Below are 45,495 nucleotides of genomic sequence, written 5' to 3' on the forward strand. Positions count from 1 at the left end.
GCATTGCCGGACACCCAAGCATTGCCGGACTGAGAAAGGTTATCTTCTTTTTCCACATACCCACCTAAATCACCCTCATTGGCATATTTGAAGGATTTGGTACACTTGATTTGGAACAGTTTGATTCCAAAGGCATTTATCACGAATTTGTCTGTAAGTTCAAATTTCTTTTCCATCACTATTTTTTTCCGGAAAAATAAATTGTCATACTACTTTTTTCCTGCGGTTCGTCCACACGGCCGAATACGACATCCCCATCTCGCAAGCTTGTTCCTTGACCGTCATGTTGCGGTATTTGAGGGCATGGTATTCTTTGGCTTCCGGATATTTCTGTGTCAGGCCGTAAGCAGATGCCTTCTGGTAGATGGAACTGAGTGAATGCCGGGACAACCAAACGGCAATGTCATGCGTGGGCATGAAGCCGTAGTTCTTTTCTAGGAAGTGGAGTTCGGCAGGCGTCCAATGGTTTATGTGTTTTGTTTTCATCGTTTTTTGAATCTAATCTGAATGAATCCCCTTCGCTCTTCCTCTCGGAGCAATTCCATATCCTCATCCCTTATGTCGGCTTTCGTCTCCTTGTTGACGGTCATGCCACAAGGGATGCAGAAACGCTTCCTGATACGGGCGCGTATGGATTCGTCTTTCGTGGACCAGTAAATAGTCAGTCTCATGGCGGGGTGAATTGCTTTATGGCTTCCTTGTCGCCCATGGAGGCACGGTGTTTGATTGCAAGGTATTCTGGATAAGTTACTCCTTCCGTTTCTTCCGCCGGATAGCGTTCCTTGAACTTATCAGCATATTTCATGCTTTCTGACTGTGCCACTGTCGCACGATGTGCATCGTATTTTTTCAGCCAATTAATAATAACCTCCCCATCCATGCGCCCGTATATCTCACCGAACTTCCCCATTTTTGCCATTTTGAAAAAAAGCTTGAAATCGTATTGCGTGTAATACGGGTATATCTCAAGTACAAGATTTATTGTATCAGCAACTTGTATTGCATCCATAGACCCGTTTACCGAATAAAAGCGCAGGAAGCTGTTCATCCACTTGACCATGAGTGCTTGCAACTTCATCGTACCAATCTCACGGGATATTCCCGATACGGTCAGTTGTGGGGCATTAAAGACATCAAGCACATTCTTTGGGTTAATGCTGTCCCAATATAGCATCGGCGAGGTCTTCAAGAGACTGACGGCTTGCTGCGTTGTCTTTGGAAGTCCTTCCGGGGATATAAGTTCCTGGGGACTGTACTGAATAACTCTGTTTTCCATTGATTTTCTCCCGTTTTGACCACGTAGCAAGCCGTTTGGCGACTTCCCATGTGGTTTGTTGTTCAAATCTCATCTTGGTTTCTGATTTGTTCATCTCCGACCAATAGTCGAAGAAGTCACGTACCATTTCACGACCGTATCTCTCCACATAGGGGATAAGTGAATCATAGAATGAATCCTTGCGTGAGAGCGTAGCGGCTTTAGCCGCGGCAAGTTTTTTTGCCTGTTCGGCTTTCTTTTGCTCTACGTTAGTAGAGTTTTCTTTATTTTTCTTTCTATTTACTTTTACTTTACTTTGTCCATTATCCACATGATTAATTGAATTTTTTGTGCAATTAATAGAATTATTTGCATGATTAATTCCATTTATCATATATTCAGGAATGATTTCGGTCTCTTTCCTTTGATATGTGGCAAGCAAAAACCGCTTCTGTATTCCGGCAGATGTCAGCACTCCATGCACAGAAAATATTTCCGCGTCAAAGAACCCAACTTGTATTGCTTTGGTTAATACTTCCTTTACTGCGCCCTCGGAAACCCCAACAATGTCAGCGATAACAAAAGGCAAATCTTCGTCCCACAAAATGTAATACCCGTTATCTTTGTATATATTACACAGCAGGCAAATAAGTATGGAAGTGGATTGTGGCCCGCAAGCCCTTGCGATTTTTCTCACTTTCACATCTGAGAAGAAACCTACATCTAAAGGAAAGTAATCTATCCCTTGTTTTGTCGGTCTTCCTGCCATTTCATTAATATTTTGATTTAAAATCTCACATTGGTTAATTGCCTGTAACCGGAATACACTGCCCACTTTCCGTTACCACCGTCCACGAGGCGCAAATCCTTGACTTCTCCGAAACGCTTGATGTTCCCGCAAAGGTCAACAATCCAACCGCATTCCTTTGAGGGATGGGGACGGATGGCACGGCCTACTATCTGATACCACAGGGCTAAAGACATGGTTGGACGAGCCATGACGATTGTGTCAAGTTCCGGATAATCAAATCCGGTAGTGAGTACACCCACATTGGCCACTACCTTTATTTCCCCTGCCTTGAACGCTTCCAATATCCTTTCGCGCTCTTTCTTGGGCGTGTCACCTGAAACGATTGCAGTACCGGGAATGCTCCACGTAAGCCGTTCGGCTTCTTTCAAGAACCGTGTGAACACTAATATGCCTTTACGCTTGCTGCCTGTAACGGTGTTGTTCACCAACCTTTGCACGATGTGCACGAGGTAGCCGTAAAAGTCGATGCGTTCGTATTCCATGGTGACAGACCTGTCCGTGAAGTCGGCACCGGTGGTATTCACCTTCAGGTTTAGTTCGTTCCAACCGACAGGATTCATCGCGTAATAGTTCAGCTTGGCCAAATACCCCATATCCAAAAGAGTAGAAATCTGTACCTGATATATTACCTCAGAGAACACGCACGGTCGGGTGCGCGTGATAAACTTTAGCATACTTCCGAAATCACGGCTTGAACTCAATCTATATGGAGTTGCACTAAGACCTATAATCTTACAGTTTAATGTCTGAAAGAACTCCTTATACATACCCTCTTTGGGATTACATAAATGAGCTTCATCTACAAGCACATACTTGAAGTGGCTGAATTGTTCCTTGTGGTTAATTGCAGAGCATATTGTTGCAAATGTTATCTTTGCTATCTGTTTTTGTCCGACAGATGCGGAATATACAGCGCAATCAAATGGACAGATTTTAATCATCTTTTCATAGTTTTGTACAAGTATTTCCTTGCTTGGGCAAAATATAAGGACGTTATTATTAAGCCTGTTCGCTATATCTGCAATAACCCATGATTTCCCACCGCCCGTTGGAATGACTATCAGTCCGTTATGTTTTATTTTATGGTTGAGGAAAAAGGCTACCGCCTTGTCGGAGGCAGCCTTTTGATAATCTCTAAGTTGGATTTCCATCATGATGCCCTTTCTATCAGCGGAAGTATGTCCTTCCGTTTCAGCGTCTCATAAATGAACAGCCGACCTCTTTGCGTCCATTCCGTGTTCATTATCACGTCAGGGCGACCGTCACGGTGTGTGATGTTGACCGATTTGCTGTGGACATAACCTTTCGACATGTAGGGCGCATAAAGAATCCATTGCCCGTTCACCTTCCGCTGTATCCCGTTTTCGGCCAAAATCTTGTTGAATGCTTTGGCACTCATCCCGTAGTCTTGTGCTATCTGCGTTGTTACCACCGTGCCTTTGCTTGAAAGGATGATTTCGAGATAGTCGGTCTTTTTCTTCATCTCTACGATTTCCGTGCTCATGGCCGATATTTGCTTCTGCTGTTCCTCTATCTGCTTTTGTTGATTGGCGGCGAGAATGAGGGCTTCGCTGAACGAATGGGGCACAAGGTAACCGCCGGACTTTATCGTCTCTTCCATCTTGTTGAAGGCGGAGATGTAGTCAAGTTTGAACTGCAAGGCCTTGTCTCCCGTGAATCCCATGGCAAGGAGGGTGAAGCCGTCGCGGTTCATTGCGTATCTGCGTGCTGGTTTCACTCCTCCGTTAGGCTGTGGAACATCTTCTGAATATTCAAAGAACATTGTATGTGTGCGCAATTTTGCATCACATTGAATAACAGTGTCTTTCGCAATGATATTATCAATAGCTCTTACTACGTCGCTATGATTCTTCCCGAACTTTTCGGCCACCAACAAGCTGCTTGTCAGTGCCTGGTCGTTCGCACCTTTAAATACGAGTTCATTCATAAGTTATATTGCTTTAAATGTTGGACAATAGGGCTTTCAAGCAATCCTTATGAGGGTCGCTCGAATGATAGTTTTTGCAGAACTCTGAAAATGCTTCTAAAAGTCCGTTGGATAGGATGAAATAGTACGCCTCGTTTTTGGCGTTCTTCTCTATTTCAAACTTACGATAAGACACAGTTTTCGCACTGTTGGGCGCAAAGTTGCGGGTACTATTATTCGCCTTAACTCTGATTTCGTTGGTCTTTGGCATTGAACGAAATTTAAGTTATTGAACGAAGAAAGGCTATCGCCTCCCGTCTCGCCAAAGACCGATACACATAGTGAATATGAGCATCCAATGGGATTTGATAGCCTTATATCCTTGCAGATATGTACGCTTACAAACGAACATAAAAATATGCCCACTATTCAACTATTTATGTAGTCTTTGGCGAAGACATTGCAAAGATAGCTCAAATTTCTGAAATGCCAAGCAATAGCCTTATTTTTTTATCCGGTGGGCAATATCATGATGGCATTGTTCTTCTTCGCTTTGTTGTTGAAGAAAGAAACGGCGGCATCAGAGGCTTTTTGTTGGTAATCGCGTAGCTTGTATGTCATTTTGTATCTCTTTTTAGTAGTTCGGGATTGTCGTGGATGTTTCCGAGAACGTAAGAATCAAAATAAATCCTTCTTAATGGATAAGGTCTGTTTGGGATACCAATCTGACGGTATTCAAACACGCCATTCTTAAAAAAGACTTCAAACTTGGGTTCATATGCTTTGACTTGAAATATATCCCCTTCGTAGATTTCCTTCCCGTTGGCATCGTGAAGCCCTGTGAACTGGCCTATAGTATCTTCATCTACACTTTCATCAAACCAGTCCATACCAAATCCATACAATATAGCATAGACCCATTTACCACTATTAATACTTTTACCTCTGAATTTAATTGTTCTCATAATCCTTTCTCCTTGCTTAGTTTATCTCCCAAAGCTTTGTAATACTTCGTGAGTTCGATTAATTCAAAATCATCATACTTGCACGTTTTGCCCTTCATGGATTCCAACATAAGCACTTTTTGTTCACCGTATTTGGTGACAAGTCCCTGCCGATAGCCTTGCATGTTGCCTTCCATGAAGCGGTTGCACTTGCGGCACTGGGCATTGCAGTTCATTTCATGATACCGCGTAATCATGTGCTGCCGATTTATGTAATGCCCGCAATCAGCCTGCTCGTATGGCTTTATCTGACCGCAGCTTATGCAGCGGAAATACCCGTTCGGCATACAATCACGAAGCCGGATATAGCGGCTGAAAACTTTATCGAGCTTGGCTACTAAATCCGGCTTCTTCTTGATTTTGATACCTGCCTTGTCGAATAACGGCAATGGATTTTCTTTCTTCTTCTTAAGTTTCCTAATGTAGTATGGCATTTTTATTATTGGTTTACATTGTTTTATAACATTATATACTCATTGCCAATTTCACTTCCACTAATGGTTTACACAATTCAACAACCCGTTTGCAATCTTCCACATCGAACATTCCTATATGGCATAATTCACGTGGTATGCCTAACTGGTTGGATAGCCATAGGTAAGCCTTGTTTCTGTTCGATGTGTTGGGGATATGCTTCTTCCAAATCTTGTTTATAAGATTGGTCTTGGCTATTTGGTCGAAATAGAAATGGGCTTCTTTCTTGGCTTCCCTTAGTTCCGCATTAGCCAAACGCCCTAATGCTTGGTCTGTACCTTTATGTACACCTACATAAGCTCTACAATCTCGGCAGAGATAAATCATGCCGTATGAGCGTCCGTAGATAACGGAACTGTCTACATATTCGATGGGCTTGCCACAATAGGGGCAAATCTTACCAATCAGTATTTCATTCATTGATTATTTATTTAAGTCGCAGGACATACGAGAGTCGAACTCGCATAGATGCGTCCATCTGTTTTACCTACTTAAACTAATGTCCTCCAGTTGTCTTTCCAACTTGTCTTATCTGCGCAGATAGTGGTAATCGGCAGGACTCGAACCTGCAATCTACCCGTTAACCAACAGGCGCGTTAACCAATTCCGCCACGATACCATGTACCCCCGCATATCCTCACGGACAGCAAGGGCGTTGTCTTAATCTTAACCTATAATCTTAATCAGTATAAAAAATGGCAGGAGGCCGTCCCGGAATCGAACCGGGTTCTTTGCCGTACAGCAATGTCCTTCCGTGTGGACGAACGGCCTCGGGGGGATACCCGTACTATTGGGGTATCCACCAATCCGGGATGAAATCATTCTCCATGCACAGCCTCCTATACTTCAATGATTACGATGTCAGGCGCAACACCTTTGATTGCTTCTATCTGTCCGTCAATCACATTGTTCTTGTATTCTTCAATGGCCTCATTTGCACCGGCAGAAACAAGGGATAATGAAACATCACGGCCATCCACATCTGCATAAATCTCGACCTCTATTTCTTCACATGCAAAGCCTTTGAAAAGAGGAATGTTCAGCTTGAAGGACTTCGGAAGATTGGAATCTACCACTTGCGAATAGTTGTCAACCTTGCTTCCATTTTCCTCTTTGCTGCGCTCGATGTCCTGATTTACTTTAGCCTTGAAATTTTTCAAAGTAGAAACCAGTGTCATGTTCTCAGCCTTGTCCTTGAAGAAAGCCCGGTGCATCTTGAAGAACTGGGACAGCTTGATAGGCTCCCATTCTTTTCCTGTGTTTACTCCGAACTCCAACATTTCTTTTGAAAAACACAATACGCCATTGATTTGTGTACGGTAATAATTGGTCTCGTCTATCGTGAGAAGCAAACTCATGTTATTACGGCTTACAGTAATATTTGAGGACTTCTGATTGATAAATTCCACACGTTTTTCCAACCACCGGAGAGGTGCATCGATAGTACCTTCAAAGACAACTCTTTCTGGCTCTCTGGGGTCGAGTGCTGCGGGTGCTTTTCCTTCTCTCAATACTACTTCGATAGGTCTGCCGTTGTAATCTTTCGGCACAACCAAGTTGATTTTGTTCTCGCTCATGATTCTGTTCCTGTTTTACGGTTAATACTGAATACTGTCTTTTGCATCTCTTGTGGCATGATTGGACGACTGTAGACCAATTCGCCAAGTCGGTTATAGAATCCGGCCATCTTTTCCTCATGGTAGAGGATTTTGGCACATTCTTCATTGTCCACGAACTCCGAACCTTTCTTTATATGCTCCAAGAGTTCTTGTTTCTCCTCGTTCAAAGGTTTCAACCGCTCTTTGAACTCTTCCATTGCCTCTTTCTTCTCAATCTCAATGTCGTTGATGGTGATTGAAACCTCGGCCAATGATTCTTTCTTTTGTGCCAACTCGTCAGGATTAAACCTGTGGGTGTAACCAATTCTCTCTACTGCATCGGCATTGTCCTTTAAGAATTGCCAACGCTCTTTCTCAGGAATGTCCTGACCTAAAAATTTGTCCATAATCAAATAAATTCTTTATTACGTTCTACTTCCAATTCCATTAATTGTATCAGCCTTTCTTCATCTGGGCTTGGGATATATATTCCGGCATTTGACGCACACCAGTTTCTGAAACGGTCTACCGTAAGGGCAAATTCCGCGCTGTCCAGTTCGGAAGAGCTTCTAAGATACTTCACACGGCCAAGGTACTTGTCTTCCCTTTCCCGAATAAAAGTGTCAGGGTTGCAAAGAATCTTGTAATAGTTACGCTTCACATATTCCATGGTTTCGCCGATTTGGCATCCGAAGTATGAAAGGCAGACGTGAAGGTATTTGTTGGCCTGAATGCTCCTCTGTGGTTTCTTCTCGGTCAAATCAAATATCTTCTTGTCCTTGATGAGCTTTTCCAATTTTGCCCTTGCCTGCCCGGCGTGGAGTTCGTTGGAACCGTCGTACCTCATAAATTATCAGAAAGGCAAGTCGTCAAGAGGTGACACGCTTGGGGCTGCGGCCACTTGTTCGGGGGTTGGTGCGTTCGGTTGCGACTGGTAGGTCTGCAAGTCACCGATGAAGTAGTTTTCCCCCTCCTTCCGTTCTTCTTTCTTGGGGGAACAAGAAACGAAGTGGGTATATGTCCTGTCGCCAAAGGTTGCAGGTTCTTTCCTTTCCCCCACAAAGATGTTCAGGAATATACGTTCCTTTCCGTCCTTGCACATGATTTTCTTCATCTGTGAGCGTGGTATGTCGCTCAGGCAGATACTTCCATATAAACTGCTCATTTTCTAATGTTTTTTATGTTACTATTTCACTTTTAAAATCACGCTTCCGGAAACCTTGGTTTTGATGAGATAAGCCTTGTAAAGGTCGGGATGGTCGGAGGCGAAACGCTTCTTGTCGAAGTCTTCCCTTTCGCTGTCTTCCTTGCGTGTAAAAGACACTCTGTCCCCGACCCACTTGCTTACACCGGCATTCTGCATCTCGAATTTTACGCCATCGGACAGTTCCTTTTTCTTTTCTGACCAATATTTATATTGCCGGTCGATTTCGGCTATGGCATCTTCCATGGCGGCATATTTTTCCGGAAGGCTCGTATCCGTGAAGGAAAGGGCATAGGGGTTGGCGAATTGCTCACCGTTCACCTCGTGCTCCATCAATGACACCACCACACCATCCGGGATGCGTTCAACTTCCACGAGTTCATGGCGTTCTCCGCGTAGCCAGATGGCATAAAGGTGGAGGACTTTTGCGCCGGGGTTCTGACGTTCAAAAAGGTAGGCGTAGACGGAAAGCTGCCACCTGACATATTCCTTGTCAAGCTTATAAGTAGTCTTTATGTCAGCCAATGTAAATGTTGATTCGCCATCCCTGTAAACCTTGTCGATGCAGCTTGCAAAGTGTTCGTTGTCTGATACAAGGTATTCGCTTTCCTCATGCTTCAGGGCGTATGTCTCTTTCAGTTCCTTGTAGCCTATTGCTTCGGGGCTTTCATGCTCCACTCCAAGACTGTCCACCAACTCACAAACCGAATGGATGAATGAGCCGCGTTCTGCGGCGTTGCGCATCGTTTCTTCATCAATCCCGTCATACTTTCCGGGAAAGAGTTGCCGTGAAAGCATGCCGGTTATCCCGTCAAGCATCCTGCCGGCCGGCGTTATGTAGGTGTGAGTGGCCGGATAAAACACGACATCCGATTTTTTAAGCTTGTACATAAGGCACCTCCTTTTTCCTTTCACCCAAACGCTTCATGAAAGCCTTGTCATCATGAAGCATGGTATATTTGTTGAATATTTTGGATAGTTCGGCCGTGTCCTTGGCAGCATCTATCTCTTGGAAAGCCATGTCCCGGTTGTCGGAAAGCCCGTCGTCCTTACCGCCGGTGTTCGTGTCGTCGCTGTCTTTCGTGTCGTCGATACAAAACATTCCGTTCAGGGCGTACTTCCGGGCATAGGAAGAAGCCGCTCCCGTCACCTGTGAGCCATCCATGCCTTTCTTGCTTTCTTCTTCACGAGCATAAGCGGTAGTCGATACGGTTTCGCCGTTCTCATTCTTTAATGTAACGGTGGCCTTTACATATATGCGCGTACCAACAAGAACCATTTCGTCGGCAATCGTAAGTTCGCACTTATGTTCATACAATAAGGGCTTCAATGCCTCCAGTATGTCTTCGCAACTCCGGTACTTGTACTTCCCGAAGTTGTTCCATTGCCCTTTGGGAGCTTTCAGGCTGTGTTGGATTTCTATTAGTTCTTTCATTTTACTTCCAATTCTGATTTGAGGAATTGCTTCAGGTCACGACCGTAATAAAACGGACGGCCATCCGAACCTGTGATAATTATTTCATTGTCCCCCTCGCTACAATCCCGGCTATATTCGCCATGGATAAGGCTTGTTTGACTTCTGCCTTGGAGTAGTAAAGCGGAGAATTACGACCAACGCCTTTCCTTGTCGCCCGAATGACACCTTCCGAAACCAAACGGTTAAAACGCTTGATGTCTATCCGCATCATTTTTAACCAACGTTTTATTTCAGATGCCCGGACTAAATCTTGCGGTGGCTCGTATGCTTTGACGGCCTGCATATAGCCCACTTGAACAAAGTCGGCTATGACAGAATTTAGTTCTTGAATGTCCATGATAATTTACTTTATACATATAATAGAGATATAACCGGGATATTCTGTTGCAGAAACCCTAAACTTCACATCCATTGCTGTTTTCAGTTCACCCAAAAGCCGTCCCGTGCTATTTCTTCGGCTTGCTTCTGCCCTGATTCCATTATATCTTTTTTTCTCGAACGGGACTTTGTACACATCCCCTTTTTTCATGCTGTCAAATAAGCCAACATGAGTATAATTTTCATCTATCATTATTTCCTTTATCATATTTTACCTCCTTTCCGTTACCATAAATTTTTATCCGACAATGTGTCATAATACTCTTTGTTAGCCATGTATTCTTCGGCTATCTCACTGTCCGTGTCATGCCCCAATCCTTTGATAAGTTCATAAACATGCGGATTCAGGTTGTTCACAATCTCGTTTGTCCGGTCTGCGTGTCCGGCTAACCCTAATGCCACTATAAACAATGTGGCGATTCCAATGTTTCTTAATGTTTTCATATTGTTTGTTTTAGTTTGCTACCCCTCAACGGCTTAAACCGGTTGTTACCCCGAATCTTACGGGAGGGGATTGGTTTGAAAGGCGCACTTCCAATGGAGTAAAAGAAAAATCGTCACACTTAAAACTTACTTTGATATTGGAAGTACGCCGGGATTATCTTTCGGCGATCGCCCATTTAAAAAGGCTAATTGTTCTTTGCGATGTTCTTCGGACAGATAGCCTTCTTTCGTATAAAGATTATGTAATCCTCTGTCTTCATGCGAACCTTGGTTCTGCTCAAAAAAACTGTCGGGAATATCTAAGGTCAAATATGGCGACACTCGAACAACCCGTGTACCAACGGGAAATTTACTCAAATCTATCCGCGACAATTCTTCCGCTTTTTGAAGAGAACAATCATCTTTGGAAGATAATCCTCCATTTTGGGGACATGCGCAAGTGGGATTCCCTTGAAGAATTGTTTGACCATCTTCTTCATACTTCTGATGATAGCTATTCCGTTTCATTACGCAAACTTTATAATCTGTTATTATGAACTTAATTTGCTGTGTTCCACCGCGCCAATTCGATTGGCGGCATCACGCCTTTTGCGGTGGATTATATGTATCATGAGTTTCGGCGGTAGCGTGTTCGCGCCCCAATGCGATATACTTGATGGGATAAGGTGAAATCCCGCTGTCCGCTTACTCTTTCAGCCTTCCGCATGGTTGGTGTCGTGGCGTTTCCGCTCGCCAACATTCCGGCATGGCTGATGTTCACAATATGTCAAAGAACTATCCTCTTGTTGGTGGCCGGGGAATCGAACCCCGGCTTCATCCTATCACCAATATGCCCCGTAACCTTGGGCGCGGTCTAAGGCCATACGGTTGTCCATTGCGGCCTCATATTCTTCATCGTCCCGCATCTCTTCGAGATATACTTCGTTGTCTATCTTTTCGGTGCTTACCGAATCCTCTATCAGCTTTTGGATGTTGGGGTAAGTCCTGTTCGCATCATCACCGTATATCATGGCTTCTACTTTACCCGTTAAAGCATCGTATGACACTTCAAGGTCGCATGTCTTACCGCTCATGCAAATGAAGGATGAGCGTTTATTATGGTCGAAATTGCCAATTAAGGCATCTTCTATCATGGCCAAAAGGCTTCTTAATTCCACGTCTTTCATAACCGTATCTTTTTATTTGATTGCATCAATCTGGCTTTGCAAGTAATATGGTTTCTTCCCGATTCGTCCGGCAGGAGACAGGTAACTTACCTTGTTCCATCTCCACAGGGTAGACAACGTTACGCCTAATTGCTGTGCCGCATCCTTGGCCGTGAGCCTCTTGTCCGGCTTGTCCTCTTTGGCCAACAAGGCTTTTACCTCTTCGGCCACCGTCAGGGCGAACTCCTTCAGGTCGGCAGGAGTGACGGATATTGTCACGTTTTGGCCACTGGCTATCAATTCTTGTATGTTCATGATTATTTCCTTTAGAACCTTTTATTGAGGTTGTTCGCGAAAATGTAATCGCGCACCTCGTTTTCCTTTTCTGTGTCGGCGTTCCAATGCACAGCCCTCCATACAGTCATCTGTGAACACTGGCATGCACTGATTATCTGCGGTGTCACTCCTTTTTTCAATTTTATGGGTTTTCTTTTTGCCATATTGTTTTAAATTCTTATATTTGCCGCAAACGTTTAACAAGCGTACAACGTTGGGCATTGGTTTAACTTCACAATGCAAAGATATGGGTAATAAATGGTAATACCAATAATTACCATTTAAAAATAATGGTATTTAAAAGTATTTAACTTATGAAGGGCGATGTCATAGATAGATTGAATAGAGTTATTGAATATATGTGTATAACACCTGCAGAGCTTGCAAAGAAGTCTGATGTTGACCCATCAAACTTCAATAAGATGCTGAAAGGTCAACTGAATATAACTCCAAAAACAATAAAAAAAATAGTTAATGCAACTGGAGTATCGAATGACTGGTTATCGAACGGAGATGGTGAGATGTTGAGTCCCCAAAGTAATAATGTCACGATAAACGGAAACGAGAATCAAAACAACATTGGTGAGCAGAACATAAAAATATCATTGCCGGAAACCGGAACACAAAAAATTATTAAACCGGACGGGACTGTGGAAGTGCATTCTATGGGTAAAAATATAGATAATTCCAACAATACCGATAAATTTATCGAACTTCTTAAAAAAAAGGACGAGCAAATAGATCGATTAATAACTTTGTTGGAAAAGAAATAAATCAGAATGTTTAATCAATTAATATATTATGGAAAATAAACTTTATATAACAACCACAAATAAATTCGAGAATGGCGAAATACAAAAATATATGGGATTGGTATGTACAAACGTAGTTGTTGGTACAAATGTATTTTCTGATTTCGCAGCTTCTTTCACTGATTTCTTTGGAGGAAAATCGAATTCATATAGAAATAAATTGGAATACATATATAAAGAGGCTTTGAAAGATTTAGAGAACAGAACAAGAAAGCTTGGTGCAAACGCAATTGTTGGAGCAAGGATAGATTTTGATGAAATATCCGGAAAGGATAAGTCTATGTTTATGGTTTCCATATCAGGAACAGCTTGCCGTGTAAACATAAACGAATCAGAAATAAAGGAAGAAATCCAATCAGGAATTATAGAACAAGAAGTGTTAGAAAAAGAAATTAAAAAAAGAGAAATCATTAAATCAATAAAAGAGAACCAAAAAGTAGAAGAAGAATGGATTGAATTCATGCAAGAAAATCCTATAAAAGAAATCATTCCTGATTTAATTGGATTATACATAGCAGAGAAAAAAAATTATAGGGCTGTAGATGGAATCTTTAATGTAATTAAATCTTACAATAGAGGTGATTTAATACCAATATTATATGATAAGATTTTGGATTATAAAGATTTCCAATACAGTATTGATATAATTAAGAGACTTAAATTATTTGATGCGAATAGGGTGTTAAATATTTGCAAGAATGACCTAAAGAAAGGAATTTTACTTTTGAATATAGAACCCAATTACTACAAAAAAGAAGAATTAGAGTACATGAAGGGAATATGCCAATATTATGAAAATATGCCCAATACTGGTAAAATAGAAAAATTAAAAACTGGAGTATTTAATAAAAAAGAAGAAGATAAATTTATATGTGAAAATGGTCATACAAACAATATTGACTCTATTTTTTGCGCAAAATGTGGTGTAAATATAAATGGACTGAATGAAAAAGAATTTGAAGAAGTAAATGAATTTAAAAATAGAGTTCAAGTCTTGATTGATATTTTAAAGTAAAGTGCAACTAAACTAACACAAGATTCCTGTTAATCACCCAAACTTTAAATATTCGGACTTCAAATTGAAGATTTCCGATGTTTTTGGAGTTTATAAAGTAATTTTATATTTATCAATTAAATAGTCATATTATGAAGAAAGTATTATTAATACTGCCCATGTTGGTGGCTTTGTTTTTTATTGGGTGCAGCAGTGACGATTATAAAGACAATAAGGAAATCAATTTGTTAAATGGGACAAAATGGTCATATACAACCTCTACTTTTAATCATATTCAAAAAGAATTTGAAGATAAGGAGAATAAAAGTAATGTGGAATATCTTTTAAGAATATGTCCAAGTATAAATTATACAATAGAAGATTATAATATAGGAGAAGAAAAGTTTAAAATCAATCTTTGTGAACATTATGGTCATTCACGTCACGAAAAAGATTCTTTGAGCTTCTATGACCAAAAATGTTATTATGAGTATAGAAGTATTGAATACATTCAGGATGTGACAAAAACAACAGAAACTGCAACATATAAATTTAAAGAGGGGAATTATATTGGGTCTTTTGGAGGTAGCAGCTATTTTGGTGTAACTGTAAAAAGTTACGGCGTTTATAGGAGTACGATTGGAGGAGATGTTGTCGTTATACCACTCGACGGGAATTATTGTTACAACATGTCTTCAGTAAAATACTGTTCAGAAGTATTGGAACAAGAGATTGATTCTGACACCAAAATACTTTATTATGATTTTGATAAAGATAATATATCTATATTCGACGGAAGTTATGATATAAAAGGAAGCTATTCAGACTATTATATGAATCTAAACTTTAATCTACCATACGAAAGAAGCGTTATGTTGCCGAAAAAGCAATAAACTCCCTTAAAAGTTCATCGCATTCAAAACAGAGCACAGCCATGGAACTGAAAGACTTCGTAAAAGAAACATTGGTACAGATAACAAAAGGAGTGAAATAAGAACGGATGCAGAATCAACCATGGATGAGTTATTGGTGACAGGATAGGCAGGGCATTTAAAGAATAGTTTTGCAAATTGTTTACTCTTTGTTTTCCCTTGTTGGAATAAAATAGATGTAAATGAATTAAAAACAAGTAGTTAACAAACAACTCCTCTCAGATTGTGGTTCTGAATGTCGTGGGTTCGAATCCCACTAGTCACCCAAAGAAAAAGGATTTCCCTTCGGGAAATCCTTTTTTAATGGCCTTTATATCGTACTCCCCGATATAAAAGAACAGACAGATGCTCCCTTGCGAAAACATCCGTCTATTACGAATCCGAGAAATCAGATGAGGGCTGCCTCAAAAAATATATTGGACACGTAATTGCCCTAAGAATAGGTTTTTCTTGTAAAATTCATTGCAATGTTCTCCTACAAGGACATAACTTCCGTTCAGTTTTACGGCCAAATATTCATTCAAATAGAAATTGGCTCCCAACGAAACGTCGCTTTCCCGCCCGCCCATGATGCCGGCCCTGCCATCGTTCAAGTTCGTATAATTGAAACGTGCCGTGAGTTCTATTGCCTGTTTACTGCCCGGCCTGCCGGGAATACCGTACAGGTCGTCATACGCAAACCCTCTTCCCCGAACCAGAAAGCCTGCCTGCACATATCCTCCCTGCGGACGATAAGCCTCCCTTTCCGTACGATTGAGACGGTTCAGAAAGTATTCTCCCTGTACCATGAAACGCGGAGCGGTATAAAGTATCTCAAAAACGCCTTTGAGTTCTGTCCCTAAACGGTCCACGGTGGCTTCCATCAATGGAAACGGGAACATGGATGTCACGCCATCGTTCGATACAGTTTTTGTCGGCGGTTCCACTGTATTCACCGGTTTGGTACGGAAAGAAAAAGCACCACCCACATGCAAAAGATTCCCTTTCCACCGCTTGCGCCAAACACCCCGCGAAGTGGAAACCAAAGCGTTAACCTGCCCGTCACCGATTTTATTGATGTCGTTATGCGTATACAATCCCGTAGCCCAATATCCAAATGGCAGACTGGAATGATAGGTCACGCCGAGCTTGCGTCCGTCCGTAAAAGCCAATACGGACCCTGCCGACTGATGGAAGCGCATGTCTGCCGTACTGATAAGCATGTCCATGGAATAAGGTTCATAAGCATTTCCTAACGAAAGGACACCATGTTTAAAGTGATAGTTCAACAACAAATCCTTGATGGCTACTTTGTTTCCTCCCAAACCAATGTCGGCTTTCATTTCATATTGCCGGTAAGTGGCTTTAAAGCCCACACGGAAATCTTCCAAGCGATAATACCCCTGCACATTTTCCTTGCCATAACCGGACACAGCGGCATCCAGCAATGCCCTCGAACGAAACTTCACGGTCAGAGGTTCATCCGCCTGTGCCGTCATAAAGCAACTTCCCATGCCCAACCACACGCATGCCATCCATTTTCTCATACGCACCGGTTCAAAATGTTCATGAATTGCGGAAGTGCCTCTTCCACAGGTATTGCCCAACCATAATCCGCCACATTGAAGATAGGGGCCGTACGGTCCGGGTTGACGGCTATCACGCAACGCGCTCCGGTGATGGCCGCCGTATGCTGTATCTGTCCGCTGATACCGATGGCGATATACAAATCCGGAGCTATCGTATGCCCGGTCTGCCCCACTTGCACGGAAGCGTCCACCAACCCGGCTTCCACTGCCGCACGAGACCCGGCTACCGTCGCACCGATACGTTCGGCCCACTTCCGGATTTCATCGGCACATCTCCGCGTTTTCACTCCTCGTCCTATACCTATTATAATAGCACTGTCGTTCAGAGAAGTTCCGCCCACTTCTTCCGCCACGGTCTCCAACACGCGAACACGGCTGTCGGCTCTTCCGGCCTCATAAGCATGATAGACGATTTCCCTCTTCCTCGAAGTATCCTTCTGCCGGGCTTTCATCACCCCCGGACGTACGGAAGCCATTTGCGGCCTACAAACGGGGTTGACAATCGTAGCCATCAGGTTTCCTCCGAAAGCCGGACGTATTTGGCGCAACAGTCCGCTGTCCGCATCCATTTCCAACTCCGTACAATCTGCCGTCAATCCGGTGTGCAATACGGCTGCCAATCGTGCGGACAAACCACGACCGCATGGCGTAGCCCCGATAAGCAAGACCGAAGGATGCTGTTTGCGCACCAAGCCGGCTAACACTTCCGTATAGTTTTCCTCCACAAAATCCGACAGAAGCGGAGACTCCACCACGTGCACACGGTCTGCACCGGCGGCTATCAACTCATCCGCCCATACGGACACCTCACCGCCTATCAGCACAGCCTCGACCGGTTGGGGTCGGCAAGCCGCAAGTTCTGCAGCCTTTCCCAAAAGTTCCAAGCTTACCGGTGCCAAAGCTCCGTCCACGACTTCCGCCCACACCCAAATGCCATGGGAATCATCCACAGGCTGTTCCTGCCTTTCGTCTTGACGCTGCATCACCCAAGCTCCAACCGGACAAGCCTGCACACAACCGCCGCACAACCGGCAATTCTCTTCATCCACCTCCGGAAAGTCGCCCATACGGATAGCCCCATAGGCACAACTTTCGGCACATATTCCGCAGGATATACATTGCCCGGCCTGTAATTGAAGTATAAAATCCTTATCTTTATTCATTTTCATCTTGCTTTTTAAAAATTAGTTCCGCGCCTCATGCTTTCGCGGACGACTGCAAAAAACTGTTCCCCGTCGGGAAGCCATTCCACGTCTTTCTTCCGTCGAGGCACCATGGTAGACACTACTTGGGTTGGAGATGCCTGCAATCCGACCTGAGAAGGTTCCAGTCCCAAGTCGCATTCATCCCAATGAAGGATGGCCTGTCGCTGAGCCCACCGCCAACCGGCCAGTGTGGGACAATCCAGTTCCCCCGTCTCCCGACCAACCGTCACGACACAAGGCAAATCCACCTCCATACGTTGGAGTAAACGACCGGCCTTCTTCCTCACACATATACAAGTATCCGATATGTCCGAAACCTCCATCAAATGCGTCACTTGGGGAATATCCAACTGTCCGGCTACCTCAGGCCCCACTTGTGCCGTATCGCCATCCACCGCCATTTTCCCGAAAAGCAACAAGTCGTATTCACCCAACTTGCGCACGGCTGCCGCCAGTACCAGGCTCGTACACCACGTATCGCTTCCGGCAAATGCCTTGGAGGACAACAAAACCGCCTTATCCGCCCCTCTTTGCAAAGCCTCCCGGAGCACTTCTTCCGCCGAAGCGGGTCCCATGCTTACCGCCACTATCTCAGCCCCCGTCTGCCTTTTCAATTTTACTGCCGACTGCAAGGCATACAAGTCATCAGGATTTGTCCGGGTCATGGCCGACGAACGCTTCAGCGTCCGGGTTACAGGATCCATCTCTACCTTTGTAGACAAAGGCACTTGCTTTAAGAATACAATATACCGCTTCATATCTTTTGTTTTTTATCTTCCATATATCCGAACCCTATCCACCTTTCTTATTGGAACGGGCATCCGCACACCTTTTTTGAAACTCAGCCGAAAACGGGTCCACCGTCCCGAAACGGTCCGGTGCAAACCCGGACGGATCCACAAACGGCTCTTCCCGCAAAATCAATTCTGCGGCCAAGCGTCCCATACCTCCACCGGCGGCCACACCTCCTCCACAGCATCCGGCTACGGCATACAACCCTTCGTATGGACGCACCTGCCCGATAATGAACTTGGCATCCGGCACGTAACATGAAGGCCCGGCCACATAATGCGCGATACCCAATGTTTCTATGTCCGGAAGATAACGCTGTAGCAACGGGGCACACTCGTCGAGCACTTCCCATTCGGCGGCCTTATTGAAATCGAAATCCTCCAACTTATCCGTCAATGCGTCGGGATTGAAGGCTTGGCATTCACTTTCGCGCAAGCCGATAATCAACGCCCCCACATCCGAACGGGTGAAAGCACGGGCATCGGGAATCACCGTAAAAGGATGGTTTGCCGGAAAACGCCCGGGGTTTGTTCCCGTAATCCAAAAATGACTCCGCACCGGAGTAAAAGGAAGCCCTATCCCTAAAGGACGCATCAACAGGTTGGCCCACGAACCTGCGGCATTCACCACAACCGGTGCCAGTATTTTTTCCCCGTCCGCCAACTCCACTCCCGTCGCCTTGCCTCCAACAGCCACAATGGCTTTTACTTTCGTATTCGGACGCAATTCCGCCCCGAGAACTCGTGCAGCACGTGCATAACCGGAACACAACAACGCACAATCTATAAACGCATCCGTTAGCATGTAAAGTGCCTCTTCTACCGCCGAGACCTCCATCCAAGGAAGAAGTTCCTTCAAACGCCTCCGGTCGATACGTTCATTCGGTATTCCGAAACGTACGGCCGCTTCTTCCAATGCTTCGAGTTCTTTCAGCGATGCGTCGGACGAAGAAATGGTCACACTGCCGCACTGCTGCAGTTCGAGCGATTCCCCCAAAAGGTGCTCTATTTCATCGATGCAATCATACGTTTCCTGCACCATTTCCATCAAGGCCGGTTTAGTACGCGCCCGTGTCAACAGGCAGGCTGCACGGGACGAAGCCTGCGATGCTATCTCGTTGGCATCCAACAACAGCACCTTCCCCACCTTACGTTTGGCCAACTGATAAGCCGTGGCGCATCCCAACAAACCGCCACCGATAATTATCACATCATAATCCTGTTCCATCATCAAATAACATTATATTGAGGATTCATATACAAAGTCGTACGCTCCGTCTGTTCTTTTCTACGCCCTTGGGCGGAATACCGTTTATAAATCAATACGGCAGCCACCGTGAACAAGACCGCACAAACCGCGCCGACCGCGCATGCCATGTGGTTGTAAAGCGCAAACCACTCCATGTCGAAATTCAGAAACTCCTTGGTGGAAAGCAGGGTCACCGTACCCATGTAGCCGATGAAGTCGATAATGGCAATGAAGAACCCCACGTTTCCCCTGATACGGAAACAAGCGATGAAGCGATCGAAGAAAACCGTCTGGAAAGTCAGATAGGCAATGTAGAGGCACAAGCTCTGCACAAACAACCACACCACAGGCTGCCAATCCAATGCCTCATAATTCAGTGACACGTATGTCATGACCAAACAACCGGCAATGACCAGTCCCATCAGGCACATCAAAGCCCGGATGTTGCTGCGGAAGAAGATGAAAGCGGCAAATATCCCGAGGATGACCAACGTAACAATCGTATCCACCTGGGCGAAAAGCCAAGAAGACTGATTGCTCATATCCAGGATATTGACCAGAAAATCTTCCTTGATATCGCGCAGCACCAGCAACATGAAGTTGCCCACGAACAACAAGGTAAGAATCGGAGCGTAACTTCGGAACAAGAGCTTACGTCCGTTTCCGTCCAATGTCACACGTTCGTTACGCAACGCAATATCCTCTTCCGTAGGCTGTGGCAGACGCTTCAGCATATACCCCATAAAAACGAGAAGAGGCAAAGCAAAAGCTCCAATCACGGCAGGCATCCAAAACTGTCCCACGTGCATCTCGTTCATGGCAAACAAGCCGAAACTCTTAGCCACACCGGAACTGAACACCATGCTTACGCCCAACAGGCTGGCCAACATATCCGTCACCTTGCGTCCCTCGATAAAGCTGAATATCACGCCCCACATGCAACCGAGCGACAAGCCGTTCAAAAACATGGCCGCCACATTGAACGGAGGAGCCAACAGGCCGAAGCCGACCAAAGCCGCCTCGGCTGCTACCGCCGAACAGACGAAAAACTTGAAACGACGCTCCTTCTTCAACTCCGAAATCAACTTGATGCCAAAGAACTTGGCTATCACATAACCTAAAATCTGAATCGTCGTCACCACGACCTTGTAATCCGTGCCGAAAAAATCAAACCCCTCGAACGAAGCCGCCGTATAAGGTTTGCGCAAGGCATACACCAAAGAGTAGGAAAGCAAGGCCGCACCGCCCGCCCACAGGATGAGCAACGCATCCGAAAATCTTTTGTTCTTTACGATTTGTTCCATAACCATAGTTTTGTTTTCGGCTGCAAAACTATCCCAAACCGCCATCTGAAAAAATTAATTCATTATATATCATACGTCCGTCCAAACCCGTATTTATTATGTAACATTCATCTCACGGTAATGAAGCACGAAAGCAACAGGTTTGTAACATGGAAAACGTACCTTTGCCCCAAAGAACATACGTATGGACAAATTGGTATCACTCTACGAACGAATGAAGAAACTGCGCGAAGCCGGTGTACGGATGAAGGACATCTCCGAGGAGACGGGCATCGCGTCCAGCGTACTCTCCTCGCTCTATTCTTCCGTGCTCCCCACCTACATCAATCTGCTCTCCGGAGGATGCGGTACGGAAAGTGCGTTAGACCAAGGGCTGCAACAAGTCAACAACGTGTCGAAACGCAAACTGCAAGGTTGCCTCGACGAATTGTACGACAAAGTGAGCCACATCGAGCCACGTTTCGTTTCCAACAAAAACGGCAGACGACCTTTCCTGGACGACATCGAGAAAGAAGCCATCAAATACCTGCCCAATGCCGGCATCTATACCGGGCTTTACCAGTCTTACAGTTCTTCATCCTACTCCGACGGACTGAAAGTGGAGCCTTATATGATATCCTCTATCGTAGATGGCGACACCATGCCCAAAGTCTATTGCCAGAACCTGTCGGGTGACTACTATATCGGCGTGGGGCTGTTCTCACCGTTTCAAATCGGTTATCTGATGTTCAACGAACAAAAACGCCTGCAACTTGCCCTGAAGGTGGTCTACCTGCAACTGCCCATCATCGAGTATCCCCAAATCATGAAAGGAATCTATCTGACACACGACTATAACCGCAATCCGATCGCCCGGCGCATCCTCTTTGTCCGGCAAGGCGACGAAATCCCACTGGAAGAGTTTGCCGACTTACGCACAGAAGTAATCCCCAAAGCACAACTGACCGGAGAACTGTTGGAATACTATAATTACACTTGCTGCAACGAGGATATCATACGGAGCATGATGCTGATATCACCGGACAAGGATACCAAAGAACTCCAACGCGAAAAGCAACTCCTGAAAATCCTCAGTACACAAGAGGGTCCCTGAAGATACGGCACCCGCCATGCGAAAGGCCGCAGAAGGATATCTCCTTTTGCGGCCTTTCGCATAAAACCTTACTTTCATTCTTCCGTCAGACGAATCGCAAAGCCGCCTCCGCGAGCCATATCCAACGTCAGTTTCGTATTCCGGTCCACATTCATCGTCTCGCAGGCATACGTTGTCGGATGGTCGCCCGACTCCGGTTTATCCTTGAAAACCACGGCGCGGTAGGTCTTCCCGCGTTTCAGGAAACCGAAGTCCACCGTCACGCTGCGCGGTGTCCAGTTCGTCATGCCGCCCACGTACCAATCCTTACCGGTTTGTTTGGCCATCACGATGTACTCGCCCAGACGGGCATCGAGCGGAAGGGTCTTGTCCCACACCGAAGGAACTTTCGACAAGTAATCCAAGATGTCGGGATATTTGTTATATTCTGAAGGCGCGTCGCACAGGTAACCGATCCAATGGTCGAATATGACATACATGGACAAGACATGCGAACGCGTCCCCATATTCATCGGAGGGATGCTGTCCCGGTCACGCGGTTGGAACTCTTCGGGCGTCACGTTGCGCATGCCGCCCGGCGTGTAATCTTCCGGTCCGGCCAATGAACGGATGAAGGGGAAACGTGTATGGTATTCGGGCGTGATGGTCTTTTCCCAGAAATTGCATTCAGCCCCTCTCACGGCCTCATAATTCATCACGTTGGGGTAAGTACGGTTCAAGCCCACCGGTACGGGACAACCGTGGAAGATGGCCACCATCCGGTACTGCGCCAACCGTTCGGCAAATTCGCGCCCCCAGCGCATGGCAATCTGGTCGTTGCGTTCGAAGAAATCAATCTTGGCACCCGCCACCCCGCACTCGTGCATCTGCTTGATCCAATCGTCCGGATTCTCCAAGGGGCAACTGGCCCAAGTCCAAACCAATATCTTCACGTTCTTTCCCCGGGCATAGTCGCACAATTCCTTGATGTACTCCATTTTCCATCCGGCATCGAGCGTCATGTACTCTATACCGTTCTCCGAAGCCCAGTCTACATAGTATTTATAAAGTTGCAACGAAAGATGTTTGTTCCCCACCGGGAAGTCCACGCCTTCCACCACGGCTTTGTGCCACCATTCCCAAGCACTCTTTCCGGGTTGTATCCACGAGGTATCCTCAATCTTGCAAGGTTCGGCCAACATGTAGACCAACTCATTGTTCAACAACGTCTTGTCGTCGTCGGACACGATCATGACGCGCCACGGGAACGTACGGTCGCCTCCCGTCCTTGCAATGTAATCCTCACGTGAAATCACCAAATGGTTGGAATACCAACGGTAAGGGTTCGACGGGTCTCCGTCCATCACTTCTTTGGGGTAGGCCGCCCACTTTCCGCGCATGGCATTCTGCCCGGCGGCTTCCATATACAAGCCGGGATAATCGTAAGTGTCCGATTCCGTCACCACCACCTTGTAGGGCTTGCCGGGATACTCGAAGAGCACCGGAGAAACGGAAAAACGACCGGCCGGAATCTCACCCGGCGAACGATACACCTTGTAAAGCCGCTCGAAATTACGGTAGCCCTGATGAATCTGGTGCACCTTGCCCGACTGTTCACGCTCGGGTGCGGTATTGCTGTCGCACTCCGGGAAATACACCGTAGGGGTAAAAGCAAAATTGAACACGGCATCTTCGCTGTTGATAATGATTTCCTTGTCCCAGTGCGTCACGAAACGGTAAGCCCACCCTTCGTTGTAGGCTCTCACGACCAGGTCGTAGTCCGTGCCGTAAGACAACACTATTTCATTGTACGCCTCTTCCAGGGTCTTGTTTTTCCCCGCCACGACGTCTATCTTGCGGTTCACACGGTCTTTCTTCACAGAGGTCACGGGGTCGCCTCCCACGTTACGCCCGTCGGACAGGTTCATCCCTACCACCGAAGGTTCCACCAACTTCACCTTATCGTACCACACTTCAAATTCCGTACACCCATCCACACGGAGCTTCACCTCCAGTTTCTTGTCGGGCGAAGCCAATTTGTACTCTTCCGCTCTCAGGGCAAACGTCCAACAGAAGAATACTACCAAAGATAACATGATTTTTTGAGCCATATCGCTATATAGATTTAAGAATGATTATTCGTCTGCAAAGTAAGCCTGTTTCACTAAAAGCCGGAATGGAGAGAATCACTTATCACATGGACAATTTTGCGATTCTCTCCATTCCTATATGACTTGCCGTACAGCCGCTCATTCCACACCCCACTGCTTGTTCGGCGTACGCCCCAACACGAAATGCAACTCACCGCCACGGACGATATCCTCGTGGTCGATGTAACAACGGTTGTAAGGCTTGCCGTTCAGCGTGGCGGACTGGATGTAACAGGCATCGGGCGCATTCCCCTCCGTAGTGACTACAAACTTACGGCCTTTGGCATAACGGCGGTCGAGCGCAATCTCCACACGGTCGAACACCGGTGCTGTCAATTCATAACGCGTCTCGCCCGGACAAAGCGGATGGAATCCCGCTGAAGCCAGTATATACCAAGCCGACATCTGCCCCACATCTTCATTGCCGCATAGACCGGCCAGATTGTTCTTGTAAGCGTCGGCGCAAATCACACGCGTCCAGTACTGCGTGAGCCACGGTGCCCCCAAGCGGTTGAAGAGGAAAGGCACGTGGTGCACAGGTTCATTGGCATGGTTGTAATAGGGATTCCAATAAAATTCGTGCGGCGTGTTTTCAAAAAAGGATTCCAAATCGGCTAGCACTTTGTCGCGACCGCCCATGATTTCCACCATGCCGGGCACGTCGTGCGGCACGAACCAACCCTGTTGATAGGGATTGCACTCCATGCAACCGTACCACTCCTGCAAGCGTCCCTTTTCCGGCCAGTCCGCCCATGAGCCGTCGGCATTGCGCACGCGGAACCATCCCTTTTCCTTATCGAAGATTTTACGGTATGCCTGCCCACGCCGGTGATAGATGCCGGCATCCTCCGTCTTGCCCAGAGCCTCGGCCCATTCGCCTACACACCAGTCGAAGTATCCGTATTCCAACGTTTCCGATATGCCGCTGCCGCCGGGCGAGTATCCCAGTTCCGGATGATGGCCGATGCGGTCGGCTGTCTGACGGGCAAAGCGGTAAGCTTTCTCCACGTCGTATCCGCGTATGCCTTTCATATAGGCATCGACGATGACGGCTATGGCCGGATTACCCAACATACAGCCGCTGTAAGCGTTCAGGAACTCCCAACGTTCGTACACGCCCGTACCGTTTTCCTCGGCCAGAGTGACAAACGAGTTGATCATGTCGTTCACCACCTCCGGATTGATAAGGTTTTGCAGGGGGAACTGGCTGCGGAACACATCCCAACCGCTGAATACCGTACGCTTCTTGAATGCGTCGGTCTTGTACACCTTCCGGTCTCCTCCTACGTATTCACCCGTCACGTCGCGATAGTCACGCGGGTCTATCATAGTGTGGTACAGCGAAGTATAAAAAATCGTGCGCTCATCCTCCGTCCCCCCGAAGATTTTGATTTTCGACAAGGCCTCGTCCCACAGCGCAGCCGCCTTTTCGCAATACCGCTCGAAGTCCTTTCCCTTCAATTCGGCTTTGAAGTTCGCCTCCGCCCCCTCCAGACTGACAAAGGAAATGGCCGTGCGCATCAGCACCTGTTCACCCTCGCACGTGGGAAACTCCGTATAAAATCCCAGGTGGTCTCCCTCCATGCGGTCGGGACGTTCCGTCACCTTCGCCCGACGCACCGCCTCGGCAAATTCCGGCGAAGTCACGTTTTCCAACTTGCGCCCCATGCCTTCGGGAAATTCGGCCGACCATACGCCGTAACGTTCCAACGGCTTGCTGAAACGGGTGTAAAAGTAGACCGTATAATCGGCCTTCCCTCCCCCGTTGCCCCAACCGCCTCCGTCGGGCGTGCAACGCATCCATCCGCAGATTGTGTAGTCGTCCACACGCTCCACGTACTGCCGGACAGACGTACCGCCCACACGGCGGGCCAAGTCGATTTGAATGCGCGAACATTCGTTTTCCGGATAAGTGAAACGCATGACCCCGCCGTGAGGCGTGGCCGTCAGCTCCGCCCGGATGTCATAATCGGTCAGGCGGACAGCGTAATATCCTGCACGTGCCGTCTCGCTCTCCTTGTCGTAACGCGAACGGTAGCCCTCTTCCGGACGTTCCGCCTCGCCGCGATACGTATGCAAAGGTCCTGTGGTGGGCATCACCAGATAATTCCCCAAATCGCCATACCATCCGACACCGCTCATCTGGGTCAAGGCAAAGCCTTCGATGGTCGTATGTTCATAACTGTACCCCGAACCGTTGTCGCCTCCGGTAATGGTATTGGGGCTGACCTGCGTCATGCCCCACGGCGTAGCCACACCAGGAAAGGTCTTTCCCAACCCATGTTCGGCCTTGGCCATTTGCGTGTTCGTCGTGGCTCCAATAAACGGATTTACATACTCCGACAAGCGTTTCCCGCCACGAGCCTGCACGCCCAAAGACCACACGACCGCTATGGTCAGCACTCCGGCCTGCTTCAAATTCATCTTTATTTCCATGATATTCCGTATGATGTTCAAGTAGTATAACTCAGCGTACAAAAGTACGAAAAGAAAGCCTTACCCTTGTTCCAAATTCTCGTCAAAAACAAACAAATTCGCTCCAAAGTCAATATTTTTTAGAGTAGGGCAAAAAACAGAAACCCCGCACATAGTACATTAATATCCAATCACTTACAACTCCTCAAAAACTCTCAGGAGATTGATTTTTCATTCTGCGCCAAATGATTTTTCGTTCTCAGGAGACTGATTTTTCGTTCTGCGCCAAACGATTTCACAAACTCCGCCCAACAAGCCACCGTCCCCTGTTTGTCAAAATAAACCACCACGCCTCCGGCATTCCGAACGGCCTCCTGTCGCCCCAAAAACGCCCCACCGTAAAATCGTCCATATCATAAGTGATTCTATCCATTTTCCGAACCGTAAAAAGCATGTTACTTTGCATCCGGAAACAAACAAACTTAAATCAACTCATTCACATGAAGACGAAAACGAATCTTTACCTGTTTTTGATTGCGCTGATTTCCGCCATGGGCGGATTCCTCTTCGGTTACGACTGGGTCGTCATCGGTGGCGCGAAACCTTTCTATGAACAATATTTCCAGATTGCAGACAGCCCTACGATGCAGGGTTGGGCCATGAGCAGCGCGTTGATAGGCTGCCTCATCGGTGCGTTGAGCGCAGGCAAGCTGAGCGACCGGCTGGGACGTAAACCGATTCTGATTGTGGCCGCCGGACTGTTTATCTGCACAGCCATAGGTACCGGTGCCGTAAACTCTTTCGGATGGTTCAACGTGTTCCGCCTCATCGGCGGATTCGCCATCGGTATCGCCTCGAGCCTTTCTCCCATGTATATAGCGGAAATCGCTCCGGCCCACCTGCGCGGACGTTTCGTGTCCATCAACCAGCTGACGGTGGTACTGGGTATCCTCAGCGCACAAATCGTCAACTGGCAGATTGCCGAACCGGTGGCCGACCATGCCACAGCCGAAATGATCCGTCTGTCATGGAACGGGCAAACGGGATGGCGGTGGATGTTCTGGGCCATGGCCGTACCCGCTGCGCTGTTCTTCTTCTTCAGTTTCGTGTTGCCCGAAAGCCCGCGTTGGTTAGCTTCGTCGGGATATAAGGAGAAAGCATTCAGAATCTTCACGAAGATAGGCGGCGAGGCACATGCCCGTGAAGAACTGGCCGCCATCGAAGCCGCCTCGTGCGAAAAGACCGTGGAGGGCGGATTCCGGCAGTTGCTCCATCCCTCGATGCGCAAAATCCTGCTCATCGGAGTGGTAATGGCCGTGTTGCAGCAATGGTGTGGCATCAACGTCATCTTCAACTATGCCCAGGAAATCTTCATGGCTGCCGGTTACGGCGTGTCCGACGTGTTGATGAACATCGTGGTGACGGGAGTAACCAACGTGATTTTCACCATTCTGGCCATGTGCGTGGTAGACCGTTGGGGACGCAAGGCACTGACACTCTTCGGCGCGTTCGGCCTGACGTTGATCTACGCTTTCATGGGCGCAGCCTACTGGTTCCACATCAGCGGCGTACTGCTGCTTGTCATCGTGGTGGCCGCCATCGCCTGCTATGCCATGACATTGGCTACGACCATGTGGGTCATCATCTCCGAAATATTCCCCAACCGCATACGGGGTGTGGCCATGTCTGTTTGCACATTTGCCTTGTGGGCAGCCTGCTTCATACTGACTTACACGTTCCCTGTACTGAACACGGGACTGGGCGCAGCCGGGACATTCTGGCTCTATGGCATCATCTGCCTCGCAGGAGGCATCTTCGTATGGCGCCGCCTGCCTGAGACGAAAGGCAAGAGCCTGGAAGAAATCGAACACGAACTTATCCAATAACTTCATACATCATGGAAAAAATCACATCCTATTTGATTCAAAGCACGGTGAACACCTCCGAGGTGCGTGCATGGGAAGAGGACATCCTGCTCCCCACCTACGAAATCGGCAAGGAAGAAAAGAACCCGATTTTCTTGGAAAAACGTGTATACCAAGGCAGCAGCGGCGTGGTCTATCCTTATCCCGTGGTAGAGAAAATCTCCGACGAGAAGAAAGACAAGCTTTACCATGCGCTCTTCATCGAGAACGAATATATCAAGGTGATGATACTCCCGGAACTGGGCGGACGCATCCACATGGCCTACGACAAGGTGAAGCAACGCCACTTCGTGTACTACAACCAAGTGGTGAAGCCCGCGCTCGTCGGGTTGACCGGCCCGTGGATTTCGGGCGGCATCGAGTTCAACTGGCCGCAGCACCACCGCCCGTCCACCTTCCTGCCCACGGACTTCTCCATCGAGGAGCATGCCGACGGCAGCAAGACGGTATGGTGCAACGAAGTGGAACGCATGTTCCGCACCAAAGGCATGCAGGGCTTTACGCTCTATCCGGGCAAGTCGTACATCGAAATCAACGTGAAGATTTACAACCGTACGTCTTTCCCGCAGACGTTCCTGTGGTGGGCCAACCCGGCCGTGGTGGTCAACGACCACTACCACTCGGTGTTCCCGCCCGACGTGAATGCCGTGTTCGACCATGGCAAGCGCGACGTGTCGTCGTTCCCCATCGCCACGGGCACTTACTATAAACAAGACTATTCCGCCGGTGTGGACATCTCGAAATACAAGAATATCCCCGTGCCGACATCTTACATGGCCATCCAGTCGAAATTCGACTTCGTGGGCGGATATGAAGAAGACGTGAAAGGCGGATTGCTCCACGTGGCCGACCATCACGTGTCACCGGGAAAGAAACAATGGACATGGGGCAACGGTGACTTCGGACGCGCTTGGGACCGCAACCTGACGGACGAGGACGGCCCGTACATCGAACTGATGACGGGCATGTACACCGACAACCAGCCGGACTTCACGTGGTTGCAACCCTACGAGGAAAAGTCGTGGAAACAGTACTTCATGCCCTACGCCGAAGTGGGCTACGTGAAGAACGCCACCAAGGACGCATTGCTGAACATGGAAGTCAAGGAGGGAAAAGGCAAAGTCATCCTGTACACCACCGGAGTGAACAAGGACGTGCATGTGTTCGTCAAGGACAACGTGGGCGGTGCCACCCTTTTCGACAAAGTCATCTCCATCTCTCCGGCAGAACCGTTCCAAGCAGAATTTGCAGCCGAGGGCTTGAAAGACGAAGACATATTGGTTGAAATCCGCAACCACGAGGGCCGCATTTTGGTAAGCTATCAGGCTGACAAACCGGAAATCAAGCCCGTACCGGATCCGGCCAAGGCTGCCAAAGACCCGAAGGACATCGCGTCCATCGAACAGCTCTACCTCACGGGACTCCATTTGGAGCAATACCGCCACGCGACTTACAACCCGATGGACTACTATGAAGAAGCACTGCGCCGCGAACCGGGCGACGTGCGTTGCAACAACGCCATGGGGTTGCTCCTGATGCGCAAGGGACAATTCGCCAAGGCCGAAGGCTATTTCCGTAAAGCCGTCGAAACCCTGACGGAACGCAACCCGAACCCATACGACGGTGAACCGTATTACAATCTGGGTTGGAGCTGTCTGATGCAGGACAAAACGGACGAGGCATACGACGCGTTCTTCAAATCGGCCTGGAATGCCGCTTGGCAGGATGCCGCCTATTACAACTTGGCCGCCATCGACTGCCGCCGGGGCAACTTCGAGAAAGCACTCGACCTGATAGACCGCTCGCTCGTGCGCAACTGGCACCACCACAAGGCACGCCAACTGAAAGCTTCCATCCTGCGCCACTTGGGACGTAAGGAAGAAGCCCTCGACCTGATAGCGGAATCGCTCAAGATAGACCGCTTCAACATGGGATGCCGCTTCGAGCAATATCTTCTCACGGACGACGACAACGTACTGAAGGAAATGCAGCGACTGATGCGCGGCGCAGCCCACGTCTACATCGAATACGCACTCGATTTCGCACAGGCCGGACTTTACGACGAGGCCATCAACTTGTTGGAGGGTTACGCCGCCACACAAGGCGAAGTCTACCCGATGGTACATTACGCGTTGGGCTACTGCCACTCACGTAAAGGCGACACAGTCAAGGCACTCGAATATTACAAAAAGGCCGAACAGGACGACCATTCTTACTGCTTCCCCAACCGCATCGAAGAAGTATTGGTGTTGCAGGATGCGATGAAAGAGAACCACGAAGCCTGTGCCAAAGCGGCCTACGCCCTCGGCAACTTCTGGTATGCCGCACGGCAATACGACAATGCCATCACATGTTGGGAGGCATCAGCCGCCATCGACCCGGCGTTCCCCACCGTATGGCGCAACCTCTCGCTGGCTTACTACAACAAACGCAACAATCCGCAGAAGGCGGTGGAAACACTGGAGAAAGCATACCGCCTCGATGAAAGCGATGCCCGCATCCTGATGGAACTGGACCAGCTCTACAAACGGCTCGGACATCCGCAAGCGGAACGTCTCGCATTCCTCGAAGCCCATCCGGCCGAAACGGAAAGCCGCGACGACTTGGCCATCGAGCGCATCACGCTCTACAACCAATTGGGACGCTATGAAGAGGCCAAGGCACTGATTGCCGCCCGCAAGTTCCATCCGTGGGAAGGCGGTGAAGGAAAAATCACGGGACAGTACACCACCTGCCATGTGGAACTGGCCAAAATCGCCCTGCGCGAACACCGTTATGCCGATGCTTTGACTTTATTGCAGGCCACAGACCAATACCCGTACAACTTGGGCGAGGGCAAACTCATCAATGCCGAAGAGAACGACATCTGGTATTACAAAGGACTGGCTTACCGCGGACTGGGAGACGAAGAAAACGCCAAGCTTTGGTTGCACAAGGCCACCCAAGGCTCTGCCGAACCGCAACAGGCGTTTTTCTACAACGACGCACAACCGGACAAGATTTTCTATCAGGGACTGGCTTGGCGCGCATTGGGCGAGGAAGGTAAGGCACGCGGACGCTTCAACAAGCTCATCAAGCATGGTGAGAAACACTTGTTCGACCATTGCCGCATAGACTACTTTGCCGTATCGTTGCCCGACCTGGCCATCTGGGAGGACAATCTGGACAAGCGCAACGCCATACACTGCAATTATGTGATGGGGTTGGGTTACCTCGGATTGGGCGACAAGGCACATGCCATGGAATATTTGGACAAGGCACGCACATTGGACATCAACCACCAAGGCGCACAAATCCATCGTGAATTATGCGAATAAACACACAAGTGATCTGTAATATGCCGACGGGCACCCCGGTCTACGGCTTCCGGTTGACGAACTCAACCGGAGCCGTGGTTGAACTGACCAACTGGGGTGCCCGTTGGCTTTCTGCCATCGTGCCGGACAGGAATGGAGAGATGGCGAATGTACTCGTCAGTCCGGCCGACCCGCTGTCGGACGAGTTCTACATGGGTGCCATCGTGGGCCGCTTTGCCAACCGCATCGGAGGCGCACGCCTCTGCATCGATGGGCAAACCTACGAACTGGAAAAAAACGACGGGCAGAACACCAACCATGGCGGCTTCTCCGGCTTCGACCGCATGCTGTGGGACTGGGAAATTTTGGACGACGGTGTACGCTTCAAGCGGCTTTCTCTTGACGGAGAGGGAGGTTACCCTGGCAATGTTCACGTAACAGTGGAATACCGTTGGACCGATGATAACGAACTGTCCATTCGTTACTATGGAACGACAGACAAGGCAACCTTTCTGAATCTGACGAACCATGCCTACTTCAATTTGGGCGGCAAAAAAGAGCGAATCACAGGGCACATATTACACATCCCGTCACATACGATGTTGGACACCACCCCACAGTTCATCCCTACGGGAAAACGGGTAAATGTGGACGGCACGCCTTTCGATTTTACTTCAGCCAAGCCCATCGGACAGGACTTATATGACGACCACGAGCAACTGAAATGGAACAAAGGCTACAACCACTGTTACATACTGAAAACAGAAAAGTCTCCCGACATGGTGGAGGCCGCCCGGTTGTCCAACCCCACCACGGGCCGCAGCCTGACGGTAAAAACCGACCTGCCCTCCGTACTGCTCTACACAGCCGGTTATTACGTCTACCCCGATACCGCCGTCTGCCTCGAAACGCAATACTATCCCGACACGCCATCGCATCCCGATTTCCCCTCCTGCCTGTTGCGCCCCGGGGAGGAATACCGGCAAACTACGGTGTTCCGGTTCGATACGGAATAAGACTTTACATCACCAACACGCCCCAAAATGCGTGTTGGCTTTTTCCAAACACTATAGAATCATCAGATATAAACAACCGACTTTCTGCCTTCATACAATATGCCCCGAACCTCATTCAACCTATATTTTACAGGTGTCAATGATTTGGGTTATCCACCTATTGAATCTCGGACATTTTTCAAGCATACTCATTATCCCCACCTCCAATGCTATTAAGTTTCCCTCCAACACTTTATTGTAATCAGATTTCAAGGCCAACAATCTTTTAGAAGGTGCTCCCTCTGGAGATGAATTTATATCCTCTGGATTTTCATACGAGGAAACAATATTACCTGTTCTTTTAGCACATTCTTCTGGAAAATAGTATGCAAAGCCATTATTATTAGAAAACAAAAGAGCCTCAAATTCATGTAACTGGATATAAGAAAAGAAACGTCTATCTCCGATATTTTCATTCATAGCGCTTTCCAGTGCTTCGACACGCTCTATTTTACTGGCTTTCGCCATACATTCTTCATACCTTGGCATGGTGTTAGGTATCCTGAAAAAATCAATAAATGTAGTCACAACAAAATCCTTTCTTGAAGATTTCAGAAGCAATTTTACGGTATTCCATAAATGTTGGTAATTCACCATTCCACCTCTCCCGTTCCTACTGGTCCGGATTAAAACAGGAGTAATGCTAAATACACCAAATCCCTGTAAATAAGGAGAGATAACAGTATTGACAAACTCCTGCTCAGTTTGTCCTTCCACAACAATATATACACGTCTCATAGCTGTCCTCCTATCATATTCTTCTCCCACAAATCACTAATAGACAAATCGTATTCATCCATCCATGTCGCCAAATCCTCTTCTGACAAATGCCTAAAAACAGATTGGCTTTCAACCCTATCCACAACTATAATATCTTTCACATCAAAACAATTCACTAAATTTGTAGATTGTGTGGATAAAATAATCTGACTCTTATTGGATGCACGTTTAACAAGTTCGGCAAACTTATTTATAGCAGCAGGATGCAAACCAAGCTCGGGCTCATCAATCACAATAATCTCGGGGGTTTTTGATTGCAACAGTAAAGTGGCCAAAGCAATAAAACGTAAAGTTCCATCCGAAAAACTGTATCCGTTAAGATACATATCAGTCTCCTTTTCTTCCCATTCCAGACGTATTCTTTCCTTATCATTCACATCCGGACGTAACTTGAAACACTTAAAATAAGGCGCAATGGAACTTACCACCCCTTCTATCAACCGAAAATTAGTTTCATCATTCCGCATCATAGAATAGAGAAATGCCGCCAAATTAGAACCATTGTCACGAAGGTATTCGTTATCATTGATATTACAATCTCCACGCATAGGAGAACTTGCACTGGTATCATGAAAATGATATACCGTAAAACTACTCAAATATTTCTTTAAATAACCGGCCCTCCATTTGAGATTTTGGATTAAAGAAGATTCTTCAACAGCGGAATCCCATAGCGTCTTATTCCATTCCGTATAATCCTTACCTTCTGTATGGAAATTATTGAAATAATCCCCCGTTTTTTCTATAAATCCCTTATTGGATTGCGCGGGTTTTATTTCAAAAAAGAAAGCATTATTATTGTCGAAATCCAACAATCCATGGATGGAAGGAGATACCTTCCTCCCACGATACAACAAGCTGTCAATACCACCTTTTGACAAAGTATAACTTCCGAACCGTTGCTCATATATGGCTTTCGTCAATTCAAAAAATGAGATAAAATTACTTTTACCCACACCGTTTGAACCAATGAGCACATTCAATCGGTTTAAGGGTAAAGACAAATCCCTTATCGACTTATAATTCTTTATTATAACCTGCTCTATCATATCATACTGTTTTTATTATTCCAATCAGTCCCATAAACTCAAAACACATCTCACAAAGCCATGAAACCCCTTCATCCCATTTTGATTTATCATCCATATCAAAAGAGCATACTTTTATCTTTCATTACTTGTACTCCACACAAATATACTATATTCACACAACTCCAACAATCATATTATGGATTAAAGATAAAGTATTAACGATATTTTATGGCACATATCAAGACCTTGCACAGCCATGTTGCATTAAACATTATAACAGGGCTATCCGAACAAATGCCCTTTACCTCACGGATACAACAAAAAAGACCTGCTGAAAAACAGCAAGTCTTACATGGAGCGGAAAACGGGACTCAAACCCGCGACCCCCAGCTTGGAAGGCTAGTGCTCTATCGACTGAGCTATTTCCGCGTGATCTCCTTGAAATCGGATGCAAAGATAATGAAAAGAGCCATTATATGCAAGCCTATCGCGAAATTACAGTCATTTTTTACCCAGAATAGTTTCTCCTTTCCACTGGAGCAGCCCCGGACTCATCCATTTCAAGACTTGCCCCGTCACAGTCCGGCCTGCTTCCATTCCATGTATCCACCGTCAAGTTCCACTACCTTATAATGAAGCTCACTCAGAATCCGTGCAGCTTTCTTGCTGCGTTTCCCACTCCGGCAATACAAGGCTATGGTCTTGTTCTTCGGTAAAACGGCCTTGCTCTTCTGTTCGAAATCCGGTTGTAACACGTCTATGTTCATCGCCCCGGCAATATGCCCCTCCGCATATTCTTCGTCCGTACGTACATCTAAACGCACGACCGCCGTATCGGCAATGCATTCTTTGAATTCCGCTACGGAAAGCGAACGGAAATCCCCGTCCGAAACATGGCAACCGAAAAGGCTGCTCAAAAATGCACTCATTCCCATGGCTACCCCCAATATATAGAAACGTCTCATACTTCTCATTCTTTAATCCCCAATCAACAAAAACCGCATCATTCAACCGTCCGGACCCTATTCATATCACGAGGTTTGGGAGAAGGTTCTTCGTCCGGATAACCGAAAGCTATGGCATAAAGTAATTTATGCGTTTCGGGAAAATCCAATTCATCAAGCAATTCACGACCTTCCGGTTCATTCAGGAAACGGCAAATACCACCCAAGCAACATGAACCAATCCCTAACGATTGAGCCGCAATCATCATGTTTCCACCCAACAGCCCGCAATCTACCTGCGACAAATCATAAGTCGTATCGTATGCGATAAATACCAACACAGGTGCACCGTATGCCGCCCGAAGAGTGGTTTCCCCCTGTCCTTTCCCCATAAAATGGCTGTAAGCCGAATCTATCGAAGCCAACAAACGGGGATTGTCCACAACACGTACTTCCCACGATTGAAGTCCCTTCCCGTTGGGAGCATACAGCCCACATTCCACAATCTGCGCCCACTTGTCCTTCTCCACCGGTTGAGGCTTGTATCTCCGGATGCTGCGACGCTGCAGAATCGTATTCACGACTTCATTTTTCACCACCACACTGTCTGCCGCCCCCGTTTCTCCTTCACGGGAAGCAGGCTCCGTATGGCAACTGCAAAGCAGGAAAATTCCTGCTACTAAAGATAATAGAGATTTCGTATTCATGTCTCGTTCCTCAATTATATAATTATTTAAAACCTTATCCTTTCTTTTTTGATTTATATTCCGACGGCGACATGCCCATGTATTTCGTGAACTGCCGGGAAAAATAAAGCGAATCCTCATAACCGACCAACGGACTGATCTGACTGATTTTCAAATCTGTGAAATCCAGATAATGACAGGCTTCCTGAATACGGAGGTATCCCAAATAACGCAAAGGGGGAGAACCGGTCTTGTCCTCAAAGACATTGGAGAAGTAAGACGGGGAAAGTTTCACTTCGCGGGCAATATCCGTCAGACGGATTTTCTTATTCAGGTTTTCCTGCATGAAATGAATGGCACGCTGCACCACGTCTCGTTTTTCCTGCACACCCGCAAAACGGCACTCACGGTATTCTCCAAGAAACTTCATGGAACCCAGAAAGTGGAAAAGGCTCGTCGTGGCATACAGCATGTAGTTCTTGTTATACCCAGAACTGACCGAAGCATAAATTTCTTCAAACAGCAGCAGACGTTCTTTGATACGGGAATGTTCTGCCGGTGAAATATCATGCGGCTTACTGAACCCTACGCTGAAAAAGGCGGCTTTTGCGCCATCGAAATGAATCCAGTAAATCGTCCAAGGATTCTCGGCTTTACTGCCATAAGCATGTGCCTTATATTTGGGCAAAATGAAAAACTGGTTAGCCCCAACGTCATAACGCTTACCGTCCAGTTCGAACCATCCCTCCCCCTCTACACAATAAATCAGCACAAACTCATTGGAATCCTCCTCTTTCCGCTCACAATAATGAAAACCTGCATGCGGATAATAACCGATATCCGTGATATAAAGCTCGCGGCCCAAAGGGTCGCGCTTCAACTCTTCTATCAAAAATCCCGGCAAGACGACTATCCGTTCTCCCTTGAATCCTTCCTTTATCCGTGGCATGGCTTTTATTTTTTTAAGGTGCAAGCAAAGTTAAGAAAAACAAGGATACAAAAAGCCATACCTCCTTACTTTTCTTACAAAAAAAGAGCCGCATCCGGTAAAATATCTCCCGAAGCAACTCTTTTTTCATTCAATCACAATACGTAAAGTCTCACTTGATGCGCTTATAACCATACACAGCCAAATCCCCTAGCTCTTCCTCGATACGGAGCAACTGGTTATATTTGGCCATACGGTCGGAACGGCTCAAAGAACCGGTCTTGATTTGGCCGCTGTTCGTGGCCACGGCAATATCGGCAATCGTAGCATCCTCTGTCTCTCCCGAACGGTGGGAAGTAACCGTTGTATAACCATGGCGATGAGCCATCTCGATGGCATCCAAAGTTTCGCTGAGCGAACCGATTTGGTTCACCTTGATCAAAATGGAATTGGCACATCCCATGGCAATCCCCTTGGACAAGAAGTCCACGTTGGTCACAAACAAGTCATCGCCCACCAACTGGCAACGTCCGCCGATACGTTCCGTCAACTTCTTCCAACCGTCCCAGTCATTCTCGCTCATACCGTCTTCAATGGAATCAATCGGATACTTCGTGATTAATTCTTCCAGGTAGGCAATCTGCTCGTCTGAAGTACGCTTCTTACCTTTCCCACCTTCAAAAATGGTATAATCGTACACTCCATCTTTATAGAATTCGGAGGAAGCGCAGTCCATACCAATCATCACATCCTTACCCGGCACGTAACCGGCAGCCTTAATGGCAGCGATTATGGATTCGAGAGCATCCTCAGTGCCGTCCAATGAAGGAGCAAAACCGCCTTCATCTCCTACAGCCGTGCTCAAGCCACGGCCGTGAAGCACTTTCTTCAAGGCATGGAACACTTCGGCCCCCATCCGCAGCCCCTCACGGAAAGAAGGAGCACCCACCGGACGAATCATGAATTCCTGAAAAGCTATCGGCGCATCGCTATGCGAACCTCCGTTGATGATATTCATCATCGGCACAGGCATCACGTATGTGTTCACGCCGCCAATATAACGATATAAAGGAATGTCCAAATATTCCGCAGCAGCCTTAGCCACAGCCAACGATACCCCGAGAATGGCATTGGCACCTAAATTAGACTTTGTCTTCGTGCCGTCGAGTGCCAACATCTTGTGGTCGATGACACGCTGTTCCAAAGCACTATAGCCCACCAAGGCCGGAGCAATTACCTTATTCACATTTTCCACAGCCTTCAACACGCCTTTACCTCCGTAACGTTTTTCATCTCCGTCACGTAGTTCCAAGGCTTCGTGTTCGCCCGTAGAAGCTCCCGAAGGCACCGATGAGCGGCCCACCACGCCGCATTCCAATTCCACCTCTACTTCTACCGTCGGATTACCACGGGAGTCCAATATCTCACGCCCTTTGATTGATTTGATTTTCATATTCACTTTTGTTTTTAAATTAAACATCTTTTTCTATGGCAAAGTTCATCACTTTACACCATTCTTACAATACCTGAAAAAAGGGATTCTAACAAGACGCAAGATACTGACTTTTAAGTACGCCTGCAAACAGGAGAAGTTAAATATGCAGTTTTATACCGACAGCCAGACTTAAAATTTCTTTAAACTTGATGCTACGGTCACCAAAGAAAGTACAGAAATCGGTATCACACGCCCCTAATTCATAATACAAGGATATATCTTGTACCCTCCAATTGGAAACATCCGGTATGTCATACACGATACGTTGGCCCAAGGACAGATTGGCACGGATACGAGTTGAGAAACCGTAATATCCTTTAGGATAACGGTCCGGCTCGTGCGTCCAGAACTTATCGCTTAACACGGAGGACAAGAACAAACTGCATGACAAGGGCTGAATCACCCACGCACTTCCTTTCACACGTAACCGCCAGGGCAGATACGATTGTTTCAGAGTGAAAACGGCCTTATGATGTTCACTTTCAAATTTAGGCAGAAAGCCCAACATGACATCTGTCTCCCATTGCTGCTTCTTCCCGTATGTCCAACCCGTACCGATTGAGGCGGCACCGATGCTTCCCGCAAACTGTATCTTGTAATGGTCGGGAATCAAACGTTTCCACCCCTCCATACGGCGTGCCATCATTTTCTCATAGCGTGTCGGGACAGAGTCTGCCCTCTCCGTCGCGCCCTGCCCCATTACAAAAGAAGGCATGCCCACTGAAAACCATATACTAAAAATCGCAACGTTCAATTTCATATCCTTCTTCTTTTATGGTAATGACGTAATACCCTCGCTTCCCGACTGTCGTACATCCGTAATATACGACTCCGTCATCAAAAAACTCCTCTTCTGCCCAACGGTGGATGTGGCCGAACAGACAAAACTGCACATGGGGGAAACTGGCAATGTAATGCTCAAAGGCGCGCCCCACATTGTTGTTGAACTCCCCGTCGCCGGGCGGCACGTGCATGGCCACAATGGTTTTCTCTACGCCCACCGGCATATTCCTCAATTCGTCCTCCATAAAATTGAAATCGGGAACCGGATGGCTGTAATCATATTCGAGCGCGTTGGTATTCAAACAAACAAAACGCACATTGCCAACCGTAAAAGCAAAATTGTCACTCCCGAAAACTTTCTGGTACACATCAAAACCCGTCCCCAGACAATCATGATTCCCCAACAGGCAAACATACGGCACCCGTAACTTGTTCAAGAAATCACGTGCCCATAAGAACTCTTTCGTCTCCCCGAAGTCTGCCATGTCGCCGCCATGCAACACAAAATCAATGTCGCCACGGTTATTGATGATATTCACGACTTCTTTCGTTTCGTCATACCGGCGTTGGGTATCGCTGATCATGGCAAAACGGAACTCACGCCTTCCCCGCATCTTGTCTTCAATCAAACGGATGTTCTTCTCCGTCAGCCCGGTCTCTCCTTCTATACGCGTATCGTAGGGATGATATTCGATGATTTCGCAAGAAGACAATATTCCCACCCCGCAAAGTACACCCACGACGGAATTGTATATTCTGCTCATAAAAAACACTTTTGAATATCAAAGATAGAAAAAGAAGCAATACGAAACACACAAAAAGTCCATTTCGGATGGATTAGAAGAATAATTCCTCCTTTTAGGACAACACCCCAAGCCTGCCCCACAAGAAAAAAAGCACGACAAGGGGCAAGCATACAGAAGCCCTGAAATCATTTGGCGCAGAATAAAAAATCAATCACAGCCAAACGATTTTTCATTTGGCTGTGATTGATTTCCGTTTTGGCGCAGAATGATCCCCCGCCATTACCTATATGATTTACAACATCTTACGGAAGCCCTCAAGAAATAAAGATTTCATACAATATGGCATACCGGCATCAGTCAGGGAAGATGCCTTTATAGCGTGCCTTAATGGCTTCTACCCTCTCCCGAGCAAGAGGAGGCACGTCGGCTAACGGGTAGTCCAACCCGAGTTCCTCGTATTTGAACACCCCCATCGTATGATAAGGCAACCATTCTATTTTGCGCACAACCTTGTAATGTCGTACAAACTCTACCAGTTCATCCAACAGCGTGTCATCGTCCGTCAGGCCGGGTACGACCACATGGCGAATCCAAACCTCCGTACCTCTCTTTTCCAATTCATCAAGCAAAGCCCGGGCATTCCGTCCGTCACTTCCGCTGACTTTCCTGCAAAGTTCGGGGCGAAGCGCCTTAATGTCGAGAAGCACCAGGTTCGTATAATCCAACACTGCACATACGCGTTCATTGAACACGGCCCCTGAAGTATCCAATGCCGTATGAAGGCCTTCCTCGCGGCAGAGACGAAAAAACTCGCGGCAGAAATCAGCCTGCAACAAGGGTTCGCCCCCAGTCAACGTCACCCCTCCACGGGCTATGAAACTGCGTACCTTGAGCACTTCGGCAAGCAATTCCTCCGGAGCCATTTGATAACGGGCCGGACGACCGGCATCCCAAGTGTCCGGATTATGGCAATACAGGCAACGAAGCGGACAACCTTGCAGAAAGGTCACAAAACGAATTCCGGGACCGTCAACGGTCCCGAAACTCTCCAATGAATGTATTTTACCCACCAATGGTTTTTCCATTTCCTTTTATATTATAAAGAGTGGTTGATGGTACGCGAAATGACATCCAACTGTTGTTCACGCGTCAGCTTCACAAAGTTCACGGCATAGCCGGACACGCGGATGGTCAACTGCGGATACTTCTCGGGATGTTCCATGGCATCCATCAACAATTCCTTGTCGAACACATTGACATTGAGATGTTGGCCGCCGTCCGGAGTGAAATAACCATCCAACAGGCCGACCAGATTATTTACCTGAATGTCGCGCTCCTTGCCCAACGTAGCCGGAGATATGGCAAAAGTGTAAGAGATACCGTCGTGTGCATGATGGAACGGAAGCTTGGCCACCGAAGCCAACGCCGCAACGGCTCCTTTCACGTCACGCCCGTTCATCGGGTTGGCCCCCGGTGCAAACGGAGTACCGCCCTGGCGGCCGTCGGGAGTCGTACCGGTTTTCTTTCCATACACCACATTGCTGGTAATCGTCAGGATGGACTGCGTGGCAACCGCATTGCGGTAAGTCTCGTGCTGACGGAGGTAATCCATGAATTTCTCCGTGATTTCCACTGCGATGGCATCCGTGCGGTCGTCATTGTTGCCATAAGGCACATACTCGCCTTCACGCTCGAAGTCCACAGCCAAGCCGCGCTCGTCGCGAACCACCTTCACCTTGCAGTCGCGGATGGCAGCCAAAGAGTCGGCCACGATGGACAAACCGGCAATACCGGTAGCACGGATACGCTGTACGTCGCCATCGTGCAGAGCCATTTCGTATGCCTCATAGTCATACTTGTCGTGCATATAGTGGATAATCTTCAAGGCATTCACGTACACCTTGGCCAACCAACGCATCATCTGCTCGTATTTCTCCATCACCTCGTCATAGTCGAGATATTCGCTCGTAATCGGTTCGAATTTGGGAGCCACCTGCACACCGCTACGCTCGTCGCGCCCGCCGTTGATGGCATACAGCAAGCACTTGGCCAGATTGGCACGGGCTCCGAAGAACTGCATCTGCTTGCCGATTTTCATCGGAGACACACAGCATGCGATGCCATAGTCGTCACCGTAATCCACCCGCATCAGGTCGTCGTTCTCATACTGGATGGCCGACGTGTCGATAGAAACTCTGGCACAGAACTTCTTCCAGTTCTCCGGCAATTTGTCCGCCCACAGCACCGTAAGGTTCGGTTCCGGAGCCGGCCCGAGGTTGTAAAGCGTATGCAGGTAACGGAAACAAGTCTTCGTCACCAACGTGCGGCCGTCCACGCCCATGCCGCCGAGGGATTCCGTCACCCATACAGGGTCACCGGAAAACAAGTCGTTATATTCGGGCGTACGCAAGAACCGTACGATACGCAACTTTATAATCATCTGGTCTACCAACTCCTGTGCTTCTTCTTCCGTCAGTTTCCCCTCGCGGATATCTTTCTCGATATAGATGTCGAGGAACGTAGAAGTACGCCCTATGGACATGGCCGCACCGTCCTGGTCCTTCACCGCAGCCAGATAAGCCAGATATACAAACTGCACGGCTTCGCGGGCATCCTTGGCCGGACGGGCCACGTCGAATCCGTATGCGGCACACATCTTCTCAAAATCCTGCAAGGCACGAATCTGCTCCGTAACCTCTTCACGGTTGCGGATGATTTCATCATTCAGTTCCTGGATGTCAAGGCGTTTTTGGAATTTTTTCTTGTCCTCAATCAAACGTGCAGTACCATACAAAGCCACACGACGATAGTCACCGATGATACGGCCACGACCGTATGCATCCGGCAAACCTGTAATAATGGCCGAACGGCGACATGCCAACATTTCATCGGTATAAGCTGAAAACACTCCTTCGTTGTGCGTCTTACGGTATTTCGTGAAAATCTCTTTCGTCATCGGGTCGAGATGGTAGCCGTAAGCTTCCAAGCTGTTTTCCACCATGCGGATACCGCCTTTCGGAAAAATACCACGCTTGAGCGGGGCATCCGTTTGCAGTCCCACAACCACTTCATTATCCTTATCTATATAACCCGGCCCGTAAGTCGTGATGCTTTGGGGGAGTTTTGTTTCGGTGTCATACACACCCTTCTCACGCTCCACCTTGAACATCTCGGTCAATTTGTTCCACACTTTGCGGGTCTTCTCCGACGACGGCTTCAGGAAAGAATCATCCCCCGTGTAAGGAGTATAATTGTTCTGAATGAAATCACGCACGTTGATCTCCTTCTTCCACAATTCGCCTTTGAAGCCGGCCCAGCTTTCGTTGTTACGTTCCATAATTTATCCGTTTTAGTTATTTATGTGCTAACCGGCTGCAAAGATACGGAGAAATAACGGATTCCCCTATACCGACTTGTAGGTATTTCAAATTTAAAACTATCCTTATACTACTTTTGTATTCATTCCAATCAAAAACCGGACCAATTATGGAACCTGATATACATCCGGTCTGGGTTCCGTGTTACTGTTCCCGGATAAGGAGGCTTAAAATCACAATAACGGTTCCCCGAGTCCAATATCAGGCGATACACATTTTGCCCGGGCAACTTTACCAGAATCATTCCTTTGCTGAATCCAAGAAATTCATATATGAACTGTTCTTTTTTATCATTCACAATCAGATGCTTGCCAATAATAAAGACCTTTCCGGTGGCACTGACCCGCACATCTTCCTTCCGGAACGAGAAGTCTAGCCCGCGTTCCCTGAAGCGGAACATGTACGCGGCATCCTGCTTGACCAGTTCAAACCGCCCGAGACGTCCGAGTTCCGGCATCCTTTCGTAGTGCCTCCGGGTCTTGCCGTCCCAATAAACCTGCTTTCCCGTAAAGTCACACCCCTTAAAAAAGTCCCCTTTGCATTCCACCTTTCCATAAAGTTCCGGCCTCAAATCACGCCCCTTCCCGTCCACCACCGTCACCTTCCCCCGGAAGACGGCATCGTATGGGTAAAAACACAGGGCAAAATAAGGTTCAGGTATCCGTTCTACCCGCACGAACTGAGGGGCACACACCTCTTTTCCATCCAACGCTATGCCGTATTTTCCGCCCTGCATAAAAACTTCCATTCCCTCGCGCTTCTCCTCTTTCCGTTTGATACGGACCATCTCCAGATTCACCAACTGTTTTTCCATGGCCTCTTCTCCTATATATATAGGAAAAGTATTGCCCGTTGTGGGTCGGCCAACCTCCCTTCCATCAAACATCCGCTGCCAGTCCCATCTTTGTATAGGCATACCGAAAGCCAAATACAGTCCCACCTGGTCCAATACCATCACGTGGCTTTTCTTGCAGGATACACGCATCCCCCGCCCCACCTGCTGCAAATATTTGGCCAATGAAAGCGTGGGTCGGGCAAGTTGGATGACCTCTACCTCCGGCACGTCCCATCCTTCCGAGAATATGTCGACGTTGACCATCAACGTGAAACGGCCGTTCCGATAGTCTTCCACCAAACTCCGGCGTTCCTCCGGCGGAGTCTTCGCGTCAATCATGCAACAACTTACCCCGCCATCCCGATAATACTCCAAGATATGACGCGCATGTTCCCGGTTTATGGCATACACTATGCCTTTCTTTCCTGAAGCAAACGTCCGGTAAGTGTCATACAGATGACGGATGCTTTCAGGACAATCCATCACCGTAGCCATCTCTTTCAACTGGTAATCGCCATCCGCACCACGCTTGGACAACAGTCCCACCCGGCGTACCGCCCTACTGTTCGGGTCGGCACTTATATATTCAAAATCAGCCAACCACCCCTCGTCGATAAAGCGTTCCATACTCCACGTTTGGAGCAATACCTCGAACAAGTCCGTGAAAGGTTCGCCGCTCAACCGGCAAGGCGTAGCCGTCAGTCCCAAGAAAAGAGCCTCCGGCCACTTTTCCCACAATATGCGGTAAGTCTTCGCCAAGGCATGATGAGCCTCGTCCACAACCACAACAGAAGGGCAAAAAGAAAGACTATCTATACATCGGCTCAACGTCTGTATGCTCGCCACCCGGACGTTCTCCGCCAACAACGCCTTCCGGCCACCGGCAATCACCCCGTGGCGTACTCCGAAACGAGACAAGGTTTCCGAAATCTGCTCTACCAATTCTATACGGTGCGTCACGACCAACACCCCGTCCGCAGCATTCTCGCGGACCACGGCAGCCATCAAGTACGTCTTCCCCGTCCCTGTAGGCATCTGCACCATCACGCTCCTGATCCCGCCCCACCAT

Annotated in this window: 49 protein-coding genes and 3 tRNA genes; 7 read left to right on the forward strand and 45 right to left on the reverse strand. The window is 47.6% G+C overall.

From position 1 onward, the window contains the following. Nucleotides 1-204: 204 nt before the first annotated feature. The 25 genes from HMPREF9442_RS02315 to HMPREF9442_RS16125 form a co-directional block, all read right to left on the reverse strand. Complete coding sequence (locus tag HMPREF9442_RS02315; RefSeq protein ID WP_008624919.1) at nt 205-486, reverse strand: hypothetical protein; 282 nt, start codon at nt 484-486, stop codon at nt 205-207. Next, the gene (locus tag HMPREF9442_RS02320) at nt 483-671 is read right to left on the reverse strand and encodes a hypothetical protein (RefSeq protein ID WP_008624920.1); all 189 of its coding nucleotides are present in this window, start codon (nt 669-671) and stop codon (nt 483-485) included. The genes HMPREF9442_RS02315 and HMPREF9442_RS02320 overlap by 4 nt, the downstream gene beginning before the upstream one ends. Then, nucleotides 668-1,174: a DUF6633 family protein gene (locus tag HMPREF9442_RS15275; RefSeq protein WP_008624921.1), complete on the reverse strand. Its 507-nt coding sequence runs from the start codon at nt 1,172-1,174 to the stop codon at nt 668-670. Before HMPREF9442_RS15275 ends, HMPREF9442_RS02320 begins: the two co-directional genes overlap by 4 nt. Then, nucleotides 1,152-2,024: a DUF4373 domain-containing protein gene (locus HMPREF9442_RS16615; RefSeq protein WP_008624922.1), complete on the reverse strand. Its 873-nt coding sequence runs from the start codon at nt 2,022-2,024 to the stop codon at nt 1,152-1,154. Before HMPREF9442_RS16615 ends, HMPREF9442_RS15275 begins: the two co-directional genes overlap by 23 nt. A gap of 17 nt (nt 2,025-2,041) precedes the next feature. Further along, nucleotides 2,042-3,217, reverse strand: coding sequence for a DEAD/DEAH box helicase (locus tag HMPREF9442_RS02335; protein ID WP_040602515.1), 1,176 nt, complete (start codon nt 3,215-3,217; stop codon nt 2,042-2,044). Next, nucleotides 3,217-4,014 (reverse strand): phage regulatory protein/antirepressor Ant, encoded by a 798-nt coding sequence (locus HMPREF9442_RS02340; RefSeq protein ID WP_008624926.1) that lies wholly within the window; start codon nt 4,012-4,014, stop codon nt 3,217-3,219. The genes HMPREF9442_RS02335 and HMPREF9442_RS02340 overlap by 1 nt, the downstream gene beginning before the upstream one ends. A 13-nt stretch (nt 4,015-4,027) precedes the next feature. Beyond that, complete coding sequence (locus HMPREF9442_RS16115) at nt 4,028-4,264, reverse strand: hypothetical protein (RefSeq protein WP_008624928.1); 237 nt, start codon at nt 4,262-4,264, stop codon at nt 4,028-4,030. Nucleotides 4,265-4,610: 346 nt separating this feature from the next. Continuing rightward, nucleotides 4,611-4,958: a YopX family protein gene (locus HMPREF9442_RS02345; RefSeq protein ID WP_008624930.1), complete on the reverse strand. Its 348-nt coding sequence runs from the start codon at nt 4,956-4,958 to the stop codon at nt 4,611-4,613. Continuing rightward, complete coding sequence (locus HMPREF9442_RS02350) at nt 4,955-5,431, reverse strand: recombination protein NinG (RefSeq protein ID WP_008624931.1); 477 nt, start codon at nt 5,429-5,431, stop codon at nt 4,955-4,957. Before HMPREF9442_RS02350 ends, HMPREF9442_RS02345 begins: the two co-directional genes overlap by 4 nt. Before the next feature lie 31 nt (nt 5,432-5,462). Then, the gene (locus HMPREF9442_RS02355) at nt 5,463-5,891 is read right to left on the reverse strand and encodes a zinc-finger-containing protein (protein WP_008624932.1); all 429 of its coding nucleotides are present in this window, start codon (nt 5,889-5,891) and stop codon (nt 5,463-5,465) included. Nucleotides 5,892-5,910: 19 nt separating this feature from the next. Continuing rightward, a tRNA-OTHER gene (locus tag HMPREF9442_RS16120) sits at nt 5,911-5,977 on the reverse strand. A 38-nt stretch (nt 5,978-6,015) separates the two neighbouring features. Further along, a tRNA-OTHER gene (locus HMPREF9442_RS02360) sits at nt 6,016-6,090 on the reverse strand. 220 nt (nt 6,091-6,310) lie between these two features. Continuing rightward, nucleotides 6,311-7,048, reverse strand: a complete 738-nt coding sequence (locus HMPREF9442_RS02365) for a hypothetical protein (RefSeq protein WP_008624934.1) — start codon at nt 7,046-7,048, stop codon at nt 6,311-6,313. Then, the gene (locus tag HMPREF9442_RS02370; protein ID WP_008624935.1) at nt 7,045-7,476 is read right to left on the reverse strand and encodes a hypothetical protein; all 432 of its coding nucleotides are present in this window, start codon (nt 7,474-7,476) and stop codon (nt 7,045-7,047) included. Before HMPREF9442_RS02370 ends, HMPREF9442_RS02365 begins: the two co-directional genes overlap by 4 nt. Before the next feature lie 2 nt (nt 7,477-7,478). Beyond that, nucleotides 7,479-7,916 (reverse strand): hypothetical protein, encoded by a 438-nt coding sequence (locus tag HMPREF9442_RS02375; RefSeq protein WP_008624937.1) that lies wholly within the window; start codon nt 7,914-7,916, stop codon nt 7,479-7,481. A gap of 6 nt (nt 7,917-7,922) precedes the next feature. Further along, entirely contained in the window at nt 7,923-8,234 is a 312-nt protein-coding gene (locus HMPREF9442_RS02380) for a hypothetical protein (RefSeq protein ID WP_040602507.1), read from the reverse strand. Between the two features lie 21 nt (nt 8,235-8,255). After that, nucleotides 8,256-9,164, reverse strand: coding sequence for a hypothetical protein (locus HMPREF9442_RS02385; protein ID WP_008624948.1), 909 nt, complete (start codon nt 9,162-9,164; stop codon nt 8,256-8,258). Beyond that, complete coding sequence (locus HMPREF9442_RS02390; protein WP_008624949.1) at nt 9,151-9,708, reverse strand: ERF family protein; 558 nt, start codon at nt 9,706-9,708, stop codon at nt 9,151-9,153. Before HMPREF9442_RS02390 ends, HMPREF9442_RS02385 begins: the two co-directional genes overlap by 14 nt. A gap of 79 nt (nt 9,709-9,787) precedes the next feature. Continuing rightward, complete coding sequence (locus tag HMPREF9442_RS02395) at nt 9,788-10,087, reverse strand: hypothetical protein (protein WP_008624952.1); 300 nt, start codon at nt 10,085-10,087, stop codon at nt 9,788-9,790. A gap of 6 nt (nt 10,088-10,093) precedes the next feature. Continuing rightward, nucleotides 10,094-10,336, reverse strand: a complete 243-nt coding sequence (locus HMPREF9442_RS02400; RefSeq protein WP_008624954.1) for a hypothetical protein — start codon at nt 10,334-10,336, stop codon at nt 10,094-10,096. 17 nt (nt 10,337-10,353) lie between these two features. Further along, entirely contained in the window at nt 10,354-10,572 is a 219-nt protein-coding gene (locus HMPREF9442_RS02405) for a hypothetical protein (RefSeq protein WP_008624956.1), read from the reverse strand. Nucleotides 10,573-10,698: 126 nt separating this feature from the next. Beyond that, nucleotides 10,699-11,079: a hypothetical protein gene (locus HMPREF9442_RS16380; RefSeq protein ID WP_172634381.1), complete on the reverse strand. Its 381-nt coding sequence runs from the start codon at nt 11,077-11,079 to the stop codon at nt 10,699-10,701. Nucleotides 11,080-11,393: 314 nt separating this feature from the next. Continuing rightward, complete coding sequence (locus HMPREF9442_RS02415) at nt 11,394-11,738, reverse strand: hypothetical protein (protein ID WP_008624960.1); 345 nt, start codon at nt 11,736-11,738, stop codon at nt 11,394-11,396. A 12-nt stretch (nt 11,739-11,750) separates the two neighbouring features. Further along, nucleotides 11,751-12,032 (reverse strand): MerR family transcriptional regulator, encoded by a 282-nt coding sequence (locus HMPREF9442_RS02420; RefSeq protein ID WP_008624961.1) that lies wholly within the window; start codon nt 12,030-12,032, stop codon nt 11,751-11,753. An 11-nt stretch (nt 12,033-12,043) separates the two neighbouring features. Then, nucleotides 12,044-12,217, reverse strand: a complete 174-nt coding sequence (locus HMPREF9442_RS16125; RefSeq protein ID WP_008624962.1) for a hypothetical protein — start codon at nt 12,215-12,217, stop codon at nt 12,044-12,046. A 150-nt stretch (nt 12,218-12,367) separates the two neighbouring features. Here HMPREF9442_RS16125 and HMPREF9442_RS02425 point away from each other — a divergent pair, with 150 nt between their 5' ends. The 3 genes from HMPREF9442_RS02425 (at nt 12,368) to HMPREF9442_RS02435 (ending at nt 14,752) form a co-directional block, all read left to right on the forward strand. After that, a complete protein-coding gene (locus HMPREF9442_RS02425) occupies nt 12,368-12,826 on the forward strand; it encodes a helix-turn-helix domain-containing protein (protein WP_008624963.1) in 459 nt (152 codons plus the stop codon). A 28-nt stretch (nt 12,827-12,854) separates the two neighbouring features. Next, complete coding sequence (locus tag HMPREF9442_RS02430) at nt 12,855-13,880, forward strand: YbjQ family protein (protein ID WP_008624964.1); 1,026 nt, start codon at nt 12,855-12,857, stop codon at nt 13,878-13,880. Nucleotides 13,881-14,011: 131 nt separating this feature from the next. Further along, on the forward strand, nt 14,012-14,752 hold the full coding sequence (locus HMPREF9442_RS02435; RefSeq protein WP_008624965.1) for a hypothetical protein: 741 nt from the start codon (nt 14,012-14,014) through the stop codon (nt 14,750-14,752). Nucleotides 14,753-15,195: 443 nt separating this feature from the next. Here HMPREF9442_RS02435 and HMPREF9442_RS02440 read toward each other — a convergent pair whose 3' ends face one another. Genes HMPREF9442_RS02440 through HMPREF9442_RS02460 form a run of 5 tightly spaced genes read right to left on the reverse strand, consistent with a single transcriptional unit; the run spans nt 15,196 to nt 20,914 of the window. Then, nucleotides 15,196-16,317 carry a porin gene (locus HMPREF9442_RS02440; RefSeq protein ID WP_008624968.1) on the reverse strand — a complete coding sequence of 374 codons (1,122 nt, stop codon included), beginning with the start codon at nt 16,315-16,317 and terminating at the stop codon, nt 15,196-15,198. Further along, nucleotides 16,314-17,522: an electron transfer flavoprotein subunit alpha gene (locus HMPREF9442_RS02445; RefSeq protein ID WP_253270990.1), complete on the reverse strand. Its 1,209-nt coding sequence runs from the start codon at nt 17,520-17,522 to the stop codon at nt 16,314-16,316. The genes HMPREF9442_RS02440 and HMPREF9442_RS02445 overlap by 4 nt, the downstream gene beginning before the upstream one ends. A gap of 14 nt (nt 17,523-17,536) precedes the next feature. Next, nucleotides 17,537-18,322: an electron transfer flavoprotein subunit beta/FixA family protein gene (locus tag HMPREF9442_RS02450; protein WP_008624970.1), complete on the reverse strand. Its 786-nt coding sequence runs from the start codon at nt 18,320-18,322 to the stop codon at nt 17,537-17,539. A 34-nt stretch (nt 18,323-18,356) separates the two neighbouring features. Further along, on the reverse strand, nt 18,357-19,586 hold the full coding sequence (locus tag HMPREF9442_RS02455) for an NAD(P)/FAD-dependent oxidoreductase (protein ID WP_008624971.1): 1,230 nt from the start codon (nt 19,584-19,586) through the stop codon (nt 18,357-18,359). Beyond that, nucleotides 19,586-20,914, reverse strand: coding sequence for a DUF5690 family protein (locus HMPREF9442_RS02460; protein WP_420850109.1), 1,329 nt, complete (start codon nt 20,912-20,914; stop codon nt 19,586-19,588). The genes HMPREF9442_RS02455 and HMPREF9442_RS02460 overlap by 1 nt, the downstream gene beginning before the upstream one ends. 178 nt (nt 20,915-21,092) lie before the next feature. Here HMPREF9442_RS02460 and HMPREF9442_RS02465 point away from each other — a divergent pair, with 178 nt between their 5' ends. After that, nucleotides 21,093-22,001, forward strand: a complete 909-nt coding sequence (locus tag HMPREF9442_RS02465; protein WP_008624973.1) for a hypothetical protein — start codon at nt 21,093-21,095, stop codon at nt 21,999-22,001. A 74-nt stretch (nt 22,002-22,075) separates the two neighbouring features. On the opposite strand, the gene HMPREF9442_RS02470 is transcribed toward HMPREF9442_RS02465, so the two are convergent. The 3 genes from HMPREF9442_RS02470 to HMPREF9442_RS16130 all read right to left on the reverse strand — a co-directional run bounded on the left by HMPREF9442_RS02470 (nt 22,076) and on the right by HMPREF9442_RS16130 (nt 26,978). Next, a complete protein-coding gene (locus HMPREF9442_RS02470) occupies nt 22,076-24,091 on the reverse strand; it encodes a glycoside hydrolase family 97 protein (protein ID WP_008624981.1) in 2,016 nt (671 codons plus the stop codon). Nucleotides 24,092-24,229: 138 nt separating this feature from the next. Continuing rightward, nucleotides 24,230-26,554: a GH92 family glycosyl hydrolase gene (locus tag HMPREF9442_RS02475; RefSeq protein WP_253270992.1), complete on the reverse strand. Its 2,325-nt coding sequence runs from the start codon at nt 26,552-26,554 to the stop codon at nt 24,230-24,232. A 286-nt stretch (nt 26,555-26,840) separates the two neighbouring features. Then, complete coding sequence (locus tag HMPREF9442_RS16130; RefSeq protein ID WP_157183519.1) at nt 26,841-26,978, reverse strand: hypothetical protein; 138 nt, start codon at nt 26,976-26,978, stop codon at nt 26,841-26,843. Nucleotides 26,979-27,045: 67 nt separating this feature from the next. Here HMPREF9442_RS16130 and HMPREF9442_RS02480 point away from each other — a divergent pair, with 67 nt between their 5' ends. Genes HMPREF9442_RS02480 through HMPREF9442_RS02490 form a run of 3 tightly spaced genes read left to right on the forward strand, consistent with a single transcriptional unit; the run spans nt 27,046 to nt 32,782 of the window. After that, entirely contained in the window at nt 27,046-28,431 is a 1,386-nt protein-coding gene (locus tag HMPREF9442_RS02480; protein WP_040602518.1) for a sugar porter family MFS transporter, read from the forward strand. An 11-nt stretch (nt 28,432-28,442) separates the two neighbouring features. Further along, nucleotides 28,443-31,787, forward strand: a complete 3,345-nt coding sequence (locus tag HMPREF9442_RS02485) for a DUF5107 domain-containing protein (RefSeq protein WP_008624989.1) — start codon at nt 28,443-28,445, stop codon at nt 31,785-31,787. After that, nucleotides 31,778-32,782, forward strand: a complete 1,005-nt coding sequence (locus tag HMPREF9442_RS02490; RefSeq protein WP_008624991.1) for an aldose epimerase family protein — start codon at nt 31,778-31,780, stop codon at nt 32,780-32,782. The genes HMPREF9442_RS02485 and HMPREF9442_RS02490 overlap by 10 nt, the downstream gene beginning before the upstream one ends. A 120-nt stretch (nt 32,783-32,902) precedes the next feature. Here HMPREF9442_RS02490 and HMPREF9442_RS02495 read toward each other — a convergent pair whose 3' ends face one another. The 12 genes from HMPREF9442_RS02495 to HMPREF9442_RS02550 form a co-directional block, all read right to left on the reverse strand. Beyond that, nucleotides 32,903-33,589, reverse strand: a complete 687-nt coding sequence (locus HMPREF9442_RS02495) for a DUF4276 family protein (RefSeq protein WP_253270993.1) — start codon at nt 33,587-33,589, stop codon at nt 32,903-32,905. After that, nucleotides 33,556-34,650 (reverse strand): AAA family ATPase, encoded by a 1,095-nt coding sequence (locus tag HMPREF9442_RS02500; protein ID WP_008624994.1) that lies wholly within the window; start codon nt 34,648-34,650, stop codon nt 33,556-33,558. The genes HMPREF9442_RS02495 and HMPREF9442_RS02500 overlap by 34 nt, the downstream gene beginning before the upstream one ends. A gap of 335 nt (nt 34,651-34,985) precedes the next feature. Then, a tRNA-Gly gene (locus HMPREF9442_RS02505) sits at nt 34,986-35,061 on the reverse strand. Nucleotides 35,062-35,207: 146 nt separating this feature from the next. After that, the gene (locus HMPREF9442_RS02510) at nt 35,208-35,597 is read right to left on the reverse strand and encodes a rhodanese-like domain-containing protein (protein ID WP_008624996.1); all 390 of its coding nucleotides are present in this window, start codon (nt 35,595-35,597) and stop codon (nt 35,208-35,210) included. A gap of 38 nt (nt 35,598-35,635) precedes the next feature. Beyond that, complete coding sequence (locus tag HMPREF9442_RS02515) at nt 35,636-36,283, reverse strand: nitroreductase family protein (RefSeq protein ID WP_008624998.1); 648 nt, start codon at nt 36,281-36,283, stop codon at nt 35,636-35,638. 34 nt (nt 36,284-36,317) lie between these two features. Then, complete coding sequence (locus tag HMPREF9442_RS02520) at nt 36,318-37,211, reverse strand: AraC family transcriptional regulator (protein ID WP_008625000.1); 894 nt, start codon at nt 37,209-37,211, stop codon at nt 36,318-36,320. A gap of 151 nt (nt 37,212-37,362) precedes the next feature. Further along, nucleotides 37,363-38,643, reverse strand: coding sequence for a phosphopyruvate hydratase (gene eno / locus HMPREF9442_RS02525; protein WP_040602511.1), 1,281 nt, complete (start codon nt 38,641-38,643; stop codon nt 37,363-37,365). Between the two features lie 139 nt (nt 38,644-38,782). Further along, nucleotides 38,783-39,445, reverse strand: coding sequence for a hypothetical protein (locus HMPREF9442_RS02530; RefSeq protein WP_008625007.1), 663 nt, complete (start codon nt 39,443-39,445; stop codon nt 38,783-38,785). Then, complete coding sequence (locus tag HMPREF9442_RS02535) at nt 39,420-40,232, reverse strand: metallophosphoesterase family protein (RefSeq protein ID WP_008625009.1); 813 nt, start codon at nt 40,230-40,232, stop codon at nt 39,420-39,422. Before HMPREF9442_RS02535 ends, HMPREF9442_RS02530 begins: the two co-directional genes overlap by 26 nt. 335 nt (nt 40,233-40,567) lie before the next feature. After that, nucleotides 40,568-41,299: a pyruvate formate-lyase-activating protein gene (gene pflA, locus HMPREF9442_RS02540; protein ID WP_008625012.1), complete on the reverse strand. Its 732-nt coding sequence runs from the start codon at nt 41,297-41,299 to the stop codon at nt 40,568-40,570. An 11-nt stretch (nt 41,300-41,310) separates the two neighbouring features. Further along, nucleotides 41,311-43,551, reverse strand: coding sequence for a formate C-acetyltransferase (gene pflB / locus HMPREF9442_RS02545; RefSeq protein ID WP_008625013.1), 2,241 nt, complete (start codon nt 43,549-43,551; stop codon nt 41,311-41,313). A 131-nt stretch (nt 43,552-43,682) separates the two neighbouring features. Further along, nucleotides 43,683-45,495: DEAD/DEAH box helicase (locus HMPREF9442_RS02550; protein ID WP_008625014.1), on the reverse strand; the 1,813-nt coding region annotated here is incomplete at its 5' end.

It is taken from the genome of Paraprevotella xylaniphila YIT 11841, from assembly GCF_000205165.1.
Classification (GTDB): Bacteria; Bacteroidota; Bacteroidia; order Bacteroidales; family Bacteroidaceae; genus Paraprevotella; species Paraprevotella xylaniphila.

Excerpts from the sequence above, each read along its gene's own strand:
- HMPREF9442_RS02335 (WP_040602515.1), bottom strand. The coding sequence starts at position 3,217 with ATGGAAATCCAACTTAGAGATTATCAAAAGGCTGCCTCCGACAAGGCG.
- HMPREF9442_RS02395 (WP_008624952.1), bottom strand. The coding sequence starts at position 10,087 with ATGGACATTCAAGAACTAAATTCTGTCATAGCCGACTTTGTTCAAGTG.
- HMPREF9442_RS02455 (WP_008624971.1), bottom strand. The coding sequence starts at position 19,586 with ATGATGGAACAGGATTATGATGTGATAATTATCGGTGGCGGTTTGTTG.
- HMPREF9442_RS02510 (WP_008624996.1), bottom strand. The coding sequence starts at position 35,597 with ATGAGACGTTTCTATATATTGGGGGTAGCCATGGGAATGAGTGCATTT.
- HMPREF9442_RS02385 (WP_008624948.1), bottom strand. The coding sequence starts at position 9,164 with ATGTACAAGCTTAAAAAATCGGATGTCGTGTTTTATCCGGCCACTCAC.
- HMPREF9442_RS02420 (WP_008624961.1), bottom strand. The coding sequence starts at position 12,032 with ATGAACATACAAGAATTGATAGCCAGTGGCCAAAACGTGACAATATCC.
- HMPREF9442_RS02465 (WP_008624973.1), top strand. The coding sequence starts at position 21,093 with ATGGACAAATTGGTATCACTCTACGAACGAATGAAGAAACTGCGCGAA.
- HMPREF9442_RS16130 (WP_157183519.1), bottom strand. The coding sequence starts at position 26,978 with ATGGATAGAATCACTTATGATATGGACGATTTTACGGTGGGGCGTTTT.
- pflB (WP_008625013.1), bottom strand. The coding sequence starts at position 43,551 with ATGGAACGTAACAACGAAAGCTGGGCCGGCTTCAAAGGCGAATTGTGG.
- HMPREF9442_RS02425 (WP_008624963.1), top strand. The coding sequence starts at position 12,368 with ATGAAGGGCGATGTCATAGATAGATTGAATAGAGTTATTGAATATATG.
- HMPREF9442_RS16380 (WP_172634381.1), bottom strand. The coding sequence starts at position 11,079 with ATGAAACGGAATAGCTATCATCAGAAGTATGAAGAAGATGGTCAAACA.
- HMPREF9442_RS02440 (WP_008624968.1), bottom strand. The coding sequence starts at position 16,317 with ATGAGAAAATGGATGGCATGCGTGTGGTTGGGCATGGGAAGTTGCTTT.
- HMPREF9442_RS02470 (WP_008624981.1), bottom strand. The coding sequence starts at position 24,091 with ATGGCTCAAAAAATCATGTTATCTTTGGTAGTATTCTTCTGTTGGACG.
- HMPREF9442_RS02475 (WP_253270992.1), bottom strand. The coding sequence starts at position 26,554 with ATGAATTTGAAGCAGGCCGGAGTGCTGACCATAGCGGTCGTGTGGTCT.
- HMPREF9442_RS16615 (WP_008624922.1), bottom strand. The coding sequence starts at position 2,024 with ATGGCAGGAAGACCGACAAAACAAGGGATAGATTACTTTCCTTTAGAT.
- HMPREF9442_RS02435 (WP_008624965.1), top strand. The coding sequence starts at position 14,012 with ATGAAGAAAGTATTATTAATACTGCCCATGTTGGTGGCTTTGTTTTTT.
- HMPREF9442_RS02415 (WP_008624960.1), bottom strand. The coding sequence starts at position 11,738 with ATGAAAGACGTGGAATTAAGAAGCCTTTTGGCCATGATAGAAGATGCC.
- HMPREF9442_RS02445 (WP_253270990.1), bottom strand. The coding sequence starts at position 17,522 with ATGAATAAAGATAAGGATTTTATACTTCAATTACAGGCCGGGCAATGT.
- HMPREF9442_RS02515 (WP_008624998.1), bottom strand. The coding sequence starts at position 36,283 with ATGAATACGAAATCTCTATTATCTTTAGTAGCAGGAATTTTCCTGCTT.
- HMPREF9442_RS02450 (WP_008624970.1), bottom strand. The coding sequence starts at position 18,322 with ATGAAGCGGTATATTGTATTCTTAAAGCAAGTGCCTTTGTCTACAAAG.
- HMPREF9442_RS02365 (WP_008624934.1), bottom strand. The coding sequence starts at position 7,048 with ATGAGCGAGAACAAAATCAACTTGGTTGTGCCGAAAGATTACAACGGC.
- HMPREF9442_RS02485 (WP_008624989.1), top strand. The coding sequence starts at position 28,443 with ATGGAAAAAATCACATCCTATTTGATTCAAAGCACGGTGAACACCTCC.
- HMPREF9442_RS02520 (WP_008625000.1), bottom strand. The coding sequence starts at position 37,211 with ATGCCACGGATAAAGGAAGGATTCAAGGGAGAACGGATAGTCGTCTTG.
- HMPREF9442_RS02350 (WP_008624931.1), bottom strand. The coding sequence starts at position 5,431 with ATGCCATACTACATTAGGAAACTTAAGAAGAAGAAAGAAAATCCATTG.
- HMPREF9442_RS02370 (WP_008624935.1), bottom strand. The coding sequence starts at position 7,476 with ATGGACAAATTTTTAGGTCAGGACATTCCTGAGAAAGAGCGTTGGCAA.
- HMPREF9442_RS02460 (WP_420850109.1), bottom strand. The coding sequence starts at position 20,914 with ATGGTTATGGAACAAATCGTAAAGAACAAAAGATTTTCGGATGCGTTG.
- HMPREF9442_RS02500 (WP_008624994.1), bottom strand. The coding sequence starts at position 34,650 with ATGATAGAGCAGGTTATAATAAAGAATTATAAGTCGATAAGGGATTTG.
- HMPREF9442_RS15275 (WP_008624921.1), bottom strand. The coding sequence starts at position 1,174 with ATGCTATATTGGGACAGCATTAACCCAAAGAATGTGCTTGATGTCTTT.
- HMPREF9442_RS02380 (WP_040602507.1), bottom strand. The coding sequence starts at position 8,234 with ATGAGCAGTTTATATGGAAGTATCTGCCTGAGCGACATACCACGCTCA.
- HMPREF9442_RS02400 (WP_008624954.1), bottom strand. The coding sequence starts at position 10,336 with ATGATAAAGGAAATAATGATAGATGAAAATTATACTCATGTTGGCTTA.
- HMPREF9442_RS02530 (WP_008625007.1), bottom strand. The coding sequence starts at position 39,445 with ATGAAATTGAACGTTGCGATTTTTAGTATATGGTTTTCAGTGGGCATG.
- HMPREF9442_RS02375 (WP_008624937.1), bottom strand. The coding sequence starts at position 7,916 with ATGAGGTACGACGGTTCCAACGAACTCCACGCCGGGCAGGCAAGGGCA.
- pflA (WP_008625012.1), bottom strand. The coding sequence starts at position 41,299 with ATGGAAAAACCATTGGTGGGTAAAATACATTCATTGGAGAGTTTCGGG.
- HMPREF9442_RS02390 (WP_008624949.1), bottom strand. The coding sequence starts at position 9,708 with ATGAAAGAACTAATAGAAATCCAACACAGCCTGAAAGCTCCCAAAGGG.
- HMPREF9442_RS02320 (WP_008624920.1), bottom strand. The coding sequence starts at position 671 with ATGAGACTGACTATTTACTGGTCCACGAAAGACGAATCCATACGCGCC.
- HMPREF9442_RS02340 (WP_008624926.1), bottom strand. The coding sequence starts at position 4,014 with ATGAATGAACTCGTATTTAAAGGTGCGAACGACCAGGCACTGACAAGC.
- HMPREF9442_RS02480 (WP_040602518.1), top strand. The coding sequence starts at position 27,046 with ATGAAGACGAAAACGAATCTTTACCTGTTTTTGATTGCGCTGATTTCC.
- HMPREF9442_RS02490 (WP_008624991.1), top strand. The coding sequence starts at position 31,778 with ATGCGAATAAACACACAAGTGATCTGTAATATGCCGACGGGCACCCCG.
- HMPREF9442_RS16125 (WP_008624962.1), bottom strand. The coding sequence starts at position 12,217 with ATGGCAAAAAGAAAACCCATAAAATTGAAAAAAGGAGTGACACCGCAG.
- HMPREF9442_RS02430 (WP_008624964.1), top strand. The coding sequence starts at position 12,855 with ATGGAAAATAAACTTTATATAACAACCACAAATAAATTCGAGAATGGC.
- HMPREF9442_RS16115 (WP_008624928.1), bottom strand. The coding sequence starts at position 4,264 with ATGCCAAAGACCAACGAAATCAGAGTTAAGGCGAATAATAGTACCCGC.
- HMPREF9442_RS02535 (WP_008625009.1), bottom strand. The coding sequence starts at position 40,232 with ATGAGCAGAATATACAATTCCGTCGTGGGTGTACTTTGCGGGGTGGGA.
- HMPREF9442_RS02345 (WP_008624930.1), bottom strand. The coding sequence starts at position 4,958 with ATGAGAACAATTAAATTCAGAGGTAAAAGTATTAATAGTGGTAAATGG.
- HMPREF9442_RS02355 (WP_008624932.1), bottom strand. The coding sequence starts at position 5,891 with ATGAATGAAATACTGATTGGTAAGATTTGCCCCTATTGTGGCAAGCCC.
- eno (WP_040602511.1), bottom strand. The coding sequence starts at position 38,643 with ATGAAAATCAAATCAATCAAAGGGCGTGAGATATTGGACTCCCGTGGT.
- HMPREF9442_RS02315 (WP_008624919.1), bottom strand. The coding sequence starts at position 486 with ATGAAAACAAAACACATAAACCATTGGACGCCTGCCGAACTCCACTTC.
- HMPREF9442_RS02405 (WP_008624956.1), bottom strand. The coding sequence starts at position 10,572 with ATGAAAACATTAAGAAACATTGGAATCGCCACATTGTTTATAGTGGCA.